This is a genomic window from Paenibacillus wynnii, assembly GCF_030812855.1.
GTDB classification, from domain to species: Bacteria; Bacillota; Bacilli; order Paenibacillales; family Paenibacillaceae; genus Paenibacillus_AQ; species Paenibacillus_AQ wynnii_A.
Window position 1 is genome coordinate 1 of the sequence record NZ_JAUSTK010000009.1, and the last position, 57,671, is coordinate 57,671.

The 57,671-nt window shown below is 44.1% G+C and carries 52 protein-coding genes and 1 riboswitch (1 of these 53 running past the window's edge); of the genes, 40 read left to right on the plus strand and 12 right to left on the minus strand.

Annotation, left to right across the window (positions count from 1 at the left end; all coding sequences use genetic code 11):
* Positions 1-379 precede the first annotated feature (379 nt).
* Genes qoxD through qoxA form a run of 4 tightly spaced genes read right to left on the minus strand, consistent with a single transcriptional unit; the run spans position 380 to position 4,276 of the window.
* Positions 380-673, minus strand: coding sequence for a cytochrome aa3 quinol oxidase subunit IV (gene qoxD / locus J2T20_RS11060; protein WP_307588272.1), 294 nt, complete (start codon positions 671-673; stop codon positions 380-382).
* 1 nt (position 674) lies between these two features.
* Positions 675-1,271: a cytochrome aa3 quinol oxidase subunit III gene (qoxC, locus tag J2T20_RS11065; protein ID WP_307588273.1), complete on the minus strand. Its 597-nt coding sequence runs from the start codon at positions 1,269-1,271 to the stop codon at positions 675-677.
* The gene (gene qoxB, locus J2T20_RS11070; RefSeq protein WP_307588274.1) at positions 1,268-3,211 is read right to left on the minus strand and encodes a cytochrome aa3 quinol oxidase subunit I; all 1,944 of its coding nucleotides are present in this window, start codon (positions 3,209-3,211) and stop codon (positions 1,268-1,270) included. The genes qoxC and qoxB overlap by 4 nt, the downstream gene beginning before the upstream one ends.
* 42 nt (positions 3,212-3,253) lie before the next feature.
* Positions 3,254-4,276, minus strand: a complete 1,023-nt coding sequence (gene qoxA / locus J2T20_RS11075) for a cytochrome aa3 quinol oxidase subunit II (protein WP_307588275.1) — start codon at positions 4,274-4,276, stop codon at positions 3,254-3,256.
* 579 nt (positions 4,277-4,855) lie between these two features.
* Between qoxA and J2T20_RS11080 the strand changes: the two genes are divergently transcribed.
* From J2T20_RS11080 to J2T20_RS11110, 7 genes are all read left to right on the plus strand, one after another.
* Positions 4,856-5,896, plus strand: a complete 1,041-nt coding sequence (locus J2T20_RS11080) for a polysaccharide deacetylase (RefSeq protein WP_307588276.1) — start codon at positions 4,856-4,858, stop codon at positions 5,894-5,896.
* Positions 5,897-6,368: 472 nt separating this feature from the next.
* On the plus strand, positions 6,369-7,139 hold the full coding sequence (locus tag J2T20_RS11085) for an amino acid ABC transporter substrate-binding protein (protein ID WP_307588277.1): 771 nt from the start codon (positions 6,369-6,371) through the stop codon (positions 7,137-7,139).
* Positions 7,140-7,169: 30 nt separating this feature from the next.
* A complete protein-coding gene (locus J2T20_RS11090; RefSeq protein WP_307588278.1) occupies positions 7,170-7,829 on the plus strand; it encodes an amino acid ABC transporter permease in 660 nt (219 codons plus the stop codon).
* A gap of 15 nt (positions 7,830-7,844) precedes the next feature.
* Positions 7,845-8,588 carry an amino acid ABC transporter ATP-binding protein gene (locus tag J2T20_RS11095; protein ID WP_307588279.1) on the plus strand — a complete coding sequence of 248 codons (744 nt, stop codon included), beginning with the start codon at positions 7,845-7,847 and terminating at the stop codon, positions 8,586-8,588.
* A gap of 247 nt (positions 8,589-8,835) precedes the next feature.
* The gene (locus tag J2T20_RS11100; RefSeq protein ID WP_307588281.1) at positions 8,836-9,342 is read left to right on the plus strand and encodes a mismatch-specific DNA-glycosylase; all 507 of its coding nucleotides are present in this window, start codon (positions 8,836-8,838) and stop codon (positions 9,340-9,342) included.
* A 52-nt stretch (positions 9,343-9,394) separates the two neighbouring features.
* The gene (locus J2T20_RS11105) at positions 9,395-10,090 is read left to right on the plus strand and encodes a YjjG family noncanonical pyrimidine nucleotidase (protein WP_307588283.1); all 696 of its coding nucleotides are present in this window, start codon (positions 9,395-9,397) and stop codon (positions 10,088-10,090) included.
* 32 nt (positions 10,091-10,122) lie between these two features.
* The gene (locus J2T20_RS11110) at positions 10,123-10,617 is read left to right on the plus strand and encodes a hypothetical protein (RefSeq protein ID WP_307588285.1); all 495 of its coding nucleotides are present in this window, start codon (positions 10,123-10,125) and stop codon (positions 10,615-10,617) included.
* Between the two features lie 586 nt (positions 10,618-11,203).
* Here J2T20_RS11110 and J2T20_RS11115 read toward each other — a convergent pair.
* The gene (locus tag J2T20_RS11115; protein ID WP_307588286.1) at positions 11,204-12,181 is read right to left on the minus strand and encodes a ring-cleaving dioxygenase; all 978 of its coding nucleotides are present in this window, start codon (positions 12,179-12,181) and stop codon (positions 11,204-11,206) included.
* A 245-nt stretch (positions 12,182-12,426) separates the two neighbouring features.
* Here J2T20_RS11115 and J2T20_RS11120 point away from each other — a divergent pair, with 245 nt between their 5' ends.
* The 4 genes from J2T20_RS11120 to J2T20_RS11135 all read left to right on the plus strand — a co-directional run bounded on the left by J2T20_RS11120 (position 12,427) and on the right by J2T20_RS11135 (position 15,686).
* Positions 12,427-13,242: an AAC(3) family N-acetyltransferase gene (locus J2T20_RS11120; protein ID WP_307588288.1), complete on the plus strand. Its 816-nt coding sequence runs from the start codon at positions 12,427-12,429 to the stop codon at positions 13,240-13,242.
* Positions 13,243-13,337: 95 nt separating this feature from the next.
* Positions 13,338-14,270: a manganese-dependent inorganic pyrophosphatase gene (locus tag J2T20_RS11125; RefSeq protein ID WP_307588289.1), complete on the plus strand. Its 933-nt coding sequence runs from the start codon at positions 13,338-13,340 to the stop codon at positions 14,268-14,270.
* A gap of 175 nt (positions 14,271-14,445) precedes the next feature.
* Positions 14,446-14,883: an RrF2 family transcriptional regulator gene (locus J2T20_RS11130; protein WP_307588290.1), complete on the plus strand. Its 438-nt coding sequence runs from the start codon at positions 14,446-14,448 to the stop codon at positions 14,881-14,883.
* Positions 14,884-15,038: 155 nt separating this feature from the next.
* On the plus strand, positions 15,039-15,686 hold the full coding sequence (locus J2T20_RS11135) for a nitroreductase family protein (protein ID WP_307588292.1): 648 nt from the start codon (positions 15,039-15,041) through the stop codon (positions 15,684-15,686).
* 97 nt (positions 15,687-15,783) lie between these two features.
* Here J2T20_RS11135 and J2T20_RS11140 read toward each other — a convergent pair whose 3' ends face one another.
* Positions 15,784-16,110, minus strand: a complete 327-nt coding sequence (locus J2T20_RS11140; RefSeq protein WP_307588293.1) for a helix-turn-helix domain-containing protein — start codon at positions 16,108-16,110, stop codon at positions 15,784-15,786.
* A gap of 588 nt (positions 16,111-16,698) precedes the next feature.
* Here J2T20_RS11140 and J2T20_RS11145 point away from each other — a divergent pair.
* The 8 genes from J2T20_RS11145 (at position 16,699) to J2T20_RS11180 (ending at position 28,110) form a co-directional block, all read left to right on the plus strand.
* Positions 16,699-17,550 carry a hypothetical protein gene (locus J2T20_RS11145; protein WP_307588295.1) on the plus strand — a complete coding sequence of 284 codons (852 nt, stop codon included), beginning with the start codon at positions 16,699-16,701 and terminating at the stop codon, positions 17,548-17,550.
* A 20-nt stretch (positions 17,551-17,570) separates the two neighbouring features.
* On the plus strand, positions 17,571-18,989 hold the full coding sequence (locus J2T20_RS11150) for a glycosyltransferase family 2 protein (protein WP_307588296.1): 1,419 nt from the start codon (positions 17,571-17,573) through the stop codon (positions 18,987-18,989).
* Between the two features lie 24 nt (positions 18,990-19,013).
* The gene (locus J2T20_RS11155) at positions 19,014-19,835 is read left to right on the plus strand and encodes a response regulator transcription factor (RefSeq protein ID WP_307588297.1); all 822 of its coding nucleotides are present in this window, start codon (positions 19,014-19,016) and stop codon (positions 19,833-19,835) included.
* 2 nt (positions 19,836-19,837) lie between these two features.
* A complete protein-coding gene (locus J2T20_RS11160) occupies positions 19,838-21,193 on the plus strand; it encodes a nucleotide sugar dehydrogenase (RefSeq protein WP_307588298.1) in 1,356 nt (451 codons plus the stop codon).
* 52 nt (positions 21,194-21,245) lie between these two features.
* Positions 21,246-23,078, plus strand: coding sequence for a glutamine--fructose-6-phosphate transaminase (isomerizing) (gene glmS / locus J2T20_RS11165; protein WP_307588300.1), 1,833 nt, complete (start codon positions 21,246-21,248; stop codon positions 23,076-23,078).
* Between the two features lie 2 nt (positions 23,079-23,080).
* Positions 23,081-24,061, plus strand: a complete 981-nt coding sequence (gene glmU / locus J2T20_RS11170) for a bifunctional UDP-N-acetylglucosamine diphosphorylase/glucosamine-1-phosphate N-acetyltransferase GlmU (protein WP_307588302.1) — start codon at positions 23,081-23,083, stop codon at positions 24,059-24,061.
* An 8-nt stretch (positions 24,062-24,069) separates the two neighbouring features.
* The gene (locus J2T20_RS11175) at positions 24,070-27,147 is read left to right on the plus strand and encodes a hypothetical protein (RefSeq protein ID WP_307588303.1); all 3,078 of its coding nucleotides are present in this window, start codon (positions 24,070-24,072) and stop codon (positions 27,145-27,147) included.
* Between the two features lie 195 nt (positions 27,148-27,342).
* Positions 27,343-27,430: riboswitch (cyclic di-GMP riboswitch) on the plus strand.
* 131 nt (positions 27,431-27,561) lie between these two features.
* Positions 27,562-28,110 (plus strand): DUF4234 domain-containing protein, encoded by a 549-nt coding sequence (locus J2T20_RS11180; protein WP_307588304.1) that lies wholly within the window; start codon positions 27,562-27,564, stop codon positions 28,108-28,110.
* Positions 28,111-28,193: 83 nt separating this feature from the next.
* Here the strand turns inward: J2T20_RS11180 and J2T20_RS11185 are convergent, their stop codons facing one another.
* Positions 28,194-28,364 carry a hypothetical protein gene (locus J2T20_RS11185; RefSeq protein WP_307588306.1) on the minus strand — a complete coding sequence of 57 codons (171 nt, stop codon included), beginning with the start codon at positions 28,362-28,364 and terminating at the stop codon, positions 28,194-28,196.
* A gap of 151 nt (positions 28,365-28,515) precedes the next feature.
* Between J2T20_RS11185 and J2T20_RS11190 the strand changes: the two genes are divergently transcribed.
* The 3 genes from J2T20_RS11190 to J2T20_RS11200 all read left to right on the plus strand — a co-directional run bounded on the left by J2T20_RS11190 (position 28,516) and on the right by J2T20_RS11200 (position 31,117).
* Entirely contained in the window at positions 28,516-29,217 is a 702-nt protein-coding gene (locus J2T20_RS11190; protein ID WP_307588308.1) for a pirin family protein, read from the plus strand.
* Positions 29,218-29,309: 92 nt separating this feature from the next.
* Positions 29,310-29,633, plus strand: coding sequence for a hypothetical protein (locus tag J2T20_RS11195; RefSeq protein ID WP_307588309.1), 324 nt, complete (start codon positions 29,310-29,312; stop codon positions 29,631-29,633).
* 389 nt (positions 29,634-30,022) lie between these two features.
* Entirely contained in the window at positions 30,023-31,117 is a 1,095-nt protein-coding gene (locus J2T20_RS11200) for a Glu/Leu/Phe/Val family dehydrogenase (RefSeq protein ID WP_307588310.1), read from the plus strand.
* Between the two features lie 127 nt (positions 31,118-31,244).
* On the opposite strand, the gene J2T20_RS11205 is transcribed toward J2T20_RS11200, so the two are convergent.
* Positions 31,245-32,009 carry a peptidylprolyl isomerase gene (locus tag J2T20_RS11205; protein ID WP_307588312.1) on the minus strand — a complete coding sequence of 255 codons (765 nt, stop codon included), beginning with the start codon at positions 32,007-32,009 and terminating at the stop codon, positions 31,245-31,247.
* A 168-nt stretch (positions 32,010-32,177) separates the two neighbouring features.
* On the opposite strand from J2T20_RS11205, the gene J2T20_RS11210 reads away from it, so the two are divergent.
* On the plus strand, positions 32,178-33,383 hold the full coding sequence (locus J2T20_RS11210; protein ID WP_307588315.1) for an MFS transporter: 1,206 nt from the start codon (positions 32,178-32,180) through the stop codon (positions 33,381-33,383).
* A gap of 77 nt (positions 33,384-33,460) precedes the next feature.
* Here J2T20_RS11210 and J2T20_RS11215 read toward each other — a convergent pair whose 3' ends face one another.
* The gene (locus J2T20_RS11215) at positions 33,461-33,904 is read right to left on the minus strand and encodes a hypothetical protein (protein WP_307588317.1); all 444 of its coding nucleotides are present in this window, start codon (positions 33,902-33,904) and stop codon (positions 33,461-33,463) included.
* A 253-nt stretch (positions 33,905-34,157) separates the two neighbouring features.
* On the opposite strand from J2T20_RS11215, the gene J2T20_RS11220 reads away from it, so the two are divergent.
* Positions 34,158-36,080 (plus strand): sensor histidine kinase, encoded by a 1,923-nt coding sequence (locus tag J2T20_RS11220; protein WP_307588319.1) that lies wholly within the window; start codon positions 34,158-34,160, stop codon positions 36,078-36,080.
* Complete coding sequence (locus J2T20_RS11225; RefSeq protein WP_307588321.1) at positions 36,071-37,939, plus strand: sensor histidine kinase; 1,869 nt, start codon at positions 36,071-36,073, stop codon at positions 37,937-37,939. Before J2T20_RS11220 ends, J2T20_RS11225 begins: the two co-directional genes overlap by 10 nt.
* 40 nt (positions 37,940-37,979) lie before the next feature.
* On the opposite strand, the gene J2T20_RS11230 is transcribed toward J2T20_RS11225, so the two are convergent.
* Together J2T20_RS11230 and J2T20_RS11235 are read right to left on the minus strand one after the other, a co-directional pair.
* Positions 37,980-38,228: an NHLP leader peptide family RiPP precursor gene (locus tag J2T20_RS11230; RefSeq protein WP_307588322.1), complete on the minus strand. Its 249-nt coding sequence runs from the start codon at positions 38,226-38,228 to the stop codon at positions 37,980-37,982.
* A gap of 76 nt (positions 38,229-38,304) precedes the next feature.
* Positions 38,305-39,234 carry a hypothetical protein gene (locus J2T20_RS11235; RefSeq protein WP_307588324.1) on the minus strand — a complete coding sequence of 310 codons (930 nt, stop codon included), beginning with the start codon at positions 39,232-39,234 and terminating at the stop codon, positions 38,305-38,307.
* 162 nt (positions 39,235-39,396) lie between these two features.
* On the opposite strand from J2T20_RS11235, the gene J2T20_RS11240 reads away from it, so the two are divergent.
* Complete coding sequence (locus J2T20_RS11240; RefSeq protein WP_307588325.1) at positions 39,397-40,476, plus strand: Gfo/Idh/MocA family protein; 1,080 nt, start codon at positions 39,397-39,399, stop codon at positions 40,474-40,476.
* A gap of 851 nt (positions 40,477-41,327) precedes the next feature.
* On the opposite strand, the gene J2T20_RS11245 is transcribed toward J2T20_RS11240, so the two are convergent.
* Positions 41,328-43,250, minus strand: coding sequence for a beta-N-acetylhexosaminidase (locus tag J2T20_RS11245; protein WP_307588327.1), 1,923 nt, complete (start codon positions 43,248-43,250; stop codon positions 41,328-41,330).
* A gap of 84 nt (positions 43,251-43,334) precedes the next feature.
* Between J2T20_RS11245 and J2T20_RS11250 the strand changes: the two genes are divergently transcribed.
* The 14 genes from J2T20_RS11250 to J2T20_RS11315 form a co-directional block, all read left to right on the plus strand.
* Complete coding sequence (locus tag J2T20_RS11250) at positions 43,335-44,189, plus strand: helix-turn-helix domain-containing protein (protein WP_307588329.1); 855 nt, start codon at positions 43,335-43,337, stop codon at positions 44,187-44,189.
* Between the two features lie 628 nt (positions 44,190-44,817).
* Positions 44,818-46,464 carry a sensor histidine kinase gene (locus J2T20_RS11255; RefSeq protein WP_307588331.1) on the plus strand — a complete coding sequence of 549 codons (1,647 nt, stop codon included), beginning with the start codon at positions 44,818-44,820 and terminating at the stop codon, positions 46,462-46,464.
* A 21-nt stretch (positions 46,465-46,485) separates the two neighbouring features.
* Positions 46,486-47,121, plus strand: a complete 636-nt coding sequence (locus J2T20_RS11260; RefSeq protein WP_307588334.1) for a response regulator — start codon at positions 46,486-46,488, stop codon at positions 47,119-47,121.
* Between the two features lie 360 nt (positions 47,122-47,481).
* Positions 47,482-48,216 (plus strand): YveK family protein, encoded by a 735-nt coding sequence (locus tag J2T20_RS11265; protein WP_307588336.1) that lies wholly within the window; start codon positions 47,482-47,484, stop codon positions 48,214-48,216.
* Positions 48,200-48,841, plus strand: coding sequence for a CpsD/CapB family tyrosine-protein kinase (locus tag J2T20_RS11270; RefSeq protein WP_307588338.1), 642 nt, complete (start codon positions 48,200-48,202; stop codon positions 48,839-48,841). The genes J2T20_RS11265 and J2T20_RS11270 overlap by 17 nt, the downstream gene beginning before the upstream one ends.
* Before the next feature lie 90 nt (positions 48,842-48,931).
* Positions 48,932-49,822: a UTP--glucose-1-phosphate uridylyltransferase GalU gene (galU, locus tag J2T20_RS11275; RefSeq protein ID WP_307588340.1), complete on the plus strand. Its 891-nt coding sequence runs from the start codon at positions 48,932-48,934 to the stop codon at positions 49,820-49,822.
* A gap of 57 nt (positions 49,823-49,879) precedes the next feature.
* Positions 49,880-50,572, plus strand: coding sequence for a sugar transferase (locus J2T20_RS11280; protein WP_307588342.1), 693 nt, complete (start codon positions 49,880-49,882; stop codon positions 50,570-50,572).
* A gap of 25 nt (positions 50,573-50,597) precedes the next feature.
* Entirely contained in the window at positions 50,598-51,533 is a 936-nt protein-coding gene (locus J2T20_RS11285; RefSeq protein ID WP_307588344.1) for a glycosyltransferase, read from the plus strand.
* A gap of 9 nt (positions 51,534-51,542) precedes the next feature.
* Entirely contained in the window at positions 51,543-52,856 is a 1,314-nt protein-coding gene (locus J2T20_RS11290) for an O-antigen ligase family protein (RefSeq protein ID WP_307588345.1), read from the plus strand.
* 29 nt (positions 52,857-52,885) lie between these two features.
* Positions 52,886-53,659 (plus strand): WecB/TagA/CpsF family glycosyltransferase, encoded by a 774-nt coding sequence (locus J2T20_RS11295; protein WP_307588347.1) that lies wholly within the window; start codon positions 52,886-52,888, stop codon positions 53,657-53,659.
* Entirely contained in the window at positions 53,656-55,143 is a 1,488-nt protein-coding gene (locus J2T20_RS11300) for an O-antigen ligase family protein (protein ID WP_307588349.1), read from the plus strand. The genes J2T20_RS11295 and J2T20_RS11300 overlap by 4 nt, the downstream gene beginning before the upstream one ends.
* Entirely contained in the window at positions 55,109-56,494 is a 1,386-nt protein-coding gene (locus J2T20_RS11305) for a lipopolysaccharide biosynthesis protein (protein ID WP_307588351.1), read from the plus strand. The genes J2T20_RS11300 and J2T20_RS11305 overlap by 35 nt, the downstream gene beginning before the upstream one ends.
* Before the next feature lie 51 nt (positions 56,495-56,545).
* A complete protein-coding gene (locus J2T20_RS11310) occupies positions 56,546-57,400 on the plus strand; it encodes a glycosyltransferase family 2 protein (protein WP_307588353.1) in 855 nt (284 codons plus the stop codon).
* Positions 57,387-57,671, plus strand: the start of a protein-coding gene (locus J2T20_RS11315; RefSeq protein ID WP_307588355.1) for a glycosyltransferase family 4 protein. 909 nt of this gene lie beyond the right edge of the window; 285 of the gene's 1,194 nt are visible here — the first part of the coding sequence; it begins with the start codon at positions 57,387-57,389; its stop codon lies beyond the right edge, outside the window. Before J2T20_RS11310 ends, J2T20_RS11315 begins: the two co-directional genes overlap by 14 nt.

The window sequence follows — 57,671 nt, forward strand, 5'->3', positions numbered from 1 at the left end:
TTATGGATTGAGTAGTGAAAACAAATCATAATTATACATTTTTAGTAATTTATTTAAACTATATTTTTCATGTCAGCATTTGTGCATGTCTAGTGCACTTTGTGCAACTATATAAGAGAAAAGGTTGGCTTACAGGCCTATAATCATGATATAACTGCACAGAATACAACTAAAGGGCCTATCCCCGCTGAAATAGGTCATTTAGTTGTATAAACTGCAATTAAAGTACAGATAAGTTTCAACTGCAATGAAAAAAGATAAGCTTCAACTGCAATTGAAAAACAGATAAGCATCATCGTGCGTATAAACAATAACAGCCCGCCCCGGATAAACTCCGATGGCGGGCTGTTTGTGTTAAATATAGTGGGTGTGACTGGTATTAGGAATACCAGCCCCATACAAAGATAAACAAGGTTCCGAATAGCGTGACTAGACCTACGAAGAGCGCATAAGCAATATTGATGTACAGTTCTTTCTTGCTGTCGGCATTTTCTCCGATATGCATGAACACGAACAGCTGCAGAGAAGCCTGAATGATAGCTGTAACGAACAGGATAATCATGTTCGCAGACGTAGACAGGTCTCCGTAGATGACAATTAGTGCAGCGGCGGAAAGGACCAGAGAGGCCAGGTAACCCATCACATGGCGAATTGGAAACAGTTGCTTCATCATGTTACATCAGTCCTTTCAGGTAGACGAAGCTGAAGATAAAGATCCAGACAACGTCCAGAAAATGCCAGAACAGTGAGAAGATAAATGCTTTATTGGCGGTTGCCGGAGTGATCCCTTGACGCCACAGTTGGATCATAATAGCAACGCCCCACAGGAAGCCGAAGCTGACGTGGGCACCGTGCGTTCCGAGCAGTACGAAGAGACTGGACAGGAATCCGCTGGTTTGAAGAGTAGCACCCTCATGAACATAGGTGAAGAACTCATCGATTTCTATGCCGATAAAGCCGAGGCCCATCAAGAGAGTGATGGCCATAAAGACCATCATGGCTTTCTTGTGGCCGTGGCGCATGGCATGAACCGCTAGACCGATGGTGAACGAGCTTGATAGCAGCAGGAAGGTTTCAATCAGCACCGGGCCGATTTCGAACAGCTCACTTCCGCTAGGCCCGCTGGCAAAACGGTTGACCATTACAAAGTAGACAGTGAACAACGTAGCGAACAACGGAATTTCCGCTCCTAGGAAAACCCAGAAACCGAAGATCTTGTTGCTGTTTTCTTCTGTTGCATATTCAAGCGGCTTGGACGCATCTATTTTCATACAGTCTCACCCCGCAATTTCTTTTCTGTAGCAATAACTTCTTCAGCCGGAATATAGAATCCATGGTCTCTGTCAAAGGACATGGTAGCCAACACAATGAGGATACCAATCCCGGAAAGAATCGCAGGAATCCACAAGCTGAATACCAGGGAGAATCCAAAGACGAAGAAGATGACGCCTAGTATAAAGGGTTTACCGGTATTGCTAGGCATATGGATCTTGGTGATATTCCCCTCAAACAGAGGGATGTTATCCTGCTTGGCAGACCAGAATGCGTCACGCGTCTCCACCTTAGGAACAATGGCGAAGTTGTAAGCAGGAATTGGACTGTTTGTAGCCCACTCCAGAGTACGTCCATCCCATGGATCTCCATTGGTATCCTTCGGCATGTAACGAGTGCTCCAATAGATATTGTAGACGAGAATGACGAAACCAATCGACAAGCCGACTGCGCCTACAAAGGAAAGCATGTTAAGTGGACCGTAACCCGTTTCGGCAGAATAGGTGTAAGTCCGACGCGTCATCCCCATCAGTCCCAGGAAGAACAGAGGGAAGAAGGTTACGTTGAAGGAAATAGCGATCCACCAGAATGCATGTCTGCCCAAGCGGTCATTCAAGCGGAAGCCGAATACTTTTGGGAACCAATAATGGAAACCCGCTATTACGGCGAACACAGCACCCGGAATGAGTACGTAGTGGAAATGAGCTACAAGGAACATGGTGTTGTGGTACTGGTAGTCCGCACTGGCCATAGCCAGCATGACGCCTGTTACCCCGCCAATTGTGAAAATTGGAATAAACGCCAGGGTGTACAACATCGGTGTGGTAAAGGTGATACGCCCTTTTCGGAGCGTGAACAGCCAGTTGAATATTTTAACCCCTGTTGGAACAGCTATAGCCATGGTTGTAATAGAGAAGAAACTGTTAACCATCGCACCTTGGCCCATTGTGTAGAAATGGTGAGCCCACACAAGGAAAGACAAGACTGAGATGATCAGCATACTGAATACCATGGATGTATAACCGTACAGGTTCTTTTTGGAGAAAGTGGCGATAATCTCACTATATATACCGAAGGCCGGCAATATAACGATATACACCTCAGGATGTCCCCATACCCAGAACAGGTTTGCCCAGAGCATATCCATGCCGCCGTTGGCCATCGTAAAGAATTGAGAGCCGAACAAACGGTCGAACATCATCAAAGCGAGTGCTACGGTAAGCACTGGAAAAGCGAATACAATGATAATGTTTGTAATAAGTACAGACCAGGTAAACATGGGCATCTTCATTAGTTTCATGCCCGGTGCACGCATCTTCAGGATCGTAACAATGAAGTTTACGCCTGTAATCAATGTACCGATACCGGAAATCTGCAGAGCCAGTGAGTAATAGTTATTGCCCACTGTAGGGCTGAACTCGAGGCTTGCCAGCGGAAAGTATGCCGACCAGCCGGCATCCGGTGATCCGCCGATAACGAATGAAATATTAAGCAGCATGGCTCCGAAGAAGAAGAGCCAGAAGCTGACCGCATTCAGCCTTGGGAAGGCAACGTCTCGGGCACCGATTTGCAGCGGGATGATTACGTTCATTAGGCCGATTATAAAAGGCATCGCCATGAACAGAATCATGATCAGGCCGTGGGTAGTAAAGACCTCGTTATAATGCTGGGCATCAAGGAATTTCAATTCCGGTGCCGCCGTTTGCAGACGCATCATCATAGCATCAATGCCGCCGCGGAACAGCATGAGCAGCGCTGCAAGAATGTACATGACGCCAATACGTTTATGGTCAACAGTAGTTAGCCATTCACGCCAGAGATATCCCCATTTTTTAAAGTAGGTCAATCCGACGATAATCCCGATCGTAGCCAGAGCAATACTAATCATTGCTCCGTAAATCAGGGGTTCGCCGTGAACCTTGAATCTTTCCAAATCCATTTAGGATGGCTCCTTTCAGGTTGCTGAGTTATGCAAGTAGGCTTAGTTACTGTTATGTGATGTATGTTCTTCTACCGGTGAGCTAGGAAGCGGCTGATCCAGTTCAGGGTTAGGTTCACCGTCGAACTCTGTCTCGGCAGAAGGCTCTGGAGAAGGATGAATTTCTTTGTTATCCTGATGCTCCATATTTCCGTTGTCCATATCCATTTGATCATGATCCATGTCTCTATCCATTTCACTATGATCCATAGGTGGAGGGCTGAATGTAAGATGGGTTGAGGAAAAGGTTTTGCGCCCAATATGCTCGATAGCCAGAAGATCCTTGAATGTATCCTCTGTCAGAGGCTCCGCTGTTTCTTTGACCTCTTTTACCCATTCATCGTAATCCTTACTGCTCATTACAAGCGCTTCGAATTCCATGTGGGCAAAACCTTTACCGCTGAAGTTGGCGTTCTTACCAATATAAGAACCCTCTGTGTCAGCTGAGAGGTGAAGCGTTGTGAGCATGTCGCTCATTGCATATTTCTGTCCGGCTAGCTGAGGAATCCACAAACTCGTAATTGTGCCGAACGAGTACATTCTAAATTCTACGGCCCGGTGAACCGGCATATTAACGTAGTTTACAGTCTCAATTCCCTCCTCGGGATAACTGAAATGCCATTTCCAGTTGGAGGAAGAAGCGTAAATTACGAGAGGCTTCTGATCTTTGTATTCCGCTGCTACGTTTTCTACCTCATTCGTCGTTTTAACAGTTACAACGGAGAGGAAGGCCACGATGATGATCGGAATAATAATCCAAATGGCTTCGAGCCATACATTACCCTCTTCATGTGGAGGAATATAGCCTTCGTTGCTTTTCTTTGCCCGATATTTAACAAGAACAAAGATGTATAAGATGTAGACAACTGCTAGGACACCAAGCATCACTAGTATGGAAAGGATGATCGTGTCAGATAAAGTTCGTGCAGCCGGCCCTTTAGGATTGAGGACAGCGAGTGAACTGCACCCTGGCAAGAGCAGGACGAGACTGAGAAAAAAAGCGTATAACGGCCCTTTTTTGTTCATAATGAACTCCTTCCTTCAATAATTCTTTTCGTGTACCGAAAAACTTTAACCTCTATATATACTAAGAATTCCACAAGGAGAAAGCAAAATACATAATTTGGGATTAAGTCTATTTTTGTCCTTAAAAATGGCGATTTAGTTAAATATGTGTGTTCAAAATGTTACAAACAATCAAAGATATGATTTAAATCACTGTAGCGCTGCAGTTTTGTGGACATTTTTATTTGTTCAAACTTTGTTCAATATTTCATCATTGTTACTAACTTTGTCACATTATTTTGCTCCATGAAGAGTGACTTTAATCCCCTTTTTTGTTGTTGGGACAGTATTTGCGGTCCTTTCCCTTATTTTCAAAGAAATCACCCAGGATGCCCTTTGAATAAAAGATGGTAACAAGATTTTCTAATTTCGGTTACAAACTCTCAAATTCCACTCTCAATATCTATGGTAAATTATAGAGACTACTACATAGATGGGAGATTAGTTCTGGTGCATATAAGGAGAATAATGCTATTATTCGTTAGTCTTTTCTTAAGTTTAAATTTTGTAAGAGAATCGGAGGCGTTAGGTGCCAAATCTATGCGATTAGGCGTGAATGATAAGTTAAGCGAGATTAAGGCTGTTTCCGTAAAGGGAACCTTTTATGTTCCGCTTCGCGATCTTTCCACAGAACTGAATTTGACTATGACAGGACAATCCGACGGAATTGAAGTTAAGGGGCCGAAGGGCTATGTAAAGCTGTCTTTAAATGAAGGGGGCAGTGTTACTTCTAATGGAATTGTATTTTCGATGAATACCTTCAATCAGGATGGAAAACGGATGGTTCCGCTTAAGGTTGTTGTACATCTCGGATATATCATTTCCTATAAACCCGAACAATATTTATTGAGAGTACATGATGACACTGCTCAATTAGATAACGCTACCTTTGTGAACAAATATCAAGAGGAACTAATGGCTATAAAAGAACCAGTACCCACACCTCAGTCGGACAAAAGCAAATCGGGGCAGGTTGTATATTTAACCTTTGACGATGGCCCTACGGTTGTGACCGGACAGTTACTCGATCTTTTAGCAAAGTATGATGTGAAAGCTACGTTTTTTATGATAGGTCCCCACATTAATAAGTATCCTGATCAAGTGAAGCGCATAGCGAAAGAAAAGCATGGCATGGGTCTTCATGGTATCACTCATCGGAAGGAAAAGTTTTACGCATCTCCGGCAGCTGCATTGGCTGAGATGAAAGGGGATCAAGCTATTCTGAAAAAGGTAACCGGGATAAGCAGTACTTTGATCCGCACGCCATACGGTAGTAAGCCATACTTTACAAAGTCCTTCCGAGATAAGATGCTGAGCCAAGACTTTAATTTATGGGATTGGAATGTAGACTCGGAGGATTGGAAGCTTAAGGAGGATAGCGGGAAGATTTATAATTCCGTTATGTATCAGGTACACCAGCTGCATAAGGTGAAAGTTAACCCTGTGATTCTAATGCATGATCAGAAGTCTACTCTTAAAGTGCTGCCGCAAATACTGGAGTCCTTGAAAAAGGAAGGATACCAATTTGAAATCATTACTGAAGATTTGAAACCGTTGAATTTCTGGAAGGATTTGCGGTAGAAGTGGTGAGAAGTGGTGAGAAATATCTACTTTGAGAGGTATAAGTGTACTTCGTGCAACTAAATGGGATCATTTTGCTTTAAAAGACTCTTTAGTTGCATTCTCTGCAATTAAAAACCCGGTATATGGCTAGAAGTGTTAATTTCAGTATTTTTAAGTGTATAAAGTGCAATTATTGCCCAGTGTATCCCTCTCCAGTACCAAATAGTTGTATAAACTGCAGTTAAAGTTAGTTATAGCGCTCCCAGTAGCTCAGTTTCGATAGATGTCCCTTGTGTACGCGAAAAGAGAACGATACAGCAGCAGCTTTACTCCGAGCGGGTAACAGCGGCTGCTTTTTAATTTTGACACAGTTTCCTGTTTCTTCTCTATCGACTCGACTGACATGCTATGATATTATGATACTCTGATAACGTGTTAATGAACTAAAGTGCACACTATAATGTGTTATTTTACTAGGGGGAATAGAGAGATGAAGAAACAAGGATTGCTCATTTTATTAATGGCTGTTGTAATTGCAGTATTGGCGGGTTGCTCTAGTTCGGGCAGTAAGGACGGCAAGCTGGTGATCGGTATAGATGATAAGTTTGCACCGATGGGATTTAGAGATGATAATAATGAAATCGTCGGTTTTGATATAGACTATGCAAAGGCAGCAGCGGAAAAAATGGGCAAAGAAGTTACTTTCCAGCCGATTGATTGGTCTGCTAAGGAATCTGAACTGAACAGCGGACGCATTGACATGATCTGGAACGGTTACACCATTACGGATGAACGTAAAGAAAAGGTCTTGTTCACGAAACCTTATTTGGAAAATAGCCAAGTAGTTGTTGTATTAGGAGACTCATCACTAGTGAAGCTGGATGATTTGGCAGGTAAAGAGGTAGGTTTACAAAGCTTGTCATCAGCGGCTGATGCCCTGAATGCAAGTCCAATCAAAGATAAGGTTGCGAATATCTCCGAATTCCCGGATAATGTTCTTGCCTTGACTGATCTCAAAACAAAACGTCTGGACGGCGTAGTTATTGACGAAGTGGTCGCTAAATATTACATGGCCAAAGAGCCGAATACTTACAAGCTGCTAGATGAATCACTTGCTCCTGAGCAATATGGCATCGGCCTTAAGAAAGGTAATGAGGCGTTGTTGGAGGAACTGCAGAAGGCTCTGGATGAACTGAACAGCGATGGGAAAGCGGCAGAGATTTCAACGAAATGGTTCGGAGAGAACAAAGTACTGAAGTAGATAGTTAACATTTAGGAGTCGGTTAGAGAAATGAATTTGGAATATATTATTAGAATTGCTGGTCCAATGCTGGAAGGAGCAAGAACAACGGTCTTGCTGTTTTTGGTTGTTATACTATTATCGATTCCGTTAGGGTTCTTGGTAACATTAATGGCTAAGAGTGTTATTAAGCCGCTGTCATGGATCGCTCACACCTATATTTATGTGATGCGGGGAACTCCGCTTCTATTGCAGCTGTTGTTCTTTTGCTTTGGTCTGCCGCAGATCCCGGTGATTGGGGAATATCTGGTTATGGACCGCTTCGCAGCGGCCTGCCTTGGGTTTATTCTGAACTATGGAGCTTATTTTGCAGAGATTTTCCGCGGGGGATTGCTCTCTATTGATAAAGGTCAACATGAAGCTGCCAAGGTGCTTGGTCTAAGTAAGTGGCAAACTCTTCGCAAGGTCATATTGGCTCAAATGTTTAGAGTTGCGCTGCCTGCTGTGGCTAATGAATCGATTACTTTGGTTAAAGATACGGCGCTGCTCTATGCAGTGGCTGTGCCAGAGCTGTTGAATTATGCAAAAACGGCAGTGAACCGTGACTTTACGGTTACACCGTTTGTAGTCGCAGGCGTTATTTATTTACTAATGACACTGGTGTTGACGGTGTTCTTCAAGTCACTGGAGAAACGTTTCAAATTCGAGTAGAAGGAATGTCCGAATATGAGCAACATTATAGAAGTGAAAGAACTACAGAAATCATTTGGCAGTCTTGATGTATTAAAAAAGGTTACCTTTTCCGTAAAACCGGGAGAAGCTGTGGCGGTAATAGGCCCATCCGGTTCCGGTAAAAGTACAATGCTGCGCAGTCTTGTGCATCTGGAGGACATTACCGGCGGCAGTATTTATATTAACGGTAAAACATTAGTTGAGAACGGGAAATACGTAAGCGGCGCCGATATTCGGTCGATTACTGCGACTATGGGTATGGTATTTCAGCATTTTAATCTCTTCCCGCACCTGACTGTACGGGGAAACCTGGAGCTTGCTCCAAGAACCCTGAAGCGGGAGAGTATAAAGGAAATAACAGCCAGAAGTATGGATTTACTCACTAAGGTAGGTCTTGCCGATAAAGCAGATGTGTATCCCTCAACGCTGTCAGGCGGTCAGAAGCAGCGTGTGGCTATTGCCAGAGCTTTGATGCTGAATCCGGACATTCTGTTGTTCGATGAGCCGACTTCAGCGCTTGACCCAGAGCTGACAGGGGAAGTACTCCGCGTTATCCGTCAGCTTGCTGAAGAGCACATGACGATGATTATAGTTACTCATGAGATGAATTTCGCCAGGGATGTGGCGGATCGAGTGATTTTCATGGACAACGGGGAAATTGCGGAGTCGGGAACACCTGAGGAAATATTCAACAATCCCAAGCTGGAGCGGACACGAATGTTCTTAAGCCGGGAGTAAACGGTGAAGGAGGCGAGTAGCTGACCCTCGAAGTAGTTGATTTGCTTGCCATCATTTTCTGAAATATATAAGCCCGTAAAAACCCTTGAATCTTACAAGGATTTTTACGGGCTTTATATTTATCTGCCTGGTAGGAGTAACCGCCAGATAAGGTTGACAAATACTGGATGGATGCATTATTATCGGGTTCAATTCAATCTCCTGAGGAATTCCACGTTAGAATAAACCGTGATAGGTGGAATGTTGTATGAAAGAAGTACAAGATCACTTGGAGCAAGGCCTGCAGATCGTTTTTATCGGCTTTAACCCGAGCATTCGTTCAGGAGAGGTTGGTCATCATTATGCAAATCCCCGCAACAACTTTTGGAGAATATTGCATCACTCTGGTCTGACTCCGCGGTTATACGATGCTTCTGAGGATGGAGAGTTGTTGAAGCTTGGTTACGGGTTCACTAATATAGTTGCTCGACCAACTCGTGGAGCGGAGGATATTACGCGAGAGGAATATATACGTGGGCGAGAGCTTCTACGGGACAAGCTTGAGAAATACCGACCGCAAATAGCCTGCTTTGTGGGCAAAGGTGTGTACACGGAATTTAGCCGCAGGACTAAGGTAGAATGGGGACTTCAGAACGTTACCGAACCCGTAGTCGACGGTGTCTTTGAATTCGTGGCACCATCCTCCAGTGGTTTGGTTCGAATGCCGATGAGTGATATTGTAGACATTTACCGGAGGCTCCATGATAATTTATAGGAGCAGTACTAGCGTTATATGAATATGAACTACCCAGGAAAAGGAGCACAACATGAAATACGAAGTTATATTATTTGATGCTGATGATACACTGTTTGACTACGGAATGGCAGAGGGTCACGCTCTGAGTAGCGTATTTTCCGCCTACGGGATGCCTACAGGAGCTGATGATTATACAGCAAGCTATAAGGAAATCAATCATAAGCTTTGGGCAGATCTAGAATTGGGCCGTATTACCTCCGCAGCGCTGCGGGTGGAGCGATTCCATCGTTTGTTTTCAGCCCATGGGCTTACACTCGACGCTCAGGAGTTCAGTGATGCCTATCTGCGTTTTTTGGGAGAGGGGACGTTCCTGATTCAAGGTGCGGTAGAACTATGCGGTGAGCTATCCGGTATCAGGCTCGCTATAATCACTAACGGGATCAAAGAGGTGCAGACCTCCAGAATTCAGGATTCGCCTCTTTGCGATACGTTTGAGCAGATCATTATCTCCGAGGAAGCAGGATATCAGAAACCGGACACCGGTATTTTTGATTATGCTTTTGCAAAGTTGGGAATCGAAGATAAAGCAAAGGTATTGATAGTGGGTGACTCTCTGACCTCTGATATCCAAGGCGGCATTAATTATGGGATTGATACTTGTTGGTTCAACCCGCTGGGTAAGGTAAATTCGCTTGGGATAGAGTCTACGTATGAAATTAGCAGTCTGGCAGAGCTATTAGACATTGTGGGTATACCTGAATCATAGTATCGGCATTGTAGTGGACGGGACCTTACGAATTGAAGGACGGTAATGGCAAAGCATTAACCCCTATTACCTACGGGGGCTTAACTTATCTGCCGATCCGTTCAATTTCAGATGCTTTGGATATTCCGATTTCCTATGATGCCGCCAATTATAAAGTCCGAATCGGAACCCATCAAGAAAGGACAGGGAGTACCGGTTTGCCTTCATTGACAAGCACTCGTCCAGTCAACCTTCCCACGAATTTCCCGATTCCTGGAGACGCCACCCTTAAGAATACTGCGGATTCGGATGCCACAGGGGTGAAAAAGGTAGCCTTTACCTATACCACTCAGGAAACCCTAGATATTATGGGGTTTGTATACAGTGAATATGTACGCATTAAGCATTTGGACAGCGACTCACAGACCGTGACGGCAAATACCGTTAAGATAAGCGGTCTTCTTGGAGGGACGAGTCCGGTTTCTATAACAGGACAAGCTACAACTGGTAAGCCTGGATTCAACACTTTTTCGATCCGTAGGGGCTGAGATCCGGCTAAATGAAATGTAAAAGTACAATTGAATCCACCCAAATGGTGAGATCCGACTGAATGAAATGTAAAAATACAATTGAATCCGCCTAAATGGTGAGATCCGACTGAATGAAATGTAAAAATACAATTGAATCCGCCCAATTGGTGCGATCCGGCTAAATGAAATGTAAAAATACAATTGAATCCGCCCAATTGGTGCGATCCGGCTAAATGAAATGTAAAAATACAATTGAATCCGCCTAATTGGTGCGATCCGGCTAAATGAAATGTAAAAATACAATTGAATCCGCCCAATTGGTGAGATCCGGTTAAATGAAATGTAAAAATACAATTGAATCCGCCCAATTGGTGCGATCCGGCTAAATGAAATGTAAAAATACAATTGAATCCGCCAAATGGTGCGATCCGGCTAAATGAAATGTAAAAATACAATTGAATCCGCCTCAATGGTGCGATCCGGCTAAATGAAATGTAAAAGTACAATTGAATCCGCCCAAATGGTGCGATCCGGCTAAATGGTGCGTTCCACCCAACGTAATGTTTCGTTCGCGGAGTGCCCTTCTTGCAACAACATCACTTTCTTACTGCCGCGTATCAAGCGGTTGCAGGTGTGCCTCAATTTGCCCGCGTTTGGCTTCAAGGAATGGCGGAAGAGCAAGAGCTTCACCTAAATGCTCCACATCCTCATCCGTAGCGAAGCCGGGTCCGTCTGTAGCCAACTCAAACAAAATACCGTTGGGCTCCCGGAAGTAAAGAGAACGGAAGTAGAAGCGGTCAACGAATCCGGAGTTGGGCAGTTGGACGGTGCGGACACGCTCAATCCATTGCTTCAGTTCTTCTTCATTATCTACACGGAAGGCTACATGGTGGACACCGCCTCTCCCAAGCCGCTCCATTGGCAAATCATTACGTTCCTCAAGATGAACTTCGGTACCAGATCCACCCACTCCGGTCTCAAAAACAATGACATCCGGTTGTCCAACCACAGGCGAAGCGTACGTATTTTTGCGGCGGAAGCCAAGCAGGCCCTCCAGCACAATAGCTGTATTCTCCGCAGATTCTACCGTAAGATGTGCCGGACCTAAGCCAACGATACCGTACTGCGTAGGAACCGGGCTTTTAGCCCAAGGGATGCCCCCGGGTTCACCTTGATCATGCTCGTCGGATACGAGATTAAATCGTTGTCCCTCGTGATCACGGAAGGCAAGTGTCTGACGTCCGCCTAATTCCTTAATGCTTCCGTGCTCGACATTATGCTCGGATAGCCGCTGCACCCAATAGGTAAGAGCCTCGTCACTTGGAACGCGTAAAGAGATGGCGGATATACTATTGTTGCCTTCGCGGTTACGTCCTGACATCGGGATCTCGAAGAAGGTTAGCTCTGTTCCGGGATTGCCCTTTTCGTCCCCGTAGAATAAATGATAAACTGAAATATCATCTTGGTTGACCGTCTTTTTGATCAGTCTTAAACCGAGCACTTCGGTATAAAATTTAAAGTTTTCCGGTGCTTTTGCCGTAATGGCCGATACATGATGCAGCCCTTTCAGTGTTAATTCCATAATTGATGACCTCCAATGGGTTGAGAGTAGAGAAACATGCGGTGTAATGAATTATATTCTAATAAGGAAGCTTATAATAAATATTAAGTTACTATAATTTTAATAGTAATACTTAATTTTTGCAAGCCAAAGATGAGCTCATCCGCAGCATAGCTTTTTAAAAGATATATTAGTTATACCCATCAACAAATTTACTCACGCGTAATCGGTACTAAATAGTTGGTTCCTAAGGAGAGAAAACGGACATGCACAATACAGCAAGCTTAATGAAACAAATGGCGGTGTTGGAATTAGACCCAAATGGAACGGTTCTGGTGCATTCTTCTTTCAAAAGTATCGGGGAAGTGCAGGGAGGTGCGGACGCCGTATTGGATGCTTTGGGTCAGTATATGTCAGAGGGTCTTCTTGTACTGCCGACGCATACCTGGGCTTATATTAACGCGGAGAATCCTCGCTACTCTGTTCTTGATTCACCTTCCTGTGTGGGTATTCTACCGGAATTATTTCGGAGCCGCCCAAAGGTTGTCCGTTCCTGGCATCCGACCCATTCTGTGGCCGCACTAGGGGCTGATGCGGATGATTTCACTGCCGGAGACGAGCGCTGGGACACTCCATGTGCCCGAGGTTCAGCTTGGGGTAAGTTATTAGACCGAAAGGCTGAGATCGTACTGCTCGGAGTGGACTTACGTAGAAATACTTTTATCCATGGTATTGAGGAATGGCTGGACATCCCGGGAAGATTAACGGACGATCACGAAGCTTTATATACTGTTACGCCGGATGGAGCCACCATACTCGTACCTTCGCGCAGACATTGCGGACTTTCCTGGTCGCAGCATTTCTGGAAGGTTGAAGGCGTACTTGAGGCGGAGGGAGCATTGCGAAGAGGCCGGTTTGGCGACGCGTCGGTAATGGTATGCAGAACAGTGGAAACCACAGAAATTTTGAGCAGAATGCTAATCGAGAATCCGCATCTTTTCTCTGATAATGAGCCGCTGCATGGAGAAGCAAAGCCCGAGCCGCTGCCGAAGACGCCGAGGCTAAATCCGGGTGGTCACTAATTTCCTGCAAAGGTTCCTCTGCCCAATCTGGCTAGACCCTATCAATGTATGGTATATTATTCTCACAAAACTAAATCACAGTAAGGAGATTGGAAATGGAAAAAACATTAATCTTTGGCCACAAAAATCCGGATACGGATACCATCTGTTCTGCAATTGCTTATGCTGCTTTGAAAAAAGAACTGGGTTGGGATGCTGAAGCCGTTCGTCTAGGAGAAGTCAGCGGTGAAACACAATATGCATTGGATCATTTTGCAGTTGCAGCTCCACGTCTGGTGGAAAATGTAGCAGCTGAAGCGAAGCAAGTCATTCTGGTAGACCATAATGAACGCCAACAAAGCGCTAATGATATTGATCAAGTCCGTGTTGTCGAGGTTATCGACCACCACCGGATTGCTAACTTTGAGACCGCCCATCCCTTATATTACCGTGCAGAGCCAGTAGGCTGTACTGCTACAATACTTAACAAGCTCTATAAAGAAAATGGAGTTGCTATTCCTAAGGGAATCGCTGGACTTATGCTCTCCGCCATCATTTCTGACTCCCTGCTGTTCAAATCTCCGACCTGCACACCTGAAGATGTAGCTGCAGCACGCGAGCTTGCTGAAATTGCCGGTGTTGATGCAGATAGCTATGGATTGGAAATGCTGAAAGCAGGCGCAGATCTTAGCGACAAGAGTATTGCTCAGCTGATCTCCCTGGATGCCAAGGAATTCAAAATGGGTGAATACAAAGTGGAAATCGCGCAAGTGAATGCGGTGGATACTAACGATGTCCTCTCCCGTCAAGATGAACTGGAGGCAGCACTTACTTCCATTATTGATGAAAAGGGACTGGATTTGTTCCTGTTCGTCGTTACAGATATTCTTAACAATGACTCTGTAGGCTTAGCATTAGGCCGTGTTGCCGGTGCTGTAGAGCAAGCATACAACGTGAAGCTTGATGACAATAAGGCTATCCTTAAAGGCGTAGTTTCCCGTAAATCGCAAATCGTTCCAATCCTTACAGAAACGATGGCCAAGCTGTAAGAAATTCTTGAAGTTATTTTATAACTATCTTGCAAATTCAGACGCTTATAATACATAAGCGAAGAACCCTGCCGAGGTCCTTTATTAAGGATGTAGGCAGGGCTTTCTTTTGCTAAAATAGTGAATGAAGCCTATACTTATGGAATCAGACTAACAGAAAGGAGGAGGGGGAACGTTGACAAAATCTCGAAACACCGGGTATCTCCAATATAGATCCTTTGGGCTGGTACTGCAGGCTTTGGTCATTATGGCTAGAAAAGGAAACACATGTTCAAGCTGTGAAATTGCTGAGCTTCTCTCGATGGAGGCAACGCAGTTAAGACGAATTCTCGCCAAGTTAACCCGTGAACATATTCTCGTAACTCGGGAGGGCCGGGATGGAGGATATATGCTCAACAAAAATCCCGAGAACTTAACATTAGCTGAAATTTATCAGGCGCTCGAGGTCGGTGAGTCCTGTAATAAAGCGGTCAATGATACGATTTGTTTCAATGATTTTGGAGTGCAGATGAAGGCGGCTTGCGGAGATATTCTGGAGGAGATGGACCGTAGTGTTCTTGGAGTGCTGGAGCAATACACGGTAGCAGATGTGGTACGTAAGGCTGGATATTGACAGGGTCTGTTTCTTTGAATTATACTGTGCATATTAAGTCACAGTTAATGAGATATGGTTGTTCTAGGATACGAAGCAAATAGAGTATATTTTTTTAGATTCAACTGTGTATTTAAATGCACAGATTATAGAGAATGGATCAGGAGGATACTGCGATGACAACAGAATTAAAAGCGGTGCAGGAATTTAACAAGGTGATTCAGGATCGGCATTCCGTACGTAAATATGACCCGTCCTGGAAAATATCCGATGAAGAAATTAAGGAGCTTCTAGGTGAGGCTATTCTAGCGCCATCTTCTTCCAATCTTCAGCCTTGGCGATTCATCGTAATTACAGATCAGGAATTAAAAGAAAAGCTTCTACCGATTGCTTATAATCAACAACAGGTTGTCGATGCATCTGCCGTTATTGCTGTACTGGGTGATGTGGAAGCTTACCGTAATGCAGAAAAGATATATGATCAAGCGGTATCTACTGGATTAATGCCTCTCGAGGTACGTAATGCGATGGTCGAAAAAATCACAACTGGCTACCCTAACATGGGTCCTGAAAGACTTAAGGAGATTGCGTTGGTAGACGGCGGGTTAATCTCCATGCAACTGATGCTGGCTGCAAAGGCTAGAGGTTATGATACGGTTCCTATGGGCGGCTATAATGCGGAAGCCTTCCACGAGCTGTTACAAATTCCACAGCGCTACACCACGGTAATGTTGATTGCGCTTGGCAAAGCGGCCGTTGAAGGCCGTTCATCCGCAAGATTGCCATTGGAGAATGTAACCTACTGGAACGGATTTCAGGATTAATTCATTAGTTTCAAGGTAAATCATAATAAGGGACTGTCCCATATGCCATTACAATGGCAGGGGCAGTCCCTTATTTTTGTGCGTTTCTTATTGTGTATTATTCTTTCTGATTCAATCGCCATATGGAATAATCTAAAAAAGCCTGAAGTTCTTCGATACTAATCCCGGAATCGATAGCTTTTTTAATGAGATGATGCCATTCTTTATCGGGATTTTCATTGATAACGGGATTTTCTTGTAGTAATGCCTCTACTGTTAGACTGAAAACTGAGGCGATTTTCTCAAGAAATTCAATAGAGGGATTGGATTGAATACCCCTTTCAATACGACTTAGATAGGACTTGGCAACGCCAGCACATTCGGCTAACTCCGATAGTGATAGGCCTTTTTCTATTCTAAGTTGGCGTATACGTGTTCCAATCATAAACAGCCACCTTTTTTGGAATAAATTATATAGTTAATAGGATCGAAACTCAAGCAGATCCTGCTCCTTTTGAATCAAGTAATTATATCTAATTTTTAAGTGTAAATGCGGCGAAGATCACTTTTTTTTCAAGTGAAATGGAATTTCGTTTGATTATTCGACATAATTCATCGAATTATAGAACATTAGTTATAAAGTGGAGTGGAAAACAGGGGTATCTTAAATTACTTGATGAACATTGTTGGAAATGGTAGAAATGAGCAAAAATGACTATATCAAATACTGACATGACTACCCTATACTTGAGTTGAATTCGTTGCCTAAAAGGAACGAGGATGCATAGGTCATAAATGTAGGCGGCAAATCACTTGTGGACTGTTACAACAAATTCATCCACTTTGCCCCAATGATGGTAGTTGTTTTTTCGATCTCTTCGAAGAATTCAAGACTCAATCTTAACATTTTTAACACTATTTAGGAAGGGTTTCCCGCTATTCGGATTTTTATGCAGCGCACTGAATGAATAACAAATTATTGTGAAGCTTGTCCCTTAAAAGGAACAAAAAGATATGTGGAAGGAGCTTTTAATTGATTGCCTACGAATCAAGAGTAATTGGAATTATCTACACGATAGCCGCTATTATTTTAATCTGTTTTGTAAACATTCTGTTTCTAAAATCAAGGAAAATTTGGATGGAAAAGAAAATTAACAAATATCTCTTGAAGTTTCAAGATTACTTTACATATATACAAGCTCAAATAGACAGTGATGATAACTTAATGGCACCCCAATCACCTTTAAATAGCCTTGAACGGGTTGTTTTGCAAAAAAAACTCATTGAGTGGATACATCACTTCAAGGGAGGCCATCGGGAGAAATTAATTAAGTTATGCGGAGATATGGAACTAATCAAACTTGATTTGAAATATCTGCATAGCCCGCTGCCTTGGAGAAGGTTGAATGCCGTCTACAATTTGGGTGCTATGAGATCTAATCAAGCCATGCCCAGGCTCCTGAAGTTACTCGAAGCAAATAAGTATGATCCGATTATCTTTATTATCGCTCGTTCCATTGCTAAGTGTGCTTCAACAGAAGATGATTTGAGAGAAATGGTGCTCCTACTTGTGAGGCATCGTAAAAACGTTCACCATTTAATTGTGGATATCATCAAAGAATCAGAAATAGATTCTACCCCGCTAATGATGGAATTTCTAATGGATGACGATTATGACTTGATTAAAATAGCGCTAGTGGGAATGCCTGTGTATATGGAATCCAACATCGTTCCTAGGCTATATCGTTTGTTAGACTTCGAAGATGAGGAAATCAGAACGAAAGCAACGGGAATGTTAAACAGTAATAACAGGTTTCTTCCACCGGGAAATGGCGGGGTTCAGGATGAGATAGAAAGGGTGCTTCTAAACAACCAGGCCGTATAACTTCAATGAAAGGAGATGCCATGAGAGATTTATTGTTAGGTTATGGAGTCTTTGCTACCTATTACGTGATTGTCATTAACACTCTTTATTTTACGATTATGTTGTTCTCCTTCAAGAAGATTTTTTCGATTGTGAAAAACAGCAAGTTTTCAAGATATAAGGCATTGTCAGGTTCTGAGTATGTTCCATCCATATCCATTCTTGTCCCTGCCTATAATGAAGAACTAACTATCATCGAGAATGTCAGTTCATTGCTTGCCCTGGATTATCCTAAGTATGAGGTCATTGTAATCAATGACGGATCGAAAGATGACACGGTAAACATATTGGTTAATGAATTTGGGCTCAAACCCTCACAGCGGGTAGCAAGAAATATTTTAGAGACAGAAGCCATTAGAGCAGTGTATCACAATCCTAAGTACCCTAATCTATATTTGATTGACAAGAATAATGGAGGAAAGGCCGATTCGCTGAATGCTGGTATTAATCTTTCCAACCATCCATTGATTGCCTCGATTGATGCAGATTCTTTGCTCGAGAAAGATGCCCTTATCCGCATTGTTAAGGTGTATATGGAGAATCCCGAAGAAACTGTGGCTATTGGAGGAAATATTCGGATTGCGAATGGTTGCGAGATTCAAGACGGAATCGTTAAAAAAGTTCATCTGCCTGATACTATTCTCCCAATGTTTCAAACGGTAGAGTACCTAAAGGCGTTTCTAGGAGGAAGAATTGGCTGGAGTGCCATCAATGGATTGATTATCGTATCGGGAGCTTTTGGAGTCTTTCGTAAGGATTATGTGATTAAAGCAGGTGGTTATCGCGGAGGATATCCTGGAGAAGATATGAACATCATTATTAAGCTTCATAAATATATGCTGGAAAACAAATTACCTTACCGCATAGCCTATTGTCCTGATGCTGTTTGCTGGACGCAGGCCCCTGATTCACTGCGAATACTGGGCAGCCAGCGAAGGCGATGGGGACGCGGAAATCTAAAGAATATGCTGGAGTACGGGATACATATGGCATTTCGTCCAAAGTATAAAATTATGGGTTTTCTAACCATTCCTTATAATATTATCTTTGAAACCTTGAATCCGTACTTTAGATTTACCGGTTTTTTAGCCTTGATAGGATATGTCCTAACAGATTTAACCAATTGGCACGTACTTCTACTTTTTAGCTTGTTGAACATTCTATATGGGATACTGCTGGGAGTCGGGGCGCTTTTACTGGAGGAAATTGGGTTCAGGCGTTATCCGAGAATTAGAGATATTTTCAAGATGTTATTCTTTATTGTCATCATGTTCTTAGGGTATCAACAACTGGGGGTTGTCTGGAGATTTCTTGGGCATATTGAGTTTTTTAGAAACAATAATACTTGGGGAACGATGACCCGAACCAGTTTTAATAAAGATAAAAAAACCACTGCATAGGAGGGAAGTAAAATAAAAACGACTATGACAAAGCCATCGAAAAAGCTGCAAGATGCGTTTGAATTTTTTCTTACCTACTATGAGGCAGGCCAAATCTCTTACGGGATCATTCTTGTCGAATCCCAAGAGATAAGTGAAAAGCAACTGCAAGAGATGAAAATTCACTTTGGAAAGGAGGATTCTTTGTTCGCGCAATACTATTACGATAATGAGAGTAGTATTCTGGCTATCTTAATAGACAATAAGAAGCTAAGTTTCACACATTATCATTCTCTTATTGTAAAAAGTTATTTGCAGGAACGTAATCTGTTGGCTGGCCAAATCTTAATCGCTAGCTTCCCGGAGAACGGTGAGTCACCTGTACAGATATTAAACGATATGTTAGATGAGATGAGTAAAGGTACAAGCGAAGTTGGGGAAATACGTATTTTTAACTTTGAATCTCTGAAGACCAAGTCTCAAAAAAGCATTTTAGTTGTAAATGATGATGTAACCGTGAATGAGTATTTAGGTATTTTCTTACAACAAAAAGGATACCAGCTTTATTTTGCCCAGAACGGAAAGGAGGGAATAGAAGAATTCGTAGAACATAAGCCGGATTTAGTGATTACAGAGTTAAATTTGCCGATTATAGACGGTTACCAACTAATCAATAGGATCAACAGTAGTGGAACTGAAAATAGATATAAAATTATGGTGTTAACGGATAAACGATTGGATGAGGACATTCAAAAATCGTTCCAAATGGGCGTTTCTGACTACATGATTAAACCATTTTCACCTATAGAGTTGGCAGTTCGTATTAAAAGACTACTTCAAGAAAATGACGATAAGGGAGAAGTGTAACAATGAATAATTATTCTGATTTAAAACAAAAAATCGTATCTAAAACAGCAAAAATCGGGGTCATTGGACTCGGGTATGTGGGTCTTCCTCTAGCGATGGAAATGGTTAAGAGCGGCTTTTCAGTCGTTGGTATAGATTTAGATATTCGTAAAATTGAAAAATTGCTATCCGGGAAGTCCTATATCCAGGATGTACCCGATGATGTCATTCAATTGTCTCTTGCAACGTTTCATCCGACGGCCGATTTCTCAGCGCTTGAAGAATTAGATGCGATCAGTATCTGTGTGCCGACACCGCTAAGTGAAAATCAGGATCCGGACACTTCATATATTACTAGTGTAGTAAACATGATCAAAAAACATATGAAAAAAAGAATGTTAATCACACTGGAGAGTACGACTTATCCCGGTACAACCGAAGAGCTGATTCAATGGGAATTTGAAAAAATGGGTTTAAAGGTAGGAGAGGATTTCTTCCTTTGTTTCTCACCAGAGCGTGTAGATCCCGGTAACACTTCTTATAACACCTATAATACGCCAAAAGTAATTGGGGGTACAACTCCCAAGTGCGCAGAGCTGGGCTCGCTTTTGTACGGAAATACTGTGAAAACAGTGATTACCGTTTCTTCCCCAAAGGTAGCTGAAATGTCTAAATTGCTTGAAAATACGTTCCGGAGTGTCAATATTGCCTTTGTGAATGAAATGGCGCTGATGTGCGACAAGATGGGGATTAATGTGTGGGAGACCATCAGGGCTGCTTCTTCAAAACCCTTTGGATATATGCCTTTTTTTCCGGGTCCGGGAATTGGCGGGCACTGCATTCCTCTTGATCCGATGTATCTGTCCTGGAAGGCAAAAGGTTTCCGGTTTCACAGCAAATTCATCGAACTGGCTCAATCGATTAATGATAATATGCCTGATTATGTTATCAGCAAAACGGGCCAAGTTCTTAATGTATACGAGAAATCGATTCGGAAATCCAACGTACTCATTCTAGGAATGGCCTACAAACCTGATATTGACGACATGCGTGAATCACCAGGCTTACATATCTATGAGTTGTTTCAAGAAAGTGGAGCGCGTGTCGATTACTATGATCCGCATGCCCTAAGCTTTATCGATAAACATGGGAACACGGTTCATTCAATTCCCTACGATTTAGATAAAATGAAAAGCTATGATTGTTTTGTACTCATTACGAATCACAACAGCTTTGACTACCATGAGCTCGCAAGTTTAGGCGTTCCTGTTATTGATACCCGTGATGCTTTCCAAGGAATTACTGCAGAGCATATCTACCAGCTTGGAACAACGGTAAAGATACCTGCTGAGAAAGAACTGCTCTCCCTTTTAGCGTAGAGAAGCGCCGGTGTTTCTAATCAAAAATTGACTATGACGAGGAGATAGACAGATGTGTGGAATAGTAGGGTACATTGGAGATGGACAGGCACAACAGATTTTGACGAATGGCTTGAAAAAGCTTGAATATCGTGGATATGATTCCGCGGGAATCGCGGTTTACAACGGTGAGGAAGTCCAAGTGTGCAAGTCTAAGGGACGCATTGCTGTTCTAGAAGAGCGTTTGGAGCATACGCCAATGGAGGGTTCTGTAGGGATAGGCCATACACGCTGGGCAACACACGGGCGTCCATCAGATGAGAATTCACATCCTCATACGGATGAATCAGGGAAGTTCTCGGTGGTTCATAACGGAATTATTGAGAATTACCAGGAACTCAAACAAGACCTTTTGGATAAAGGAGTCATCTTTACCTCAGAGACAGATACGGAAGTCATCGTTCATTTGCTGGCTGATTTATACGATGGTGATATTATTTCTACGGTTCAAACAGCAGTATCCAAAATGCGCGGTGCCTATTCTCTTGGTGTTATCACTGAGTATGAACCGGACAAGCTGATCGCTGTTCGTTTTGCCAGTCCTTTAGTTATTGGCCTTGGAGAGAGAGAGAACTTCATTGGCTCAGATATCTCTGCTGTTCTTGAATACACTCGTGACTTTTACATCCTAGAGGATGGAGAAATGGCTGTAATTACGAGAAGCAATGTTTCTCTGATGAAAATGGATACGAATCAAGCCGTTCAACGCGATATCCTCCGAGTAGATTGGGACATGGTGCAAACGGAGAAAGACGGCTTCGAGACCTTTATGTTGAAGGAAATCTATGAACAGCCGAATGCTTTCCGCAAAACAATATTGAACCGTATTGATTCAGCCGGGAAAAATATTGTATTTGAAGGATTGAATTTAAGCGCAGAACTTATCCAAGATCTCGACAAAATATATATTATTGGATGCGGAACCGCGTTCCATGCTGGATTGGTCGGAAAGTATGTCATCGAAGAACTGACCCGTATTCCGGTGGAAGTAGATGTCGCTTCTGAATTTAGATATCGCCGTCCGATCATTACTAAGAAAACTTTGGTGATTGTAGTCAGTCAATCTGGAGAAACGGCTGACACCTTGGCTGCTTTACGGGAAAGTCAACGTCTTGGCGCCAAAGTTTTGGCTATTACTAACGCTCCGGGAAGCTCCATTGCCCGCGATGCCGATGATGTAATTGCAACTATAGCGGGGCCGGAGATTGCCGTGGCTTCTACCAAAGCTTATTCATCGCAGTTAATCGTATTCTATCTACTTGGACTGTACCTTGCACAAGTCAAAGACACCATCCTGGGAGATGAGCGAAAGCTCATGATTGAGGCTCTATGCAAATTGCCCGAACAAGCGGAAGCCGTGCTTCAGCGTGCAAATGATATTCAACTGTATGCGGAGTCCATCAAGGATCGCAAAAGTTTGTTTTTTATGGGTCGGGGCATCGATTATGCGGTTGCACTAGAAGGCTCTCTGAAATTGAAGGAAATTTCCTACATACACTCTGAGGCTTATGCGGCTGGCGAATTGAAGCATGGAACCCTGGCTTTGATTGAAGAAGGAACACCCGTTATTGCACTGGTCACCCAAACGGAGCTTTATGAGAAAATGGTTAGCAATATTAAAGAAGTAAAAGCCCGTGGCGCGCATGTATTGGGTGTTACGTTGGAAGAAAATATCGAGCTGCACAGAGTGGTGGATGACGTGTGCTTAATTCCTCATACGCTTCCTTTGTTTACACCTATTCTTTCGGTACTTCCATTACAGCTTATTGCCTATTATGCTTCCAGATCACTTGGTAATGATGTCGATAAACCCCGCAACCTTGCCAAAAGCGTTACGGTTGAATAAACATGAAGAATCATTATGCGATAGTTTTGGCAGCGGGTAAAGGGACTCGAATGAAATCGAAGCTTTATAAGGTGCTGCATACCGTTTGCGGAAAACCGATGGTTCAGCATGTGGTGGATAGAATGAACGATCTCGTTGTTGACGAGATCGTTGTCATTGTGGGGCATGGGGCCGAACAAGTTAAGGAACAGCTCGGAACGGCTGTACAGTATGGGTTTCAGGACAAGCAGCTCGGAACGGCGCATGCCGTTATGATGAGCAAAGATTTTCTACAGGATAAGACCGGAACTACGATTGTAGTAAGTGGAGATACCCCGTTAATAAGCGAAAAAACTTTAAGAAACTTAATGGATCAACATGAAAACACTCAATCAGCGGCTACCGTCTTAACAGTAGTAGCAGCTGATCCTGCGGGATACGGCAGAATTGTCCGCACCTCCAAGGGTCTTGTAGAACGGATCGTGGAACACAAGGATGCAACAATGGAAGAAAGGGAGATTTCTGAGGTTAGCACCGGGATTTTTTGCTTTGACAACCAACTATTATTCCAAGCTCTAAGTGAAGTGAAGAATGACAATGTTCAAGGAGAGTATTATTTACCGGATGTAATAGAAATTATGAGGAAACAAAATCATCTCATTTCTGCCTATAGGACGAATGATGTGGAAGATGGAATGGGAGTCAATGATAAAGTGCAGCTAGCTGCGGTTGAAAAACTCCTCCGTGCTAGAGTAAATAACCAGCATATGATAAACGGGGTTACCCTTATCGACCCTGATTCTACTTTTATTGATACAGATGTTGTTATAGGAGCAGATACGGTCGTTCATCCCGGATCATTTCTTCGCGGCAACACCCGTATAGGCGAAAGCTGCGTGATAGGGCCTCATACCGATCTGCTGGATTGTGAGGTACAGAGTGAAGTCAAGATTCAATACTCTCGTGTCACCAATAGCTTGATTGGTCAATCCATAGGTGACTAGAATAGCTTGTGTCTCAATCATCATCATTACTCGTAGGAGGTTGGGTTATTAATACAGTAAATTCGACAACACGACGGGGACTATTCAATAGAAAAATAGTTATACTCGGCATATTGCTGTTAGCGGCAGTGGCCATTTGGATATTTACCTATAGTTCAAGGCCCCCAGCGATTAAAGCAACCTGGATATGGAATGCTGAACTTATTTCCAATGAGAAAAACGATATTATTGAATTTACCAAACAAAACGGAATTAACCTTATTTATTTACATATTGATCAAAAATCAGTCACCCAGGAAGAGTATCGTTCTTTTATTAAAGAAGCGGGTGCTGCCGGAATAAAAGTGGATGCCCTTGCCGGAGACCCTTTATGGTCGCTTCCAGAAAACCAAAAAAGTATCACAACGTTTGTGGAATGGGTACAGGACTATAATCAATCTGTAAATGAAGACGAAAAGTTCAGCGGGATTCATGCAGATATTGAGTTTTATACTCTAGCCCATTGGAATGAAAATAAAGAAGAAATCACCAAGCAGTGGATGACCAATATGGAGCATCTGATAAGTGAAACGAAAAAAGATCAGAACCTCCAAGTCAGTGCGGATGTCCCCTTCTGGATCAATGAAGTCATGGTTCCGGGTACTTCAGAAAGCCTTAGCCAGTGGCTGATTAAGAAATTGGATCATATTATGTTGATGTCCTATCGGGATCAAGCGGAAGGAACCAATTCCATCTTGGAGATTGTTGATCCTATTTTTAAGGAAGCTGGCTCGAAAGGTAAAAAAGTAGTGGTAGGCGTTAACCTTTTAAAAAGTTCTGAAGGAAACGGGACCACTTTTTATGAAGAAGGTCTTGATGAAATGGAGCGTCAACTGTCCATACTGAAAGAAAAACTTACGACATATCGCCGTTATGCAGGAATTGCTATTCATGATTATGAGAGCTGGCGCGAGCTGGCCAAATATTCTGAAACTACACCTGCGTCAGCCCAATCCACAAAAGTAATGCCCGTTTATGAATCGAATGGCATCAAAAAAGTTGCCAAGGTAAAGGGTGAACATCTGGCTCTTTATGATGGTACGTCATGGAAGACCACCTTCTGGGCCGGAATGAACTTAGGGGCAACCACACCGGGACATTTCCCCGGGGAACTTTCGCCCTCTCGTACAGATTACTTAAGATGGTTTTCACAGATGCAGGAGATGAATACAAAAGTGGTTCGGATCTATACGATTCTGCCGCCTGTGTTTTATCAAGCCCTGGATGAATTCAACAGCAGCAAAGAGGTTCCTTTGTTAATTATGCAGGGAATCTGGGCGCCGGATGAGGAGCTTGCCGGGGAAGATGGAAAAGGAAGAGATGCTTTTACACCTGACATTACCAATGCATTTAAAAAAGAAATAGAAGATGCCGTACAGGTCATTCATGGAGATGCGAACCTTCCCGTACGGTATGGTCATGCGAGTGGGGAATATCGGACAGATGTTTCACAGTATTTGCTAGGCTGGATAGTCGGTACAGAGTGGCATCCTTATACCGTACAGGTTACCAATTCGAATAATAAGACCATGCCTCCGTTTACAGGGGACTATTTCACAGCCAAGGATAATGCTTCTCCATTCGAAAGCTGGTTAGCTTCCATGTTGGATGTCTTAGCTAAGAAGGAAGTCCAGTATGGTTGGCAGCACCCTGTTTCGTTTACGAATTGGTTATCCACGGATCCGCTGAAACATCCGAATGAACCGCTCAAACAGGAAGATTTGGTATCTTTAGATCCAATGAATTTAGTAGCAACCTCTGCATGGACAGCCGGATATTTTGCTTCTTATCATGTGTATCCGTATTATCCTGATTTCTTGCGGTATGAGGCGAAGTATCAGACTTACCGTGATAAGAATGGGGAGATCAACCCATACGCGGGTTATTTGCATGATCTGCGTGCTTATCATAAAGGCATTCCGGTATTTGTATCGGAATTTGGCGTTCCCAGTTCACGGGGAATCACTCATTATGGTGCGGCCGGAATGAATCAGGGAATGCATACAGAAAAAGAACAAGGAGAAATGGATGCAGCTATGCTTCACAGTATTTATGAAGAACAATACGATGGAGCGCTTCTATTTTCCTGGCAGGATGAGTGGTTTAAATATACCTGGAATACTTTCGATCTAGAGATTCCTTGGGAACGACGGGCCATGTGGCGAAATCGTTTAACCAATGAAGAGAATTTTGGAGTCATTGCCGTAGAGCCTGGTAAGTCTGCTTCAGACATGATCATTTTAGACGGGAATACAACAGATTGGGAGAAGAGAAAAGAAAAAGTTAAACAATCATACCCTAACTTCGATCTCACGGTAGCTCATGATGAAGCCTATCTGTATCTACTATTAAAGAGGCAGGGAGGGAATTGGGATTTCACAAAAGATAATATTGATATCGGTTTTGATACCTTGAAGGGCGGCAGTCAAGTCGCTGATAAAGCTCCCGGCGTTGCCTTTTCGAGTGGGATCGAATTTTTATTAAGTATGCAAGGGGAAAAGAATACCCGCCTCTATGTAAATAGTGCCTATGATCAGCATACTTGGCTGTATGCGTACATTAAGAATATGTTGCCTGGGGACCCTAGATACAGTGAGGATTCACTAGGACTATTTCTACCTTGGAAACTTGCTCTTAACAAGGCACTATATCTGCCGGTGGATAAGAAGACGGTTCCTTTTGAAGAGTATGAAGTTGGGGTTATGAAATATGGAACTTCAGATCCTGAGGATCCTGCGTTTAATACCCTGGCGGATTGGTACGTGGATGAAAAAGTACTGGAAGTACGCATTCCTTGGATGATGCTTGGCTTCACAGACCCGAGTAGCAAATTGGTTTGGCGTTATCCGTATGTCGCTAAAGGAATGGTAACTACAACCAGCGAAGGTGTGAGAATAGAACCGTTTGTAAAGTCAGATGGCCCATCTTCATCTACACCAACGGAACCCATTCTTTATCAATGGGATTCATGGGATGTACCCACATCTCATGAGCGCAAAAAGCAAAGCTTTGAGATTCTTCGTAAGGCTTATGGAGAATACCAATAAACCGATTTGGCGTAGGCCAATGGATAGGAGAAGAAGGCATGAGGATAAACCTCATGCCTTCTTTTTTGGTGGATGATCTAGGTTCATTATTCAATCAGTTCTGAAAATAAGTAATGATTCCTTCGATTCCCTTTTTCCTGTATACTGTTTGTAAATTAAGATGTGGCGCTGATATTGTGCCGCTTAAGTCTTACCCAAGTAAAATCGTAAAATCGCTGAAAGGTGATGACACAAAGCTATGGGTCTAAAACCGTTAAGCGGTCATGATTGCCAGGCCGCCTAAGGGATGAGGGGAACTACCAAAAGGGTTCCGGGTCTCTATATGCCTGGAGCCCTTTTTTTGTTCTATTTTTTATTTGATTATACGCGTTAAACGTTTTTATTAAGTGTTATAGCGAAGGGATGACAACTTACATGGCACAAATAGGAAAGATCAAATCGAACAGTTACCTTGAGTTACAGCAAGCCCCGTTCTCTTTTTACCAACCGGTATGGCAATTTGCACTTTTATCTATACTTACGTTTGGAGTCTATGATATCTACTGGTATTACAAAAATTGGACAAGGATAAAAGCGTATAAATTCCTGAATTTCAGCCCTCAATTAAGAACAGTAGGATTATTTATTCCTATTTATAATTTCTTTCTAATTTATAAAACGCATAAAGAATATCGTGATTTAATCAAGGAAAGGGGAATTGAACGCGATATCTATCCGGGTCCTATCGTTTTGGTGATCATTATCTCGTTCGTACTCATGAGGTTGTCTGATCCTTATTGGTTGTTATGTTTCATATCTACCCTTCCGCTTGCAATGGTACAAAGTGTCTTGAATGATTTATGGGATAAGGTTCAGGTCGGTAAACCCAGAAGAACTGGATTGCGGGGACGACAAATACTGTTAATTGTGCTGGGTTCGCTTTCCTGGATCTTTATTTTAATAGGAATGTTTATGCCGGATTGATCCGACACTCTTAAGTCTGGATTTAGAGTCTGCACAAAAAGCTGCTTTCCCGCCAGGCGACGGTAGAGCAGCTTTATTGCTACTTAAATTTCATTTTTGGGAACATTATTTAAACTTGGAACATAATCGGCCGCTTTCTCGCTTGTCAGTGTCTTAGCTTCTTTAGTGAAATTATCGACACTCTGTTGATACTCTTTTCGATCTGCTTTATTATCTGCGCGGTCCATTTTAGGATCTGCACTATTTTTCGGCATGACATTCACCTCCATCTTTTCACTCATAGTATGAGAAGGTGGTTTGCATTTTATCCCAACGGTTCCGACCGAAAGGGCGGGCTGTTGCTTTTTTGTTTTCCTCCGCTTTCTGCTACAATATTTTTAGAGTTGAATGACAAGGAGGGATACAATGATCCAGGTATACACAGCGGACTCCGCTCATCACTTTGATCATGGCTGGCTTAAGGGCAGTCACATCTTTTCGTTCGGGGATTTCTACGATCCTAATAATACGAGGTTTGGTCCCATGAGGGTCTGCAACGACGATACTATTGCTCCAGGAAGAGGGTTTGGTGCTCATCCGCACAGCGATATGGAGATCGTCTCCATTGTATTGTCCGGAAGGCTGCGGCATGAGGATAACTTAGGTAATGTAGCTGAAACAACCTTCGGCGGCATTCAACGGATGTCGGCAGGTACGGGTGCGATTCATACGGAACATAATCCGTCAGAGGACGAGCCTGTGCGTCTGCTGCAATTATGGTTTATGCCCCGAACACGCGGGACTGCACCATCTTATACGACGGGACGCTTCGATCCTGTGAACCTGGAAGGCAAGCTGCTTCCCGTTGTAGCTGGTGTAGGCTCGGAAGAGGTCGTAGATATCGCTCAGGATATGACCATTTATCTGGGGCGCATGAGCGCTGGGCAGGAGATGGTGTTTAACCAGGAAGAGGGAAGACGTATTTTTATATATTTAATTGAGGGACAGTTGCAGCTAAGCAGTGAGTCTGCATTGCATCCGGGTGATTCGGCACGTATTGAGGAGATTAGTGAGCTTAAACTTGCTGCACCGGAAGGTGCTTTTCTTATGCTGATTGATTTACCTTAAATATGCTTACGAAGTGAGTTTTGCTACGCAAAGCTTTTGTGAATGCTTACGAAGTGAGCTTTGCTACGCAAAGCTTTTAGGAGGTTAAAACGATGCAGGAAAGAGTATTGGTTAAGCACTCAGTTACAGGCCGCATGTTCATCAGCAGCACAGAGGGGCTGAATTACACCTTTGATAAGAAAGGTGACCTTACGCTGATTACGATTTACGGTGTACCCGCTGACAAAGGTGCGGCGGTAGTGGAGCAGAAGTCCGAACTGAATGTTTTCCGTTTCGAGGAACCGGAAGGTGGCCCTATTATTAAGCATTGGTATTATGTCGGTGATAATCCGGTTGCCTATGATGAATCCTCAGGGTGCTTGACGCTGTCTGTGCAGTCGGAGATTGAGTATCGGCCGGATCAGTACTGGGAGTAAGCATGTGTTTCAATCGAGCGAAATGTTTAGTTGTAGTTTCTACAACTATTTCAAGCATTTAGCCCACTCTTACCCCTTTAATTGCAGTTTATGCAACTAAAAATGGAGGAGAATCCTCTTTACACGTAAAACCCGAATTATAGATGTATTAACTGCAACTATTTCCACTTTTGTAGATACACGGAGTGTTTTAATTGTATAAACTACAACTAAATGTACTCCTGTGCATGCATCCTTAAGTTAATCGCCGCACCCTATTGAAGTTATACACTGTGGAAGTAACATGGGATGAGATACATGGGATGAGTAACATAGGCATCATGAGCTTTGTATGTAACAAGCTATAAAAAACACACATAGATAGATAAAGAGATAGGAGAATGGAGAACATGGAGTTGTTTGCAGCATTGGAGAAGGACGATTATGAGGAATTGTTGTTTTGTCAGGATAAGGCCTCGGGATTAAAAGCCATCATAGCGATTCATGACACGACACTAGGCCCGGCATTGGGCGGGACACGGATGTGGACCTATGCTACAGAGGAGGATGCGATCATTGATGCTCTTCGACTGGCTAAAGGCATGACTTATAAAAATGCGGTATCCGGTCTGAATTTGGGTGGAGGAAAAACGGTTATTATCGGTGATCCCAAAAAAGATAAGAATGAAGCCATGTTCCGCGCCTTCGGCCGATACATACAAGGTTTAAACGGACGTTATATTACAGCTGAAGATGTGGGAACAACGGAAGAAGATATGAACATTATTTATCAAGAGACGAATTATGTTACGGGGACATCACCTACATACGGATCTTCCGGTAATCCTTCCCCGGCCACAGCCTATGGTGTCTATCAGGGAATGAAGGCGGCAGCCAAAGCAGCTTTCGGCTCTGATTCTCTGGAAGGCAAGCGGGTAGCTGTTCAAGGTGTAGGCAACGTGGCTTTTACTCTTTGTAAATATCTTCATGAAGAGGGAGCGCAGCTTATCGTAACAGATATACACAAGGATGTTGTGCAGCGTGCCGTTGAGGCCTACGGTGCCACAGCTGTTGATCCGGCTGACATTGTCAGCGTAGACTGTGATATTTATGCTCCGTGCGCACTGGGTGCTACTATTAATGATGATTCACTTCCGCTTATTAAGGCAAAGGTTATTGCAGGTGCGGCGAACAATCAGCTAAAAGAGCCGCGGCATGGCGATGCTCTCCATGAATTAGGTATTGTGTATGCACCGGATTACGTCATTAATGCAGGAGGCGTGATCAATATCGCCGATGAATTAAACGGCTACAATAAGGATCGTGCGTATAAGCAGATAGCGAAGATTTATCACAACATTACCCGTGTGCTGGAGATGTCACGTACAAGCGGCATACCAACTTATGCGGCTGCAGATCAGCTGGCTATAGAACGTATTAATCTGCTGAAAAACAGCCGGAGTACCTTTCTGCGTGACGGGCATCATACGCTCAGCAGAAGATAATTATGTGTATTATACATCCATAATTTGGCCTGAAGCATTCCAATAACAACAAAAACTCGGCAAGCTCATCCCATCGTTACATGGGGGAGTTGCCGAGTTTTTATTTTTGAATAGCCTCAATTGTTAATTATTGAACCTTTTGCGGTTCAGGGTAAGTGACACCAAGCGTATCAACCGTTACTTTTTTCATCACAGGCGGCTGGTCTGGACGATCACTGCTGTCACGGGGCAGGTTGACGATGGAACTTACGACTTCAAGGCCCTCCGTAACTTTACCAAAAGGAGCATACTCTCCATCCAGATGCGGAGCAACTGCTGTCATCACGAAGAATTGCGATCCGGCGGAGTTTGCGTCCTGTGACCTCGCCATGGATAGAATACCTTCTGTATGCAGCAGGTTATTTACAAATCCATTACTGGAGAATTCCCCAGTTATGCCGTATCCCGGTCCGCCCATACCTGTTCCGTCTGGGTCTCCGCCTTGAATCATGAAGCCAGGAATAACTCTGTGGAAAATAGTGCCGTTATAAAAGCCCTTTTGAATCAGTGAGATGAAATTGTTAACTGTATTCGGTGCAACCTCAGGATAAAGTTCGGCTTTGATGATGCCGCCGTTGTCCATCTCAATGGTTACTACAGGATGACTTGCTGTTTCCGAAGGGACACCTTCTGCTGGTGCAGCAGCTGTTTCTTGGGGAGCGGGACTAGCTTCGTTGCCCGCGGCATTCCCTGCGGCCCCGCTGCTGGTGCCGTTATTGGTGCCTGAGTTGCTGTTAGCGGTCTCATTATTGCTGCTGTTATTGCTTGGTTTGTTCCCGCAGCCCGCTACAATGACTAGCAGCAAACACATCATCATTAACAACAGGGTTGATTTTTTTCTTGTGAATTTCACGATTTACGTCTCTCCTTTAGCTTGGATGATCTCTAATTTCTTAGTTTATCATAACTTGTTTTTCACGGTATTTGCAAAAAAAGCAGGCTGTTACGGCTTGGCACCTATTCCAAAGAGGTCTACAATAATAAGATGCTTCCAAGATTAAGCAGAAAGGACGGATGAATAATGAATTTTTCTTGGAAACGGAACCTGATTGTGCTGTGGGTAGGTGTCTTCTTTTGCAGCACAGCGTATTCCATCTCCATTCCGTTTCTCTCTATATTTCTCAGTGATGAGCTGGGTGTCGACAACCATTTGGAAATTTGGTCCGGTGTTACCTTCGGCATTACTTTTTTGGCGAGTGCATTAATTTCTCCTTTCTGGGGCTCTCTGGCTGATAAATACGGCCGTAAGCCTATGCTGATTCGGTCAGGATTCAGTCTGGCAGGACTCTATTTACTTAATTACTTCGTACACGACCCTTATTGGTTTATTGTAGTCCGCGTGCTTCAGGGCTTGCTGGCAGGTTTTGTTCCAGCGGCCATTGCTATGGTCGCTACGAATACTCCGGAGGAGAAGACCGGATATGCTTTAAGTATTATGTCAACGGCGGGAGCATCAGGAAGTATCATTGGACCGTTAATCGGCGGAATCGTCAGCTACTATTCGGGTAACCGGAATGCCTTCCTTTTCTCGGCGGCCATAGTACTGGTATCAGCATTGATCGCTACTTTTTTTGCTAAAGAACAGAGCTTTGACCGGTCTGCACCCAGGTCACATGTGAGTGATGACATCCGGGAAGCGAGAAGTAACCGGGTCTTTATTACTCTGCTGATGCTTGCGGGAATAAGCACCTTTTCCGTGATGATTCTGGAACCGTTAATTCCAATTTATTTGCTCCATATGGGGATTTCTAAAAGCACGGCTTCGCTCAGCTCAGGAATTGTTTTCTCGGCGGTGGGTATTGCAACTGTGCTTATGGCGCCGCAATGGGGGAGGATTGGAAGCCGAAGAGGTTTTGGTGCGATATTGTTCATTGGCCTTATAGGTGGTGGAATCGGCAATATCCTGCAGTTTTTTGTAACAGGTTATGTAGAGTTTGCCATACTTCGTTTTGCATACGGACTGTTCTATGCCGGAGTCCTGCCATCGGTGAACTCGATGATTGTACAAGTCACTGAACCGGGGTTCCGAGGCAGGGCTTTCGGGCTTAATCAGGCGGCTTCCCAGCTGGCAACCATGGCCGGTCCTATAATTGGAGGTCTGCTTGGGGGATTCATGCCCATACGCTGGGTTTTTGTTATTAATGGAATGATGCTTCTGGCTGCAGCGGTTCTGGTCAAGATGAATAAGCTGGAATCACAAATATCCGCTGTACATACGACAAATTAAACATCATATCAAAAATGGTTATCCCTGGTGCCTGTCCGGCTGAGGGATAACCCTTTTTTATAAGCTCAAGAAGGCTGTTATTCTCCCTGTGACCCATTTAATAAATCAGTGCTGTGTACAATGACTTGGGGAGGAGCGGCGGGATCAACCGGAGTATCAGACTCAATATCATCGGCGTCAGGCACATCCTCCAGAGGAATATCCTCTTCTTCGTCCAATCCTTCTAAATCTTCCTCGGCATAATCTATTGCGTTTCCTGTGAGTCCGGCGGCCATAGCGAATTCAATGGCATCGGACTCCAGTACCTCATCCCGCTCCATAACATTTAGGTTATTCAAGCCGACGTCTGAATCGATTTCCTCATCGGATGTAACGCTTCCCATTTTATTGTAACGTTCATAAGCGATGTCTGCTTCTGTCTTGTTATAACCATCAGCCATACTGTTCAGCTCCTTATCCTTGGATCTGTTTATTTCACTGTGGGTAGCCTCTTCTGCTTGAGATGATTTGAAAACGCTCATAGGTGTGTCCTCCAGTTGCATAGGAAATCAACGGCTATATATCTTCTTTACCCTTTTGTACGGTATCGAATCGGGCTATGATCCATCCACCATTCTTAATATATTCAGTTAGGACAAGCATTAACCACATCCTCTGATAAATCGTCCTTTTTCGCGGTTATTTGCAAAATTAGGCAGGTATAACTCGAAGCATGTCGAAAATTAATATCATAAGATCTAGTTATTTACAATTCATGATTTACGGGGTGTCCATATGAGGTTGTCTTTACATAAAACAGTAGCGGTGACAGGTATTGTGCTGCTGTTGATTGCTATAGTTTCGTTAAGAATTATTCTTAAATGGGGTGGGCCCGCAGGATCTGCGCTTCCGGGTTGGGAGATGAAGTGGAGTCATGCAGCAGAAACTGCAGTCTCCGAAGACAGCTTGACCAGTCCTGAAGGGGATTGGATACAGGTCAGTTCGAATACTAAAAGATTGGAAGCTCCTAAGGGGACATCGTCTGCCTGGATACGGATAACATTACCGGACATCCCAGATAACTCTGCGGTGCTAATTGAGAAAGTATATGGAGAAGAAATCAAGGCGTATGTGAACGACCTATTAATTTACAGTTCTAAAGGTACTGCTAAGGATAAAGGAACCAAGGTTCTGATCCCCTTATCCCGGGAGCAATCACGAGAACAGCTTTATTTATGGAGCAGTGGCGGGGAGGGTAGCCTTGGCATTGAAGGCGGTATTTTATCCGGAAGTTACAGTAAGCTGTTAGCTCTATATGTGAAGCAGGATGTAATGGATCTTTTTATTGGGGCATCATTAATTTTTATGGCTGCGGTATTTGCTGTTTGCTCTATATTTTTGAAAAAAGAGCTGTTCATCAGCGGGTTATTTCTTGTGCTCGTTATTTTATCCTGCGGGACGTTGGTGATAACGAACTCTCCTTTTCTCCCCATTCTACAGAGTAATCCCGACAGATTAGTAAACAACCTTAACAATCTGGCGTTAATTACATTGCTGATTTCGTCTATTATGTTTTTTGAAAAACTATTTGGTCCCGGAAAGAACGCAATCGTTACCAAGGTTCGAAAATTCATAGCGGGTTATACCCTGATATGTTGCGGCTTGTGGATTCTTAATTTATGTCTTTCCTATCGCTTGGACAGTCTGGTCTTGTACGTAGAGAATATGACGGGGGGGCTAATCGTCCTGCAGCTTTTATTCCTGCTCGTATTGGCAGTCATTTATGCGTTGCGCGGTCAGGTAAACGGGGTAATTTTATCCGGAGGGTTTGCAATCTTAGTCAGCGCATTACTTACTGATCTGGTCATGTACTATGTGTCCGAGGGGAGTTATCACTTGTATTGGTGGAAGTGGGGCGCGGTTGTTCTTGTTATTTCACTGATTGTTATTGTGGGACGAGGTTTTATTAGAAGCCATGAGCAGGTCGTGCGTTATTCTTTTGAGCTGGAAAAATTCAATAATGACCTGCAGCGATCTGAGAAGATGGAGATTATCAGCGAGCTGGCCGCCTCAGTTGCGCAGGAAGTTCAGAACCCATTACATGTTACAAGGGGCTTCCTACAGATTCTTGGCGATAGATCCGAACAAAAGGAGAAGGCGTATTTGGAGATGGCGATTACCGAGCTGGACAGGGCGGCATTGATCATTACGGACTTTCTCACATTTGCCAAACCTGAGTTAGAGTCGGTAGAACGGCTTGATGTTTCTGGAGAACTTAAGCATATAGCAGGGGTTTTGGCTCCGTTAGCTAATCTCCGGGAGGCAGAAATTATTCTGAAGCTGCAAGCAGGACTTTACGTAGAGGGCAGTTCATCCAAGATGAAACAGGCATTCATTAATATTCTTAAAAACAGTGTGGAATCCTTACAGAAAAACGGACTTATTACTATAACCGTTTGGCAATCAAGTTCCTACATAATCGTCTGTGTTCGGGATAATGGTGAAGGTATGAAAAGCAGTGAGCTAACTAGGCTGGGAGAACCTTATTATTCTAATAAGAGCAAAGGGACAGGCCTGGGTCTTATGGTAACATTCAAGATTATTGAGGCTATGGGGGGAACTATCAAATTCCATAGTCAGTTGGGGGAGGGCACTGAAGTAATAGTTAAGCTTCCTGTTGCCGGCCCTGAAGAGGAAGAGGTGCTTGCATGCGTCTGACGGTTAAGAATATTCTCCATATAGCTATAGTACTTTTTCTAGTGTTCATGACCAGTGGATCGCTGTATGCATCAGCCGATAATGCTTATCCTACGACTGAGATTACTGAGTGGCAAATGAAATGGGGAAACGACAGAGGCCCGTCCGGATGGATGGATGCAGGATCACTCCAGAGTACACCCGAGATGCCAAACGGAGTATCCTCCGCATGGATTCGCATTCCTTTGCCAGAAATGAAGTGGTCTTCGCCGTCCATATATATTGATACCCTATATGCCCTTCATGTGAAGGTCTATGTAGAGGATCATCTTATATTTGAAGGGAAACGGAATTACATCAAAGACAACTACTCGCTATTATTTCCTTTAAGCACAGAAGACAGTGGAAAAACCTTATACATTTGGACGGAGACACTTCAGGACAGAATCGGCATAAAAGATACGGTTATTATTGGGGAGCATGATCATTTAATTCATGATTATACCAAGAACGGCTTAATAGATATTATTTTGGGCAGCGCCTTTATCTTTGTCGCGCTCATATTGTTTTTTTGTGCCTTTTTTCTAAGCAAGGATCATTTCACAATTTCATCAGGCCTTGCCGTAGTAATTGCTTCGACAGGGATACTATCAATAACGTACTCCCCTTTTATTTATACTTTTTACAGTTATCTAGGTCCCATCAGTATTATGTTTCTGGACTTTGCTCTACTGTCACTTTTACCGTCGCTGACCTTTCTGTTTGAGAAAATATTTGGTCCGGGTAAGTTTTTTATCATCAGACGGTTTCGAAAATTCCAGGTTCTCTATTCCATCTTCTGCCTATGCTGTATGACAGTCAATATCCTATCCGGCAACCAGTATGTGGAGTTTTATTATTTTGTTTCCACAAAAATTATTGGTTTCATAATGATTATTCAATTTATCCTTCTGATTGCCTGTGTGACAATATTCTCCTTCAGACGTAATAAAGATGCTCTAATTTTTGCTTTCGGGTTCGGGACAGCAGCACTTACAGGGGTATTGGAGCTGGTCTGGTATTATGTGCGCGACGGCAACTATGATTTATCCTATTGGAAGTGGGCCCTTGTTATTTTCATTATATCTTTGATTGTGATTTTAGGACGTAGACTTGCCCTTGACCATGCTCAGGTTGTTAAATATTCGAGGGAGCTGGAACTATTCAACAATGAACTCCAGCGTTCGGAGAAAGTGCAGATTATTAGCGAGCTTGCGGCTTCCGTAGCTCATGAGGTGCGTAACCCTCTGCAGGTAACACGGGGATTTCTACAGCTACTTAGTGAGAAATCGAGCGGTGATGAGAAAGAGTATATGTCCATGGCTCTAAGTGAACTGGATCGGGCATCTAATATTATTACGGATTTTCTGACCTTCGCCAAACCCGAATTCGAACAGATTTCAATTCTTAATGTCTGTGATGAATTCAGGCATATTGAGAGTATTCTCCTGCCGCTCTGTCATCTGAACAATGGGAAAATGGTACTTGATGTAGATAGCAATATTTGGATTAAAGGGAATTCCTCGAAGTTCAAGCAGGCTCTTATTAATATTATCAAGAACAGTATAGAAGCTTTCCAAGACGAAGGAACAATTCATATCTCTGCTTATCGCAAGGGAGACAAAGTACTCATTCATGTTAAGGATAATGGTGAAGGAATGAACTCTGATGTGCTGCTTCGGTTAGGGGAGCCCTACTTCTCTCAAAAGAACAAGGGAACCGGACTGGGATTAATGGTTACGTTTCGGATCATTGAGGTGATGCAGGGAGAGGTTGTTTTTCGCAGCAAAAAAGGAGCAGGGACCGAGGTTGTTATTACGCTGCCTATGGCCGCATCCTAGGGAGATCCCCACTCCTTATAAAGTTGAACAAGATGTTGGTTTACCAGGAGCCTTGTGTGCTCACATCGGTTTTTAATATTCCTGATGACGGACTAGGGGGGATGACGAGATAGAACTCATTCGAGCCTTCCTCTACAGCTTTCAGGGTAATGTTGTCAGGAATAATTATACCTAATGCTTCTTTAAGTGCTGCTTTCGGATCCATTAATAAGCGTTGCTTGAAACTAGGATCTTCCCAGGCCATTTGAATCACTTGGTTTGTAAGAATCATATCTGACAAAGTAATCATCCTTCCCTTTATGGTTATTTTTCCCTATGAATATATCATACGTTTTTATTGAATACTATTATAGTTTATCAATATATTACATATTTTTAGAGAGCCAATACTGGAGTCCGCCGTTTTGCAGAAGCTTCTTTTCGGTTTCTATGGCTGCTGTGATTTGCATCAGGTTAGTTGTTAGGCGATGATGGAAAGCCAGTAGATGTGGGACTTTAAAGCTATAGCTTAGCAATCGGTAATGATGGTTCTGGGCTATTTCGGTATAACGCTCCAGTCCTCTGTTTGTATAAATGAATTCCTTAACGTCTGCTTGAGTAAGACTGTCCTTATCACTATTCAACTCTTGGCGGGTAAGTGATAGCAGACAATTATAGCTGCCTTCCTCCAGATCTTCCTTCCAATCCTCGTAATCATCCAGCATTTGCAGAGTTAAGAGTACGTATTCCAGCATTTCCTCCGACTGTGGAATAAGGGAATCTTGATCAGAAAGCAGCAGGGCCGCTGTGCTCGATAACTTCAGTGGACTGGCTTTATGGGCAACCTTCACATGCTCAACCCGAAAATAATCTTCCGTATTCTCGTTGCTTACACTTTCTGCCCATTCTGAAATATACCGATTAAAATAACTCCAAAATGGAGATTTTCCCGGGAAATAAGACCGATAGATATTCAGAAATTCAATATAAAGCAGATTTGCCAGCGGCAAGGTTGAGGAGGCAGACGTTGTGGTGGTATCCATTAAGTCATCCTGAATGAAAAAATACAGCATTAAAAAGATATTCCCGATGGACATTTGACGGCAATCTTGTGTAGTGAGCTGGCAGTTCTCCCGAAACCAGAAGGGTAAAAGGTAACATATGTAATTTTTATGACTTTCCCTTTCAAACACATTGAAATCGTGAAGGTAGGATTGTCCAAGAGCATTCAGCGGGTCTGGAAATTGTGAGATGATATGCCTGCAATCGTGGAAAACAACTCGGAGCTCTTCCTCATAATCATGAAGCCAGTTCATAATTTCATCTCCTGAAACCAATGTTATAAGGGAATAGAAGGAATATTTGATCTGAGTATAGCTTGTTCAATATTCCTTTACAATGGAAACTTCCAGGCTGGAGAAGTACTATGGAAAAGTAGAAAGAAGAATATAGATCTGCATACAGGAGGGGGAAGAATAATGAGTAAGGTTCAATTTGGTTTGCTGGGTGGGGGTTGGAGAGCCGAGTTTTATCTGCGTATTGCCAAGCAGCTGCCGGAACAGTTTGGGGTGAGCGCTATGTTTGTTCGAAACCCTGATAAAGCTGAAGAACTGAGAAGGGTATGGGGAGTAACGGTGTACACCTCGCTGGAGGATTTTATATCCAGTGCCGCCTATTCATTTGTGGTGCTAAGTGTGCCTAGAGAAGTATGTGCGGAATACATGATTAAGCTCACTGCTGCAGGGATTCCTGTATTAGCTGAAACTCCTCCGGCGCCTGATATTGAATCTATGACAGAACTTTGGAAGCAGGTGGGAGCTACTGCACGCATTCAAATCGCGGAGCAATATTTATTTCAGCCCATGCATGCCGCTAGAATTGCTCTGGCCCGTTCCGGACGCCTCGGGGAGATTAGTCAGGCGCAGGTATCGGCGGCACATGGCTATCACGGAATCAGTCTGATTCGTCAATTGCTGGGTATTGGGTTTCAGAATGTGACTATACGCGGGCAGAATTTCCAGTCATCCATACTTAAGGGTTCGGATCGCAGCGGTCCGCCGGTTGCCGAAGAGGTAATTAACTCTAATCAGACCTTAGGAACTTTGGACTTTGGAGGGAAGCTGGGAGTGTTTGATTTCGTGGGCGACCAGTATTTTTCATGGATACGACAGAATCGAATTCTCGTGCGTGGAGAGCGTGGGGAGATTGTCAACGAGAGGGTAGCCTGGCTTGAGGATTTTGATTCCCCTGTATATAGTGAACTCCGAAGAGTGGATACAGGACATGGGGGCAATTTGGAAGGATTTTATCTTAAAGGTATTATGGGGGACAGAGAATGGCTGTATCGAAATCCATTTGCTCCCGCAAGATTAGCTGAGGATGAAATTGCCATAGCTGAAAGTCTTGCCCGAATGGGGCGATATGCTCAGGGTGGACCTTCTTTTTACAGCTTGGCTGAAGGTAGCCAGGATCATTACTTGGCCATGCTTATGACTCAGGCTGCAGCAACGGGGGAGGCAATTACTTCGGTAACTCAAGTCTGGTCACCGCTCGGATAGACGGTTGCGCTCGGTGAGGACGCTCCGCGAACGGACCGTTGCTACAATCGCTGTTGTCTCCAGATGTATTGAATTACACTTAGCAGTGTACATTCGGACAAAGCTTATGCTTTCGAAGCTAGTTTTCCTTCGGAAAACTTTCGGGCGAACGCTCACGCTTTTCCGCAATCAGTCCGTCCTCTCCGCTGGGTTCAGTGGGAACAGACCGTTTAACTTACATCTACACTAGAGCTAGGTAGGCATGTTGAGGGATCCTCCACAAACGGACCGTTGCTACAATCGCTGTTGTGTCCAGATGTATTGAATTACACTCAGCAGTGTACATTCGGACAAAGCTTATGCTTTCGAAGCTAGTTTTCCTTCGGAAAACTTTCGGGCGAACGCTACCGCTTTTCCGCTATCAGCCCGTCCACTCCGCTGCGTGCAGCGGGGACTATTCCAAAAGAAAAAGGTGTTTGGAAACTGAAAAAATAACCGTGAATCCGGCGTTTCCTGTTTCGAGCTTTCTACTGAAGAGGCTACTAAGGATCGAAAACAAAAACTAGCCAGTCTCAATTAATGCGGAGACTGGCTATATAAATTGAACTTTAAGATTAGAGAAAAGGGAAGGGAGTGACGAAGGGGGATTTTGGAACTGGAGGAGCGAGAGCGACCGCCCGAAAGCTTTCCGTAGGAAAGCTCGCTTCGAAAGCATAAGCTGTATCCGGATTTCTACCGCAAATAGCGGTATAATTCAAAGAAATCTGGATACAACAGCGGCCGGAAGTCCAAACATTCACCACAGTGCGACTAATCCTATATTCTAAAAATCTTAAGTTCCATCTATATAGTTTTGTGAGAGTTCCTTCGTGTTATTGAGAACGCTGAGCTTCCAGCAAGGCTTGATACTCCTTACGAAGAGAGAGTAGTTTAGAGACGCTCTGTTCCAGACCGCCCATACGGTTCCGCTCGGACCATATCAACCGGTAATGATGTAGAAGAACATCAAGATCTTGAATCTGCTCCGAAAGAATTTTCCTATCGAGTTGGCCTGGAGTAAGCGCCAGCTGGCGTTTTATTGAACCAAGCTTAATGGCATGTTTGACGAAAAGGATACCGTTTCTAAGCTCGCTCAGAACAAGTTCTCCATCTTCGCAATACAAGGAAGCCTCTTCCAAACGTTCCTCTATGCTGTGAATGTAGTTTGTCAGCTGTTCAAAGTGTTGGTCCGACAGCTGTTCCACGATAAGTACATTGCCCAGTTTGCTGCGTAGCAGCATGGACATCTCCGTATCGTTCGGGCGGGACAGGCCGGATTCCAGCTTGTAGTAATTTCCTAGGTCCAGCATGAGATTTCCCATGATGTCCGATGGGTCGAGAAATACAAATCGATTCAGATAGCCGGGAACATCCGCTTGCAGGCCGGCCTCTACATTCCAAGCGAGAGCAGCTCCATGTACATAACCTGCGTAACTTACCGGGAGATGCTGCCAGTGTCCGAAGTCACCCCAATCTGTAATTAGATAGCCGATCGCCCCATTGTTTTTACCATGAATAGCAGCGCTGCGCAGATTAGCCATCATGTTGTCGCTTCGGCCGGTCAGTGAATTCCATGAACTCGTTCCGGGACAGACATAGAAAGGGATTTCGGCTTCTTTGAATTTTCTTGTGTCCTCCTCGAAAGGATGCTCTGCACTATAGCCCCACTCCATGGCAATCACATCCTTGGGAAGCTGAGGGATCAGCTCGGGGTGCTGAATGATAATATCTCCCCAGAATTGCATAGTTTTGCCCCGCTTGGTTACTAATTCATGAATCTTCTGCAAGAAAGACAAGTAGAGTTGGCCTTTCCCTAGTTCATCAGCCTTTGGTTTGCTTTTGCCAAGGCCAAGCTCATACGTTTCATCGCAGCCCACATTGAACTGTTCAGAACTGAAATAAGGGAGTAAATCATCGTACATGGAATCCAGCAAGTCCAGAACCTTTGGATCTTCCGTATGGAAGGTACCGGGTCTCATGAACAAGCCTTCCGGATAAAAGTCGGCAGCATACATTCTCTCCGGCAACATAAAGCCCTCCGGAATTTCAGCCAGATGGTTGAACTCCGGACGTGAAAGCCAAGCTTCCATATGTCCAAAGCTATTCTGATTAGGGACCAGTTCGATATAACGCTCCCGGCAGTAGGCATCTATAAGTAATATTTCCTCTCCGGAAATCGGGGTTTCAAGCTCCCATACCTGTGGAAAGGACTCATAGGCAAAAGGTGTGCCTTCTATATATAGCTGCAGTTGGTTCATCTTCAAATCGGCCATAAGATCAATTATCCGGTATAACGTTTCCAACTTGGGAATCTTGTTTCTGCTGATATCAATCATTAGACCTCTTGCCCCGAAATCGGGATGGTCTCGAAGGGTAAGACAAGGTACAACTTTTCCGGTTTGTTCTATGATTTGCTTAAGTGTAGCAACGGCGTAAAAGGCGGCTTCCGGGGTACTATAGGTAATCGATATTCCGTTCTCTTGGATGGTTATCTCATGTGCCTGTGCGGGGAGATCTGGGTTCTGGGAAAAAGAACAGACGGCTTGAACCGATGAACGGGTGCCAATAGAGAGCGGCAGGGTCACATGCAAAGCTTTGGATATTGCGTTCTGGAGTCTGCGTGCAGCAGGTAGTGAAATCGTATCTTCCTTGCAGCTAAGAACAATGCTCCCGGCGGAGGGGATCCGAAAGAAGCCGGAGGAAGAGCTTAAATACTGCGGGTAAGGCATCAACAATAATGAATTTGGAGCAGACATAGCAGCTTCACCTCTAATTCATGTAGAATATGATCATCATCTACTTAAACATATCACTCGGAATCCGAGGGAGGAATGCATTCGATGCCCAATGTGATGGATTATATGATCAGCCCTTATCCTATTCGAATTATTGACTCTAAGGTTGATGCTTCCAAATTAAAGCTAAGAACGATCCGGGTTGGACAAGTGGGCCATCTGCCCGGAAGAACGCTTTTCCGTAAAGGGGTTGTCTTTGAACATTGGGCAGTGGTCTATATTGTATCGGGTTCAGGAGTTTATGCTGAGAATGGTCGGGAGGAGCAGATTGTATCCGGAGAAAACCTCTTCTTTTTTAGACCAGGATGCAGCTATGATTTCGGCCCTTTGCAAGGGGGCAGCTGGGATGAGTACTACATTAACTTCAATGGAACTCGAATAATGGATTGGCTGGAAGCAGGTCTAATCGCCGGGGGGGATGTATTTCAGGTCCGTTCCGATAAAGGATTTACACATTTTTTTGAGGGTATTTTGACGCGAATGGAGGGAGGTGCTCCTGCGGATGCAGATAGAGCGGCGTTACTGCTGGAGGAGTTGTTGCTGGAATGTTCCTTCGTAATTAAGGAGAACGGCAGAACCGCGCAGGAGGATTTGATGCCACAGATCCGGGAGGATCTGCATTCTTGTATCTACGGACATATGGATGTAGTGCAAATAGCGGCCAAACACCACATCTCCATGTCCACATTACGCCGATTAGTGAGAAGGAGCAGCGGATATCCACTGCATGACTATATTCATCGACTCAAAATGTCTGAGGCTAAGCACCTGCTTTTGAATACCTCTTTGCGGGTAAAGGAAATTGCTGGTAGGTTACATTACCAGGACACCTTCTATTTTTCCCGCCTTTTCAAGAAGTATATGGGGATATCACCTCAAAAATGTCGTTGCAACGTATAAATTTCGACATATATTCCCTTTATTTGCTAACACCTATGTCAGAATTTGCTTCTTTTTGTTGACACTTTTTAAAAGGGGGTGGTAGTATTTAGGTAATGTCTGCTAGTACTTAAGCAGGTCTTAAGGATTATGCTGGAGTTGAAAACATTGAGAGAATTTTACTGCATAAGATGCCATAATCTCCATAAAGTGGATATTAAAAATCATTTTTTACGAATTCTATCAACCGGTTATCACATTGTTAGTGAGCAGCGTTACCAAACTTGCATTTGTAATCCCTCTGGACTATCCACATCCGGCTTGTCCGAAGGAACACCTAGTATTAGAGACATATATAACATCAAGGACTAATTACATAAGATCCAAAACACCCCATCTACTCAGTAGTTGGGGTGTTTTGGAATCATATATAACATGAACTTCACGCTAGAATCAACAAATTCCGGCAGTTTTGAAATATGGATGCGCTTTATCCTTAAAATGGAAGAAAATCGCGTTATTTATTTGTAATGTAAGCGGTCACAGAAGGTGAGCCAACTTGTTATTGTGATTTTTCTCATGTATGATGCTTTTAAACAAAGACATATAAGCTCGCATTTTCCACAAAATTGGAGAATAGGGTGGTTGGATGAAAATCAAATCAACTTCAGAAGAGAAAATGTTCACCTTTTACAGATTTTTTTCTTTGTCCCTCACATCACTTATGTATATCCTGGGTAAATCAGGGCCTTCTATATTAAATAAATCGCTACTTATACTTCTGTTATTTATCCTCGCTCAAGGATTCACACTTACTTACCGAAGGCTTCGCGACAAACCTCAGGCTCTAATGCTGGTTGTGAGTACAGAGATGGCAAGTATTATTCTGCTAACGTTTTTAACTGGCGGATATGATAGTCCATTCAAGCTGTATGTGCTTAATCCCGTTCTTGTGGCTGCAGGATCCTTAGCTTTCTACTTCGGCTGGAGTTTGCTCTTCAGTTATATCGGAATCATCGTTGTATTTTGTTACCTTTTTTTAAATTCTGAGAGTAAAAATGTGTCATCCGCAATTTTAAAAAACGGAAACTTGTTTCTAAGCCTAGTACTTACGGTTACTATTATGCAAATGGTTGTTCGGATGAAACGTCAGCGTGAAGAAGCGAATGCGCGAACGAATGAAACCATGGAGCACATAAAGTCGCTCTATAACATTGTGGAAACGTCGAGTCAGCATGATTTTTTGAACATAGGGCAGGTAATAACCGATTATGTAGTAAAGCTTACGAAATTGGATAAGGCATTATTCTGGTTCGCTAAGAAGAGTGGGGAACCTGCACCTCAGAGTCGACAGACGGGATGGCAGCAACAGGAGGAATTATATCTGTTTGCAGAGCTGGAAAAACATGAACATGAATGGAGATTGCAGCGGGAACCTGTATTTAAAAGTCTACCAGGATTAGGCGACTTCCTACTTATGCCTGTACGAATGAGCACCCGGTTTGTAGGGATGATCGGCGTGAAGTTGGAAGCGGCGGAAGGTCTGGAAGGACGACGCTGGTACATTCAACAATTGATGTTTCTGTCGGAGTTAAGTGCAATTATTCTGGAACGTCATGAGCTCGGTGTAATCGAGAATCGGCTGATTGTTACGAATGAGCAGAACCGGATTGCTGATGAAATGCATGATAGTGTATCCCAAAGTTTGTTCGGAATCGTGTATGCTACACATTCCCTGAAGCAGACATGGAGTACCATGACAGAATCCCAGTTAGAAGAGCAAATAGAACTTATTCATGATTCGGCCACAAAGGTTGCCAAAGAGCTGCGGATTACCATTTATAGCTTAAGCTCCAAGAAGAGCGGCGGTCCAACCTGGCTCGGTATGGTAAGGTCCCATTTAAAAAGCTTGTCTCGATTAAACGACGTGGAGATCGAACTTAAAATAACGGGGGATGATTTTAGTCTCCCTTATCCATATCATAAAGCTCTCTTCCGAATTATTTCGGAAGCTACAGGCAATGCCATTCGTCATGGTGCTGCCAGAAAGATAGAAGTGGAGCTGTCACTGAAGCCGAAATGGATAAAGCTCTCTATAAGCGACGATGGGGTAGGGTTTGATACCAGCTTGCTGTGGACAGAGTCAGAGGAACATACGGGTGGGCTTGGCATGAAGAACATGCAGCATTTAAGCCAGTCTCTAGGCGGCGAGTTCCAGCTTACAAGTAATGAAACTGCGGGTACAAGAATAATGATTTCTATACCGGTTGGTGTGGCCGAATTAAAGAACGCATAAAATTAGCAAGGAGGTCGTTCAATGAAAATCGTCATTGTAGATGATCACCCGTTGGTTAGAAGAGGGCTGGCAGCAGTCATATCTATGCAACCTAATGTGCAGTTTGCTGGCGAGGCCACAAATGGTACTGAAGCACTTCATGTATTTCAAGAAATTCAGCCTGATTTAGTATTGATCGATCTGAAGCTTGCCGATGAATCTGGGCTGGATGTAATTAAGATGGCTAGAGCGAATGGAATCACCAGTAAATTTATCCTCCTAACCTCCTCCGCGAGCCGAGAGGATTTCCTGAAGGCAGAGGAAGTGTTGGTAGACGGCTATGTACTGAAAGAGGCCCTGCCGGAGGAATTGCTTTTTGCCATCCAGTTGGTCCACAAGGGACGTAAATATTATGACCCCGGGCTCATGGAGGATAAAATGCGAATGAGTGTCAGCAGTCCGACTGATGAATTAACACCGAAGGAAAAGGAAGTGCTGATTGAACTCGGACAGGGTGCATGTAATCGGGAAATTGCTTCCCGACTGTATATCAGCGAATTTACGGTTAAGAAGCATGTGAGCCAGATTCTTGCAAAGCTTCAGGTAGCGGATCGTACACAGGCCGCCCTATATGCCAACGCGGTAGGAATTACCAAATATGAAATGTCCTACGAGTAACCTTCAATGATTAGAGATTCTATAAAAGAAATCCTTAGTGAACACGGACGTTATGTCCGTGTTTTTTTATTGTATAAGGTCCAACTGAACAGTTTCTTAACGACTGAGTAGTTGTATGACAAGCTTCTGCGAGGGTCTGCAGGGGCTTTTTTTTGATAAGCAGCTTATAGCGGTTTTGTATATGGTACAAAAGTATACCATCTATCCCCTCATTAGCAGTAGATCACCTAACTCAAAAGTGAAGAGGAAAGTGATGGTATGAGCCATGTGGTAAAACAAGCGACTTGATAGAATAAAAGTAAGATAACTGAAACTTTCATGATTGCTTTCAAAGATATTTTATACGGAAGGAGGGTTACTGTGGAAAAGACGATTTTAGATTACATTAACCTGATAAAGAAAAGGTTATGGTTAATCACAATATTTGTATTGATCTCTTGTGCAACAACCTTCTATGTAAGTAAAAATTTCGTAGTACCCGTCTACTCCGCCTCTGGACAGCTGTTGGTCAATAACGTTGCGAATGCCCCTGAGGGTAATAATCTTAACGATTTAAACTTCAGTCTCAATCTCATTGAGAGCTATAAGGAAATCCTCTACTCGCCAACCATTATGAAAAGTGTTGTTGCAGCTCACCCCGAGTTCGGTCTGACGGAAGGTGAACTAAGTCAGAAGCTGAACATTAAATCATCGGAAAAGAGCCAAGTGATTAACATTAGTGTTCAGGACGAGAGTTACACGAAGGCGGCAACGATTGTCAATGCGGTATCGCAGACGTTCATTCGGAATTTGCCCTTACTAATGAAGCTGGACAATGTTACTTTCTTGACTCCTGCTGACCCGACAGACGATCCTGCACCTACCAATAGCGGTTTTATGATGAACATCATCATTAGCTTTGTTGTAGCACTGATGGCTGCCTTAGGAATTATCTTGCTGATGGAGACACTCAATAACACACTGCGTACGGAAAAAGAAGCAGAACATGATCTGGGGCTTCCGATTATCGCCACGATTCCTGTAATACGTAAAAAGGATCTTGGGAAGTCAGCAAAAGCAAGAGTAGGGGAGGGTGCTTATGTTACGGCTGAATAATAGTCTTATCGCCGACAGCAGTCCTTCATCGTATATTTCGGAGTCCTTCCGCTCGCTGCGGACCTATATCCGGCATCTGGGATTACTGAATAGCAACAAAGGAACTGTACTGCTGTTCACTTCAGGCGAAGCTGGAGAGGGGAAAACGACAATCTTAGCCAATCTCGCCGTATCTTTTGTACAGGATGGTAAGAAAGTGGCAGTAATTGATTGTAACCTTCGCAATCCCGCACTTCATTCAGTATTTGGGATTGAAGGCAGTGATGGACTTACGTCATACCTGAGCGGGATAGAGAAATCGAGTGATATCTCGGCTTATGGAAGTCTTGCGAACCTCACGGTGATTCCTGCAGGTGTAACCAAGGTTAGTCCGCCGGATTTGCTGGGTAGTGAGAAAATGACGGTTTTGCTGGATGAGCTTAAAGAAAGCCATGATCTAATCCTGATCGATACTCCGTCAGCAGTAGAGTACAGTGATGCCCGCATACTCGCCCCTTACAGTGACGGTGTTATCCTCGTCGCCCATTACGGTAAATCGAAGCGGGATTCCATTCGTAAGGCTAAAGCATTAATGGAGCAAGCTGGTTCCAAAATACTCGGTATTGCCATGAACCAAGCCAAATAACAATTCTTAAAACATATGCTTCCGAAGCGAGTTTTGTACGAAGGAAGTCAATGAAGTCTATGCTAACAAAACTTTTAGGAGGTTAGTGCGATGAAAAAGGTCAAAAAAGTAATTATCCCTGCAGCTGGGCTAGGAACGCGCTTTCTTCCTGCAACCAAAGCGATGCCTAAGGAAATGCTTCCTATCATCAACAAACCTACGATTCAGTACATTGTGGAGGAAGCGATCGCTTCCGGTATTGAAGACATCATTATTGTTACCGGTAAAGGTAAAAGAGCCATTGAAGATCATTTCGATAACAACTTTGAATTGGAGCAGCGTCTGCTGGAGGATGGCAAGATGGAGCTGCTAAAAGAAGTTCAGCGTTCCTCCAAGGTTGAGATTCACTATATTCGTCAAAAAGAACCGAAGGGCTTGGGTCACGCGGTATGGTGTGCCAGACGATTTATCGGTGACGAACCTTTTGGCGTTATGCTCGGTGATGATATTGTAACGGGTCAGACGCCTTGCCTTAAGCAGTTGATCGATCAATATGAAGAAACGCAAAATTCGGTAATCGGCGTACAGATGGTTCCTGACGAATTCACCAACCGCTACGGGATTATCGAACCTGACTTTCAGGAAGATCGATTGTACCGGGTTAGCAACTTTGTAGAAAAACCACCGCTAGGAACGGCTCCTTCTAATCTGGCGATCATGGGCCGGTATGTATTTACACCTAAGATTTTCAAGTATCTCGATCTGCAGGAGAAAGGCGCTGGAGGCGAAATACAGCTGACGGACGCCATCCAAAAGCTGAATCAAAGTGAGCGGGTATATGCCTATAACTTTGATGGCACGAGATATGATGTGGGCGAACGCTTAGGATATATTTTGACCACATTAGAGTTCGCATTACAAAAAGAAGATTTGCGTTACCCTTTGATGGACGCAATGGCGGAATGGTTAAGCAAGGCTGGACAAACAGCCGTGAACGGGTAAGAAAATTCATCATGCGAAGCAGGAGCTTCGTACAATCCAAGGAGGAATGAGGAGAAAATGAGCATGCAAAAACAGCCGGAAGATTATGAGTACGTCCTGCCGAAACTTTACATGCTGCATGCCAAGGAAGGAACGAAAGAAACGGATTCCTATCTTGTATTGAAACGGATGATTGACATCATTTTCTCCGCTCTTGGTCTTCTTGTGTTGCTGCCCTTATTCGTCGTAGTTGCCGTACTGATTAAGCTGGAAGATCCGAAGGGTAAAGTCTTCTTCCGGCAGAATCGTGTAGGTAAAGATGAGAAGCAGTTCCCAATGTATAAGTTCAGATCTATGGTATCGAATGCCGAGGAGCTGAAGAAGAATTTGTTAGCCCATAACGAGGTAAGCGGTGCGATGTTCAAGATTAAGAACGATCCCCGTATTACACGGACAGGAAGATTCTTGCGCAAGACGAGCATTGACGAACTGCCCCAGCTGTGGAATGTGCTGATCGGCCACATGAGTCTGGTAGGTCCGCGGCCTCCACTTCCTGATGAGGTAGCTGAGTATACGGAATACGACAAGCAACGTCTTACAGTAACGCCGGGCTGTACGGGATATTGGCAGGTACATGCCAGAAACAGCGTGGGTTTTGATGAGATGGTGCAACTGGATTTAACTTATATTCATATGCGCAGCACCATGCTTGATTTAAAGATTATAGCCAAGACAGGTTTAATGCTTCTTGGTTCAAAAGATGCCTATTAATTTTTTGGAAATTAGGTGAATGCCGATGCGTGAATACGGACTCGTTCCTAAGGTTTCCATTATAATCTGTACTTACAATCGGGCAGGTTTACTTAACAAAACCCTTCAATCCCTAGTCTCGCTGGAGAATTTGGACCTTGCCGAAATCATTGTAGTGGATAACCGTTCCACAGATCATACAGAGACTGTTGTAAAGGAATTTATTGATAGGAACGTAGATGATATTGATACCCGATATATTTTAGAACCGGTACAGGGACTGTCCGCAGCACGGAATACAGGAATTCTGGCTTCAAAGTCTCAACTTATAGCCTTTCTGGACGACGATGCTATTCCTTGCAAGACATGGATCTCAACAATTGTGTCCACCTTTGAGGAGAGACCGGAAGTTATGGCTATGGGAGGGAGAATTGCTCCGATATTCGAGAGTAAACGTCCAGAATGGCTGATAAAGCCCTTCGAGCTCCCCTATACCATTGTCGATCTGGGCAACCGGATTCGGGAATATCCCGGACGCCTTCATCCCTGCGGAGCCAATATGGCCATGCGGAAAATCGTATTTGATCTCAGCCTGTTTCCTCTGGAACTCGGAAGAAAAGGAGAATCGCTTCTCTCAGGTGAAGAGGCCTGGCTGTTCGGACAGATGCAAAAAAAAGGGCATAACATCCTGTATCACCCATTAATGGCTGTCGATCATTTCGTACCGTCAAGTCGTTTGACGGAGTCTTGGATAATGAAACGTTATTACAGCCAGGGCATATCTAACGCTATGAAGCGGGAAGGTGTCATAGGTAATGTACTCCTGTTGGGAAAAACGGCTGCCAAAATAGCGTATGTACTGGTAGACTCCATCCTTTCAAGGAGTCAGGGAAAAAGGCTTTTGAACAAATGTCGGCTAGAGAGTATTCGCGGAACTCTGAATATGGTCTTTAATCGAAAGAGGGAATCCGCAGCGGGGTGAGGAAAAGACATGACTAATTTTCATTGGGCTTCCAAAATGATCGCCCTGCCATACGGGATGCTCTTGTTATTGTCAGCCTTGTTTCTCGGAACAGCGGTCATCTACCAACCGGTTCTAGCCATTGCAGCAGTACTTCTGATTATCCTGTTGGGTGTTTCGATTTCACGGCCTGAGTTGATCAGCTACTTCGTTCTTCTAACGACTGCAATTTCCATCAACTTTTTGTATAACGGCAGCCTGTTCGGGATGGAAATACTATCGCTGTATAAGCTGGCTATTGTCGGGTTGCTGGTACCATGCATTCTAGTGAATGGTCTGCGTTTCAGGTTGAGTTATCCTCTATGGGTGATGGTAGTCCTAGTCTTCATTACTTTCGGATTTTCCATCTGGCTGCCGCAGATGACCTCCTCCATTGCGATCAAAGCATTTATCGGACTTTCACTTCCCTTTGTATTTCTTCTAATCAACTGGAAAAAGGAAGTCGCCGAGACGCATATCCGTATCATCTGCCTTTTGCCGGCAGTAAGCCTTGTGGCAGGTGTTTTACTGCAAGCCGCTCACCTTCACAGTCTGATGGATGTAGAATTCACCGGCGCTGTACGAATACAAGGAGCGAACATTCCAGCACATCTGGCGATGCTGGCGTTCATGGGGATCGCAGTTTGCTTTATTGAAATCAAGCGAAAACCGCAGAATGCCCGTTTTTTCTACAGTATGTTGGCCTTGAATTTCTTCATTCTAATCGGAACGGGTACACGGGGTCCTATATTGGCATTGGTTTTGCTGCTTTTATACTACTTTTACGATATATCCCGTCAATATCTTAAGGGTAGAACGTACTTCCTGATCCCGCTGATTTGCTCCTTTCTTCTGATTTTTGCCGCTGTGGTTATGCAACTGGACAATATCAAAAAGCGTTCCTTTGAAAGAACGACGGAAACCGGTATTGACTTGTCAGGGCGGGCTGAGGCCTGGGAGTATTTTCTCAATAAGGCTGAGGTTTCTCCATGGACGGGAAGAGGGCTTGGAGCTGTCACTGTAGCGAATGATGGGACGTTATACAAAGGCTTTGTTGTTCCTCACAACGAATATATCCGTTTTTACTTCGATGGGGGCTACATCGGTGCCATACTGTTGCTGCTTTCCTTGCTCACTGTGTTTTCTCTAATTTACAAAGCATTGGCGCCGCCGGTCAAACCCTATTATTTGTTCTTTATTGCAGGGTTTCTAATCTATTCATTCTCTGACAACACATTGTCGACGGTCCAATTTATTATTCCATTCTGTTGGTACCTGAACTGCTTGTACCGATCTTCACAGTAGGCCGATTCCCCACAAAAAGAAGTGATACGATGAACCAAGTAAATATGTTCGATGTCAATTTCGATAACTATGATTTCATGGATCTGCTTGATTATATTGATCGGGCGATTCAAGAAAGAAATCAATCCTACATTCTAACGTGCAACGTTGACCATGTTATCAAGCTAAGAAAAGACAAGGAATTCCAAACGATTTATTCTGAGGCAGGCGCAGTGGTTGCTGATGGGATGCCGCTGATCTGGGCTTCGCGAATGCTTGGTAAACCACTCAAACAAAAGGTATCTGGAGCCGACTTGTTCAGCCGATTGGGAAATGCTTTTGAACAAAGGAAATACAGATTGTTCTTCCTGGGTTCCGCACAAGGGGTACCGGAGAAGGCGACGATGAATCTTAAAGCAGCTTATCCGCAAATCAACGTCGTTGGCTGTTACTCTCCTTCCTATGGATTTGAGAATAATGAAGAAGAGAACGAGCGAATCATCCAGATGCTTACGGATTGTCAGCCGGATATTGTATTCGTCGGTGTAGGTGCACCCAAGCAGGAAAAGTGGATTTATCGTCACTACACGTCCTATCAGGCGCCGATATCCATCGGAGTGGGAGCGACTTTTGATTTCCTCTCAGGCTCAGTTAAGCGGGCACCGGACTTCATGCAAAGAACAGGACTGGAATGGTTCTGGCGGCTTAGCCAAGAACCTGGACGACTCTGGAAAAGATATCTTGTAGACGATGCCCAATTCCTGGTCCTGCTGCTCAAGGAAATGCGCAAGCAGAAAAAGGTGAAAGGAGGAGGGCTTGAATGAATGTAAGGACAGGGAACGCGGGTAAGAAGTTCGGTGAATTCCTTTCGCCTTCCTTGCCTGTCACATTTGCAGCCATTTGTATCCTTCTTCCCCTGATGATCGGTTTTGTCAGTGCCAAGCTTAGTTCTACCAGCAGTCTTCAAGGAGTGATTTTAGCGGGTATTCTGTTTCCCGCCTTTATACTGGCGATAATGAAGCCGCGGTTATTGATTCCTTACACGCTGTTGATTTGGGCCATTGCCCCGGAGCTACGTCGCATAGCTGATTGGGCAGAGGGAGTATATCACTCGGTATCACTGCTCAGTCTGGCACCCTTGCTGACAGGAGCTACACTGGTTATTCCAGTTCTGAGGGAAATACACAAAATGAAGCGTTCCTCTAACCGGATCGTCTTATTGTTCGCAGCAGCCCTGGCTTACGGTGCCTTAATCGGTCTGGCCAAGAACGGCATGGGTTCGGTATATGATCTGGCGAATTACATTGTACCCCTGCTTTTAATTCCATTTTTTGCAGTAACGCCGTTCACTACCAAAGATATGGACCGTTTGCTTCACGCATACGCCAATATCGCAGTCATGGTGGCAATATACGGGATTATCCAGTATTTAACCGTTCCACCCTGGGATGCCTTTTGGATGAGGCACGCGGATATGATCTCCATTGGGTTCCCGTATCCACTGGAAATCCGAGTCTTCTCTACCTTGAATTCACCCGGACCTGCAGCTGCTTTTCTAGTATTCGCACTAGTGCCGATGATTCTGGAGAAAAGATGGCAGGGAAGCCTGCGCTGGATCGGAGTTCTACTCGTTGTAGTATGTCTCTTGACCACTCTAGTACGCTCGGCTTGGTTGGTTCTGCTGGTGATGCTGCTGGTGTACATCGGCTCTTCCTCCTCGAAGGGGAAATGGAAAACACTGCTTCAGATTACTTTTGTCGCTTGCGCCTTAATCTGGATCGTTCCCAAGCTCCCCGGAGCAGAAGGGCTTGTAGCCAGAATGGAGACGCTGACCTCTGTAAAAGAAGATCATTCGTATAACGAACGTCTCGGCTTATGGCAAAACATGCTTCCCATGGTCGCTGCTAATCCTGTAGGTGAAGGTATAGGCAGTGTAGGAACAGGAACCAAGCTTGGGAACGGTGGAGAGCTCGGTGAATATGGAATTATGGATAACGGGTTTATCGCACTGCTGCTAACCTTCGGGGTTGCGGGTGCCGTCTTCTTCTTCGGAGCATTGGGCGCGGTCGTTAAACAAATTGTTGTCAGAGTCATCCGTAAAGACAGTGAGCAGCCATATGCTCGACTAGCCTTGGCGGCCTGGAGCGGGGCGATAGCAAGTCTAGTATCGGACAACGGTTTTCCCGGTATGAAAGGATATCTAATCTGGATGCTGATTGGTCTCGGCCTCAGCGCTAAAGAGGTTATAGAGAGCAGAAAGAAGGGAACGCCACATGCAGCAATTGAACGCAAAATCATTTCCAGCTAACTCGGTCTGGTCTTCGTTCCGGAACTTTACGAAGAGTAAGGGCAACAGCTCAGCCGCCGTTAAGACTATGTTTGTCAGCATTCTGATCCTGCTTATTAACATGCTGACTGGTGTGCTGACCGCCCGCTATCTCGGACCGACGGGTAGAGGTGAACAGACAGCGATGGCGAGCTGGTCGCAGTTTCTGGCGTTTAGCATGAGCTTCGGTATCCCCTCGGCGTTGATCTACAATGCTAAAAAAAATCCGGATGATGCCGGTGTGCTCTATCGAATAGCCTTGTTGATTGCTCTTTTCTTCGGAAGTGCAGCAACCATTGTAGGAATGGTCGTACTGCCTTACTGGCTCAAATCATTCAGTCCGGAAGTCATACATTTCGCACAATGGACAATGATTATTTGTCCGCTAATGGTTGTCTCTCAGATCAATAATGCCACCTTACAGTTCAGAGGAGACTACAAGAAGTTCAACATGCTTCGGTATGTGATTCCTCTCCTGACCCTGATAATGATTGGCGTCTTGATTCTAACGGACACGATAAATCCATTCACAACAACAGTTGCTTATCTTTTTCCATCAGTACCGCTGTTCATTTGGCTGACGATCCATCTGTTGCGAACCTATAAAGTGAAAATGCGGGACAGTTATCTACAATTCAAGAAGTTATTCACTTATGGGTTAGGTTCTTACGGTAATGATCTATTAGGCCAGTTTTCGTACTATATAGACCAGATTATTATCGCCGGTTTGCTGAGACCCGCTGATTTAGGTCTTTATGTAGTCGCGGTAAGCCTATCACGGATGGTTAACTTTTTCTCGAACTCCATTACAGTGGTGTTGTTTCCAAAAGCCTCCGAGCTATCGAAGGAAGAAGCCATTAGTCTTACCTTCAAAGCCTTTCGGATTAGCACAACCTTCACCCTGCTGGGAGCGTTGGTCTTGATGCTGCTAGCCCCTCTAGTGATTCCGTTACTGTACGGTAAGGATTTCAACACGGCATTAACCGTATTCCGAATGCTGCTGCTGGAAGTAACGATTAGCGGAGGGACGCTCATTCTGGCACAGGTATTCATGGCACTGGGGAAACCGAAATTTGTATCCATACTTCAGGGTGTGGGCTTGATCCTGGTTATACCACTGTTATTCTTACTAGTTCCTAAATTCGGATTGTTCGGTGCAGGTGTAGCCATGCTCTCGTCAGCGATACTGCGGTTCGTATTTATCATTCTCAATATCAGATTCAACTTAAAGGTTAAAATTCCACGGTTGCTCATTAACGGGCAGGACATTCAATGGATGAAGACGACGATGAATTCTTACATTCGCAAGAAACCTATGGATGCTAACGGGTAGAGAGACGAAGTCTCCAACCCCCGGATATTTAGACAAAAGGAGGAAACTTTCATGGAGTCAGTAAAAAGCGTGCTTGGCGGCCCGGGCAGTTACCCGATTTCCGTGGTCATCATCGCTCAAGATGACGAAACTCGAATATCGAGTGCGATTCAGTCTTGCAGACTTTTCGCCGATGAGATTGTGGTTATCGACGGAGGAAGCAAGGATGGAACAGTGCAATTGGCCGAAAGCCTGAATTGCCGGGTGTTCGTCAATCCATGGCCCGGATACGCAAAGCAAAGGGAATTCGGAGTGGAACGCGCCATCCATGATTGGGTCTTCCTCATTGATACCGATGAAGTAGTAAGCAACGAATTGGCTGCGGATATTCTGGAACGCAAGCGTGGACTTTCGGATATAACAGCGGCGTATTCCCTCTATAGGATCGGTGATTTTCTGGGCAGGTGGCTGGATCGCGGTGAATACCTGGTACGACTGTATAACCGCAAACAGTACGGTATCCGTAACAGTCTAGTGCACGAAATGCCTGATGTTTCGGAGGATCGGACGGTCCGGCTTGAAGGGGTGCTGTGGCATCAAGGTTTCCGCAGCATTAACGATCATGTGTCCCGCTTCAACAAATATACCGATCTTGAAGCACAGACGGCGTATGCCAGCGGCAAGTCGTTCCGAATTACTCATCTGCTGCTTCGTCCACCGGCACGATTCATGCAGAAGTACTTCCTGCACGGATTATTCAAAAAAGGGATATCAGGCTTCGCCGTATCGGTGTTCTGGGTTATGTACGAATTCATGGTCGGCTTCAAGCATTACGAACTACAGAGTAAGAACAGGTTGGCCCAGCATAATACGAAGGGCCAGGCTGAGAAGGAGAAAAAAGGGGAGAGAAGCTATGCCGTACAGTGACGGATTGAATATTATGACGACCGGCCTTAGCTGGCCCTCGTTACAACCTGGCGGATTAAACACCTATTTCAAATCCGTTTGTGAGCAGCTCTCCTCACGAAACCGGGTGCATGCGCTGATCTGCAGTCAGGAGAAGCCAACAACCTCTGAAGAACTAATTATCCATAATGCCGGTGATCCGAAAGATGCTATATGGAAACGCAAGGATGCCTTTCAGCGTAAGGCGGCCGATCTCATGGGGAGTGGAAGTGGCCGAATTGATATCCTTTAC

What these genes read in the sequence shown, in the direction of transcription:
- J2T20_RS11160 (WP_307588298.1), top strand. Translation starts at nt 19,838, where the DNA reads ATGAATAATTATTCTGATTTAAAACAAAAAATCGTATCTAAAACAGCA.
- J2T20_RS11235 (WP_307588324.1), bottom strand. Translation starts at nt 39,234, where the DNA reads ATGAACTGGCTTCATGATTATGAGGAAGAGCTCCGAGTTGTTTTCCAC.
- J2T20_RS11210 (WP_307588315.1), top strand. Translation starts at nt 32,178, where the DNA reads ATGAATTTTTCTTGGAAACGGAACCTGATTGTGCTGTGGGTAGGTGTC.
- J2T20_RS11100 (WP_307588281.1), top strand. Translation starts at nt 8,836, where the DNA reads ATGAAAGAAGTACAAGATCACTTGGAGCAAGGCCTGCAGATCGTTTTT.
- J2T20_RS11115 (WP_307588286.1), bottom strand. Translation starts at nt 12,181, where the DNA reads ATGGAATTAACACTGAAAGGGCTGCATCATGTATCGGCCATTACGGCA.
- J2T20_RS11195 (WP_307588309.1), top strand. Translation starts at nt 29,310, where the DNA reads ATGCAGGAAAGAGTATTGGTTAAGCACTCAGTTACAGGCCGCATGTTC.
- J2T20_RS11310 (WP_307588353.1), top strand. Translation starts at nt 56,546, where the DNA reads ATGGAGTCAGTAAAAAGCGTGCTTGGCGGCCCGGGCAGTTACCCGATT.
- J2T20_RS11255 (WP_307588331.1), top strand. Translation starts at nt 44,818, where the DNA reads ATGAAAATCAAATCAACTTCAGAAGAGAAAATGTTCACCTTTTACAGA.
- qoxD (WP_307588272.1), bottom strand. Translation starts at nt 673, where the DNA reads ATGATGAAGCAACTGTTTCCAATTCGCCATGTGATGGGTTACCTGGCC.
- qoxB (WP_307588274.1), bottom strand. Translation starts at nt 3,211, where the DNA reads ATGGATTTGGAAAGATTCAAGGTTCACGGCGAACCCCTGATTTACGGA.
- J2T20_RS11230 (WP_307588322.1), bottom strand. Translation starts at nt 38,228, where the DNA reads ATGATTACTTTGTCAGATATGATTCTTACAAACCAAGTGATTCAAATG.
- J2T20_RS11285 (WP_307588344.1), top strand. Translation starts at nt 50,598, where the DNA reads ATGCGTGAATACGGACTCGTTCCTAAGGTTTCCATTATAATCTGTACT.
- J2T20_RS11120 (WP_307588288.1), top strand. Translation starts at nt 12,427, where the DNA reads ATGCACAATACAGCAAGCTTAATGAAACAAATGGCGGTGTTGGAATTA.
- J2T20_RS11090 (WP_307588278.1), top strand. Translation starts at nt 7,170, where the DNA reads ATGAATTTGGAATATATTATTAGAATTGCTGGTCCAATGCTGGAAGGA.
- J2T20_RS11155 (WP_307588297.1), top strand. Translation starts at nt 19,014, where the DNA reads ATGACAAAGCCATCGAAAAAGCTGCAAGATGCGTTTGAATTTTTTCTT.
- J2T20_RS11200 (WP_307588310.1), top strand. Translation starts at nt 30,023, where the DNA reads ATGGAGTTGTTTGCAGCATTGGAGAAGGACGATTATGAGGAATTGTTG.
- J2T20_RS11140 (WP_307588293.1), bottom strand. Translation starts at nt 16,110, where the DNA reads ATGATTGGAACACGTATACGCCAACTTAGAATAGAAAAAGGCCTATCA.
- J2T20_RS11220 (WP_307588319.1), top strand. Translation starts at nt 34,158, where the DNA reads ATGAGGTTGTCTTTACATAAAACAGTAGCGGTGACAGGTATTGTGCTG.
- J2T20_RS11250 (WP_307588329.1), top strand. Translation starts at nt 43,335, where the DNA reads ATGCCCAATGTGATGGATTATATGATCAGCCCTTATCCTATTCGAATT.
- J2T20_RS11180 (WP_307588304.1), top strand. Translation starts at nt 27,562, where the DNA reads ATGGCACAAATAGGAAAGATCAAATCGAACAGTTACCTTGAGTTACAG.
- J2T20_RS11225 (WP_307588321.1), top strand. Translation starts at nt 36,071, where the DNA reads ATGCGTCTGACGGTTAAGAATATTCTCCATATAGCTATAGTACTTTTT.
- J2T20_RS11300 (WP_307588349.1), top strand. Translation starts at nt 53,656, where the DNA reads ATGAATGTAAGGACAGGGAACGCGGGTAAGAAGTTCGGTGAATTCCTT.
- J2T20_RS11150 (WP_307588296.1), top strand. Translation starts at nt 17,571, where the DNA reads ATGAGAGATTTATTGTTAGGTTATGGAGTCTTTGCTACCTATTACGTG.
- J2T20_RS11305 (WP_307588351.1), top strand. Translation starts at nt 55,109, where the DNA reads ATGCAGCAATTGAACGCAAAATCATTTCCAGCTAACTCGGTCTGGTCT.
- J2T20_RS11080 (WP_307588276.1), top strand. Translation starts at nt 4,856, where the DNA reads ATGCGATTAGGCGTGAATGATAAGTTAAGCGAGATTAAGGCTGTTTCC.
- J2T20_RS11290 (WP_307588345.1), top strand. Translation starts at nt 51,543, where the DNA reads ATGACTAATTTTCATTGGGCTTCCAAAATGATCGCCCTGCCATACGGG.
- qoxA (WP_307588275.1), bottom strand. Translation starts at nt 4,276, where the DNA reads ATGAACAAAAAAGGGCCGTTATACGCTTTTTTTCTCAGTCTCGTCCTG.
- J2T20_RS11280 (WP_307588342.1), top strand. Translation starts at nt 49,880, where the DNA reads ATGAGCATGCAAAAACAGCCGGAAGATTATGAGTACGTCCTGCCGAAA.
- J2T20_RS11105 (WP_307588283.1), top strand. Translation starts at nt 9,395, where the DNA reads ATGAAATACGAAGTTATATTATTTGATGCTGATGATACACTGTTTGAC.
- J2T20_RS11095 (WP_307588279.1), top strand. Translation starts at nt 7,845, where the DNA reads ATGAGCAACATTATAGAAGTGAAAGAACTACAGAAATCATTTGGCAGT.
- J2T20_RS11125 (WP_307588289.1), top strand. Translation starts at nt 13,338, where the DNA reads ATGGAAAAAACATTAATCTTTGGCCACAAAAATCCGGATACGGATACC.
- J2T20_RS11135 (WP_307588292.1), top strand. Translation starts at nt 15,039, where the DNA reads ATGACAACAGAATTAAAAGCGGTGCAGGAATTTAACAAGGTGATTCAG.
- galU (WP_307588340.1), top strand. Translation starts at nt 48,932, where the DNA reads ATGAAAAAGGTCAAAAAAGTAATTATCCCTGCAGCTGGGCTAGGAACG.
- J2T20_RS11240 (WP_307588325.1), top strand. Translation starts at nt 39,397, where the DNA reads ATGAGTAAGGTTCAATTTGGTTTGCTGGGTGGGGGTTGGAGAGCCGAG.
- J2T20_RS11260 (WP_307588334.1), top strand. Translation starts at nt 46,486, where the DNA reads ATGAAAATCGTCATTGTAGATGATCACCCGTTGGTTAGAAGAGGGCTG.
- J2T20_RS11295 (WP_307588347.1), top strand. Translation starts at nt 52,886, where the DNA reads ATGAACCAAGTAAATATGTTCGATGTCAATTTCGATAACTATGATTTC.
- J2T20_RS11245 (WP_307588327.1), bottom strand. Translation starts at nt 43,250, where the DNA reads ATGTCTGCTCCAAATTCATTATTGTTGATGCCTTACCCGCAGTATTTA.
- qoxC (WP_307588273.1), bottom strand. Translation starts at nt 1,271, where the DNA reads ATGAAAATAGATGCGTCCAAGCCGCTTGAATATGCAACAGAAGAAAAC.
- J2T20_RS11185 (WP_307588306.1), bottom strand. Translation starts at nt 28,364, where the DNA reads ATGCCGAAAAATAGTGCAGATCCTAAAATGGACCGCGCAGATAATAAA.
- J2T20_RS11270 (WP_307588338.1), top strand. Translation starts at nt 48,200, where the DNA reads ATGTTACGGCTGAATAATAGTCTTATCGCCGACAGCAGTCCTTCATCG.
- J2T20_RS11215 (WP_307588317.1), bottom strand. Translation starts at nt 33,904, where the DNA reads ATGAGCGTTTTCAAATCATCTCAAGCAGAAGAGGCTACCCACAGTGAA.
- glmU (WP_307588302.1), top strand. Translation starts at nt 23,081, where the DNA reads ATGAAGAATCATTATGCGATAGTTTTGGCAGCGGGTAAAGGGACTCGA.
- J2T20_RS11190 (WP_307588308.1), top strand. Translation starts at nt 28,516, where the DNA reads ATGATCCAGGTATACACAGCGGACTCCGCTCATCACTTTGATCATGGC.
- J2T20_RS11085 (WP_307588277.1), top strand. Translation starts at nt 6,369, where the DNA reads ATGAAGAAACAAGGATTGCTCATTTTATTAATGGCTGTTGTAATTGCA.
- glmS (WP_307588300.1), top strand. Translation starts at nt 21,246, where the DNA reads ATGTGTGGAATAGTAGGGTACATTGGAGATGGACAGGCACAACAGATT.